This window comes from Streptococcus sanguinis SK1 = NCTC 7863, assembly GCF_000194945.1.
Classification (GTDB): domain Bacteria; phylum Bacillota; class Bacilli; order Lactobacillales; family Streptococcaceae; genus Streptococcus; species Streptococcus sanguinis.
The window spans coordinates 1,043,991-1,101,661 of sequence record NZ_GL878507.1; the positions used below are offsets into that span (position 1 = coordinate 1,043,991).

The 57,671-nt window shown below is 42.9% G+C and carries 56 protein-coding genes and 1 pseudogene (2 of these 57 cut by a window edge); 8 read left to right on the forward strand and 49 right to left on the reverse strand.

What is annotated here, in order from left to right; all coding sequences use genetic code 11:
* The 20 genes from HMPREF9378_RS05980 to HMPREF9378_RS05890 form a co-directional block, all read right to left on the reverse strand.
* A protein-coding gene (locus HMPREF9378_RS05980) for a DUF3267 domain-containing protein (protein WP_002902685.1) crosses the window boundary here: on the reverse strand, positions 1-325 show its 5' portion. Its footprint begins 218 nt before the window's first position; 325 of the gene's 543 nt are visible here — the first part of the coding sequence; it begins with the start codon at positions 323-325; its stop codon lies beyond the left edge, outside the window.
* A 28-nt stretch (positions 326-353) separates the two neighbouring features.
* Positions 354-1,118, reverse strand: a complete 765-nt coding sequence (locus tag HMPREF9378_RS05975; RefSeq protein WP_002913743.1) for a DUF3169 family protein — start codon at positions 1,116-1,118, stop codon at positions 354-356.
* A gap of 97 nt (positions 1,119-1,215) precedes the next feature.
* Positions 1,216-1,425 carry a helix-turn-helix transcriptional regulator gene (locus HMPREF9378_RS11885; protein ID WP_009659847.1) on the reverse strand — a complete coding sequence of 70 codons (210 nt, stop codon included), beginning with the start codon at positions 1,423-1,425 and terminating at the stop codon, positions 1,216-1,218.
* Between the two features lie 156 nt (positions 1,426-1,581).
* Positions 1,582-2,724 carry an acetylornithine transaminase gene (locus HMPREF9378_RS05970; protein ID WP_002900791.1) on the reverse strand — a complete coding sequence of 381 codons (1,143 nt, stop codon included), beginning with the start codon at positions 2,722-2,724 and terminating at the stop codon, positions 1,582-1,584.
* 2 nt (positions 2,725-2,726) lie between these two features.
* The gene (argB, locus tag HMPREF9378_RS05965; RefSeq protein WP_002900794.1) at positions 2,727-3,464 is read right to left on the reverse strand and encodes an acetylglutamate kinase; all 738 of its coding nucleotides are present in this window, start codon (positions 3,462-3,464) and stop codon (positions 2,727-2,729) included.
* A gap of 11 nt (positions 3,465-3,475) precedes the next feature.
* Entirely contained in the window at positions 3,476-4,669 is a 1,194-nt protein-coding gene (gene argJ / locus HMPREF9378_RS05960) for a bifunctional glutamate N-acetyltransferase/amino-acid acetyltransferase ArgJ (protein WP_002900796.1), read from the reverse strand.
* 17 nt (positions 4,670-4,686) lie between these two features.
* Positions 4,687-5,709 carry an N-acetyl-gamma-glutamyl-phosphate reductase gene (gene argC, locus HMPREF9378_RS05955; protein ID WP_002900800.1) on the reverse strand — a complete coding sequence of 341 codons (1,023 nt, stop codon included), beginning with the start codon at positions 5,707-5,709 and terminating at the stop codon, positions 4,687-4,689.
* Positions 5,710-5,950: 241 nt separating this feature from the next.
* Positions 5,951-8,569, reverse strand: a complete 2,619-nt coding sequence (alaS, locus tag HMPREF9378_RS05950) for an alanine--tRNA ligase (protein ID WP_002913745.1) — start codon at positions 8,567-8,569, stop codon at positions 5,951-5,953.
* 38 nt (positions 8,570-8,607) lie between these two features.
* Complete coding sequence (locus tag HMPREF9378_RS05945) at positions 8,608-9,189, reverse strand: LURP-one-related/scramblase family protein (protein WP_002913746.1); 582 nt, start codon at positions 9,187-9,189, stop codon at positions 8,608-8,610.
* Positions 9,190-9,329: 140 nt separating this feature from the next.
* Positions 9,330-10,337, reverse strand: coding sequence for a peptidylprolyl isomerase PrsA (gene prsA, locus HMPREF9378_RS05940; protein WP_002913747.1), 1,008 nt, complete (start codon positions 10,335-10,337; stop codon positions 9,330-9,332).
* Positions 10,338-10,450: 113 nt separating this feature from the next.
* Complete coding sequence (locus tag HMPREF9378_RS05935; RefSeq protein ID WP_002913748.1) at positions 10,451-11,134, reverse strand: O-methyltransferase; 684 nt, start codon at positions 11,132-11,134, stop codon at positions 10,451-10,453.
* Position 11,135: 1 nt separating this feature from the next.
* On the reverse strand, positions 11,136-12,938 hold the full coding sequence (gene pepF, locus HMPREF9378_RS05930; protein WP_002913749.1) for an oligoendopeptidase F: 1,803 nt from the start codon (positions 12,936-12,938) through the stop codon (positions 11,136-11,138).
* 195 nt (positions 12,939-13,133) lie between these two features.
* On the reverse strand, positions 13,134-13,520 hold the full coding sequence (locus HMPREF9378_RS05925; RefSeq protein WP_002913751.1) for a DUF1310 family protein: 387 nt from the start codon (positions 13,518-13,520) through the stop codon (positions 13,134-13,136).
* Positions 13,521-13,851: 331 nt separating this feature from the next.
* Positions 13,852-14,244: a DUF1310 family protein gene (locus HMPREF9378_RS05920; protein ID WP_002913753.1), complete on the reverse strand. Its 393-nt coding sequence runs from the start codon at positions 14,242-14,244 to the stop codon at positions 13,852-13,854.
* A gap of 152 nt (positions 14,245-14,396) precedes the next feature.
* Complete coding sequence (locus HMPREF9378_RS05915) at positions 14,397-14,804, reverse strand: DUF1310 family protein (RefSeq protein WP_002913757.1); 408 nt, start codon at positions 14,802-14,804, stop codon at positions 14,397-14,399.
* A 337-nt stretch (positions 14,805-15,141) separates the two neighbouring features.
* Positions 15,142-15,552 carry a DUF1310 family protein gene (locus HMPREF9378_RS05910; protein ID WP_002913758.1) on the reverse strand — a complete coding sequence of 137 codons (411 nt, stop codon included), beginning with the start codon at positions 15,550-15,552 and terminating at the stop codon, positions 15,142-15,144.
* Between the two features lie 155 nt (positions 15,553-15,707).
* On the reverse strand, positions 15,708-16,661 hold the full coding sequence (locus tag HMPREF9378_RS05905; RefSeq protein WP_032911178.1) for a competence protein CoiA: 954 nt from the start codon (positions 16,659-16,661) through the stop codon (positions 15,708-15,710).
* A 116-nt stretch (positions 16,662-16,777) separates the two neighbouring features.
* Positions 16,778-17,947, reverse strand: a complete 1,170-nt coding sequence (locus tag HMPREF9378_RS05900) for an MFS transporter (RefSeq protein ID WP_002913760.1) — start codon at positions 17,945-17,947, stop codon at positions 16,778-16,780.
* Positions 17,948-18,041: 94 nt separating this feature from the next.
* Positions 18,042-19,397, reverse strand: a complete 1,356-nt coding sequence (locus HMPREF9378_RS05895) for a DUF1958 domain-containing protein (protein WP_080557152.1) — start codon at positions 19,395-19,397, stop codon at positions 18,042-18,044.
* A gap of 150 nt (positions 19,398-19,547) precedes the next feature.
* Entirely contained in the window at positions 19,548-20,255 is a 708-nt protein-coding gene (locus HMPREF9378_RS05890) for a glucosamine-6-phosphate deaminase (RefSeq protein WP_002913765.1), read from the reverse strand.
* A gap of 134 nt (positions 20,256-20,389) precedes the next feature.
* Between HMPREF9378_RS05890 and HMPREF9378_RS11195 the strand changes: the two genes are divergently transcribed.
* From HMPREF9378_RS11195 to HMPREF9378_RS05880, 3 genes are read left to right on the forward strand one after another with little or no spacing between them, the layout of a single operon-like run.
* Positions 20,390-20,569 carry a hypothetical protein gene (locus tag HMPREF9378_RS11195; protein WP_002897949.1) on the forward strand — a complete coding sequence of 60 codons (180 nt, stop codon included), beginning with the start codon at positions 20,390-20,392 and terminating at the stop codon, positions 20,567-20,569.
* A gap of 9 nt (positions 20,570-20,578) precedes the next feature.
* A complete protein-coding gene (gene queA / locus HMPREF9378_RS05885; protein ID WP_002913767.1) occupies positions 20,579-21,607 on the forward strand; it encodes a tRNA preQ1(34) S-adenosylmethionine ribosyltransferase-isomerase QueA in 1,029 nt (342 codons plus the stop codon).
* A 16-nt stretch (positions 21,608-21,623) separates the two neighbouring features.
* Positions 21,624-22,094: an arginine repressor gene (locus HMPREF9378_RS05880; protein ID WP_002913769.1), complete on the forward strand. Its 471-nt coding sequence runs from the start codon at positions 21,624-21,626 to the stop codon at positions 22,092-22,094.
* Positions 22,095-22,224: 130 nt separating this feature from the next.
* Here HMPREF9378_RS05880 and HMPREF9378_RS05875 read toward each other — a convergent pair whose 3' ends face one another.
* From HMPREF9378_RS05875 to HMPREF9378_RS05795, 18 genes are all read right to left on the reverse strand, one after another.
* A complete protein-coding gene (locus HMPREF9378_RS05875; protein ID WP_002913771.1) occupies positions 22,225-23,562 on the reverse strand; it encodes a dipeptidase in 1,338 nt (445 codons plus the stop codon).
* A 21-nt stretch (positions 23,563-23,583) separates the two neighbouring features.
* Positions 23,584-25,095, reverse strand: coding sequence for a YfcC family protein (locus HMPREF9378_RS05870; protein ID WP_002896071.1), 1,512 nt, complete (start codon positions 25,093-25,095; stop codon positions 23,584-23,586).
* A 204-nt stretch (positions 25,096-25,299) separates the two neighbouring features.
* Positions 25,300-26,247, reverse strand: coding sequence for a carbamate kinase (gene arcC / locus HMPREF9378_RS05865; RefSeq protein WP_032908858.1), 948 nt, complete (start codon positions 26,245-26,247; stop codon positions 25,300-25,302).
* Between the two features lie 166 nt (positions 26,248-26,413).
* On the reverse strand, positions 26,414-27,430 hold the full coding sequence (gene argF / locus HMPREF9378_RS05860; protein WP_002900826.1) for an ornithine carbamoyltransferase: 1,017 nt from the start codon (positions 27,428-27,430) through the stop codon (positions 26,414-26,416).
* Between the two features lie 50 nt (positions 27,431-27,480).
* Positions 27,481-28,710, reverse strand: coding sequence for an arginine deiminase (gene arcA, locus HMPREF9378_RS05855; RefSeq protein WP_002897955.1), 1,230 nt, complete (start codon positions 28,708-28,710; stop codon positions 27,481-27,483).
* A gap of 26 nt (positions 28,711-28,736) precedes the next feature.
* Positions 28,737-28,895 (reverse strand): hypothetical protein, encoded by a 159-nt coding sequence (locus tag HMPREF9378_RS11665; protein ID WP_002900827.1) that lies wholly within the window; start codon positions 28,893-28,895, stop codon positions 28,737-28,739.
* Between the two features lie 104 nt (positions 28,896-28,999).
* Positions 29,000-29,686 (reverse strand): Crp/Fnr family transcriptional regulator, encoded by a 687-nt coding sequence (locus HMPREF9378_RS05850; protein ID WP_002897957.1) that lies wholly within the window; start codon positions 29,684-29,686, stop codon positions 29,000-29,002.
* Between the two features lie 47 nt (positions 29,687-29,733).
* Complete coding sequence (locus HMPREF9378_RS05845; protein ID WP_002900828.1) at positions 29,734-30,231, reverse strand: DUF1648 domain-containing protein; 498 nt, start codon at positions 30,229-30,231, stop codon at positions 29,734-29,736.
* Complete coding sequence (locus HMPREF9378_RS05840; protein WP_002900829.1) at positions 30,218-30,499, reverse strand: autorepressor SdpR family transcription factor; 282 nt, start codon at positions 30,497-30,499, stop codon at positions 30,218-30,220. Before HMPREF9378_RS05840 ends, HMPREF9378_RS05845 begins: the two co-directional genes overlap by 14 nt.
* On the reverse strand, positions 30,489-31,265 hold the full coding sequence (locus HMPREF9378_RS05835; protein ID WP_032908860.1) for a YhfC family intramembrane metalloprotease: 777 nt from the start codon (positions 31,263-31,265) through the stop codon (positions 30,489-30,491). Before HMPREF9378_RS05835 ends, HMPREF9378_RS05840 begins: the two co-directional genes overlap by 11 nt.
* 131 nt (positions 31,266-31,396) lie before the next feature.
* Positions 31,397-32,476, reverse strand: a complete 1,080-nt coding sequence (locus tag HMPREF9378_RS05830; RefSeq protein ID WP_282184977.1) for a serine hydrolase — start codon at positions 32,474-32,476, stop codon at positions 31,397-31,399.
* Positions 32,477-32,611: 135 nt separating this feature from the next.
* A complete protein-coding gene (gene sodA, locus HMPREF9378_RS05825; RefSeq protein WP_002900832.1) occupies positions 32,612-33,217 on the reverse strand; it encodes a superoxide dismutase SodA in 606 nt (201 codons plus the stop codon).
* Positions 33,218-33,279: 62 nt separating this feature from the next.
* Positions 33,280-34,326, reverse strand: a complete 1,047-nt coding sequence (gene holA / locus HMPREF9378_RS05820; RefSeq protein ID WP_002900833.1) for a DNA polymerase III subunit delta — start codon at positions 34,324-34,326, stop codon at positions 33,280-33,282.
* 251 nt (positions 34,327-34,577) lie between these two features.
* Complete coding sequence (locus HMPREF9378_RS11200) at positions 34,578-35,705, reverse strand: DUF805 domain-containing protein (protein WP_004191883.1); 1,128 nt, start codon at positions 35,703-35,705, stop codon at positions 34,578-34,580.
* A 128-nt stretch (positions 35,706-35,833) separates the two neighbouring features.
* Complete coding sequence (locus HMPREF9378_RS05810; RefSeq protein WP_002913774.1) at positions 35,834-38,074, reverse strand: DNA internalization-related competence protein ComEC/Rec2; 2,241 nt, start codon at positions 38,072-38,074, stop codon at positions 35,834-35,836.
* Positions 38,058-38,738: a helix-hairpin-helix domain-containing protein gene (locus HMPREF9378_RS05805; protein ID WP_032911181.1), complete on the reverse strand. Its 681-nt coding sequence runs from the start codon at positions 38,736-38,738 to the stop codon at positions 38,058-38,060. Before HMPREF9378_RS05805 ends, HMPREF9378_RS05810 begins: the two co-directional genes overlap by 17 nt.
* A 147-nt stretch (positions 38,739-38,885) precedes the next feature.
* Positions 38,886-39,434 (reverse strand): HXXEE domain-containing protein, encoded by a 549-nt coding sequence (locus tag HMPREF9378_RS05800; protein WP_169449407.1) that lies wholly within the window; start codon positions 39,432-39,434, stop codon positions 38,886-38,888.
* 72 nt (positions 39,435-39,506) lie between these two features.
* Positions 39,507-40,247, reverse strand: a complete 741-nt coding sequence (locus tag HMPREF9378_RS05795; RefSeq protein WP_002900842.1) for a lysophospholipid acyltransferase family protein — start codon at positions 40,245-40,247, stop codon at positions 39,507-39,509.
* A 157-nt stretch (positions 40,248-40,404) separates the two neighbouring features.
* Between HMPREF9378_RS05795 and HMPREF9378_RS05790 the strand changes: the two genes are divergently transcribed.
* The 4 genes from HMPREF9378_RS05790 (at position 40,405) to HMPREF9378_RS05775 (ending at position 44,730) form a co-directional block, all read left to right on the forward strand.
* The gene (locus HMPREF9378_RS05790) at positions 40,405-42,744 is read left to right on the forward strand and encodes a cation-translocating P-type ATPase (protein ID WP_002902647.1); all 2,340 of its coding nucleotides are present in this window, start codon (positions 40,405-40,407) and stop codon (positions 42,742-42,744) included.
* 127 nt (positions 42,745-42,871) lie between these two features.
* A complete protein-coding gene (locus HMPREF9378_RS05785) occupies positions 42,872-43,618 on the forward strand; it encodes a tRNA1(Val) (adenine(37)-N6)-methyltransferase (RefSeq protein WP_002897979.1) in 747 nt (248 codons plus the stop codon).
* On the forward strand, positions 43,608-43,871 hold the full coding sequence (locus HMPREF9378_RS05780; RefSeq protein WP_002902645.1) for a GIY-YIG nuclease family protein: 264 nt from the start codon (positions 43,608-43,610) through the stop codon (positions 43,869-43,871). The genes HMPREF9378_RS05785 and HMPREF9378_RS05780 overlap by 11 nt, the downstream gene beginning before the upstream one ends.
* On the forward strand, positions 43,864-44,730 hold the full coding sequence (locus tag HMPREF9378_RS05775) for a DapH/DapD/GlmU-related protein (RefSeq protein WP_002902644.1): 867 nt from the start codon (positions 43,864-43,866) through the stop codon (positions 44,728-44,730). The genes HMPREF9378_RS05780 and HMPREF9378_RS05775 overlap by 8 nt, the downstream gene beginning before the upstream one ends.
* Positions 44,731-44,774: 44 nt before the next feature.
* Here the strand turns inward: HMPREF9378_RS05775 and HMPREF9378_RS05770 are convergent, their stop codons facing one another.
* The 7 genes and pseudogenes from HMPREF9378_RS05770 to HMPREF9378_RS05745 all read right to left on the reverse strand — a co-directional run bounded on the left by HMPREF9378_RS05770 (position 44,775) and on the right by HMPREF9378_RS05745 (position 50,870).
* The gene (locus HMPREF9378_RS05770) at positions 44,775-45,308 is read right to left on the reverse strand and encodes an isoprenylcysteine carboxyl methyltransferase family protein (RefSeq protein WP_002902643.1); all 534 of its coding nucleotides are present in this window, start codon (positions 45,306-45,308) and stop codon (positions 44,775-44,777) included.
* A gap of 183 nt (positions 45,309-45,491) precedes the next feature.
* On the reverse strand, positions 45,492-46,238 hold the full coding sequence (locus tag HMPREF9378_RS05765) for a DeoR/GlpR family DNA-binding transcription regulator (RefSeq protein WP_002902642.1): 747 nt from the start codon (positions 46,236-46,238) through the stop codon (positions 45,492-45,494).
* Between the two features lie 256 nt (positions 46,239-46,494).
* On the reverse strand, positions 46,495-47,970 hold the full coding sequence (locus HMPREF9378_RS05760; protein WP_002913776.1) for a PTS galactitol transporter subunit IIC: 1,476 nt from the start codon (positions 47,968-47,970) through the stop codon (positions 46,495-46,497).
* A gap of 31 nt (positions 47,971-48,001) precedes the next feature.
* Positions 48,002-48,307: a PTS sugar transporter subunit IIB gene (locus tag HMPREF9378_RS05755; protein WP_009659841.1), complete on the reverse strand. Its 306-nt coding sequence runs from the start codon at positions 48,305-48,307 to the stop codon at positions 48,002-48,004.
* A 20-nt stretch (positions 48,308-48,327) separates the two neighbouring features.
* Positions 48,328-48,804: a PTS sugar transporter subunit IIA gene (locus tag HMPREF9378_RS05750; protein ID WP_002913777.1), complete on the reverse strand. Its 477-nt coding sequence runs from the start codon at positions 48,802-48,804 to the stop codon at positions 48,328-48,330.
* A 258-nt stretch (positions 48,805-49,062) separates the two neighbouring features.
* Positions 49,063-49,239, reverse strand: a pseudogene (locus tag HMPREF9378_RS11770) (DeoR/GlpR family DNA-binding transcription regulator); the annotation flags it as partial.
* Between the two features lie 59 nt (positions 49,240-49,298).
* Entirely contained in the window at positions 49,299-50,870 is a 1,572-nt protein-coding gene (locus HMPREF9378_RS05745; RefSeq protein WP_002913779.1) for a DEAD/DEAH box helicase, read from the reverse strand.
* A 357-nt stretch (positions 50,871-51,227) separates the two neighbouring features.
* Here HMPREF9378_RS05745 and HMPREF9378_RS05740 point away from each other — a divergent pair, with 357 nt between their 5' ends.
* A complete protein-coding gene (locus tag HMPREF9378_RS05740; protein WP_002913780.1) occupies positions 51,228-51,626 on the forward strand; it encodes a hypothetical protein in 399 nt (132 codons plus the stop codon).
* A gap of 31 nt (positions 51,627-51,657) precedes the next feature.
* Here the strand turns inward: HMPREF9378_RS05740 and icd are convergent, their stop codons facing one another.
* The 4 genes from icd to HMPREF9378_RS05720 all read right to left on the reverse strand — a co-directional run.
* On the reverse strand, positions 51,658-52,869 hold the full coding sequence (icd, locus tag HMPREF9378_RS05735) for an NADP-dependent isocitrate dehydrogenase (RefSeq protein ID WP_002913781.1): 1,212 nt from the start codon (positions 52,867-52,869) through the stop codon (positions 51,658-51,660).
* Positions 52,856-53,974: a citrate synthase gene (locus tag HMPREF9378_RS05730; RefSeq protein ID WP_002913782.1), complete on the reverse strand. Its 1,119-nt coding sequence runs from the start codon at positions 53,972-53,974 to the stop codon at positions 52,856-52,858. The genes icd and HMPREF9378_RS05730 overlap by 14 nt, the downstream gene beginning before the upstream one ends.
* 2 nt (positions 53,975-53,976) lie before the next feature.
* Entirely contained in the window at positions 53,977-56,640 is a 2,664-nt protein-coding gene (gene acnA, locus HMPREF9378_RS05725; RefSeq protein ID WP_002913783.1) for an aconitate hydratase AcnA, read from the reverse strand.
* Between the two features lie 211 nt (positions 56,641-56,851).
* Positions 56,852-57,671: the 3' portion of a magnesium transporter CorA family protein gene (locus HMPREF9378_RS05720; protein WP_002911996.1), read on the reverse strand. Its footprint extends 89 nt past the window's final position; the window shows 820 of its 909 coding nt (coding positions 90-909); its start codon lies off the right edge, out of view; the stop codon is at positions 56,852-56,854.

Here is a 57,671-nt window from a genome sequence, read left to right on the forward strand (position 1 = left end):
TGATGACGAGCATCCTTTTCCGACTGTAACGACTGCCTGGACTGGTCGCATAGGCCATGCCGCTTTTAAAACCAAACTTGACCTTGGTATTTTCATCCCCCAAGACCTTGAAGAAAAAGCCGTGAATCAGCTCATGGATGACCATTAGAACAAGGAGGTAGAGTAAGTCAAAAAAATGAAAAACTTCGCTACCCTTGCCATACATCAGAATAGCAATCCAGGTAAAGAGAGCTAGAAAAGGGAAGATCAGCAACACTGCCGTTATATTCAGAGCCAGATTGACCTTTTTATTATGGATAAAATCAAGTTCTTTCAGTAGTTTCATAATTTCCGCCTTTCATCGGGAAATAAGCTTATTTGAAATATTTTCTTACCATTGGATAATACATAAGATTGATATAGATATGGATCACCACTAGGACGACAAAACCGGAAACGACATTGAGGGGGGTGAAAGTTCCCACTATCCCTAAAACAATATAGAGGATTGGCAGAAGTCTCTGATTTACATTGAAGAGAATAAGATAGCACTGTTCATAATTGGCTTGCAGCTCTGACTCATCATAAGAGAGCACAAATTCTTTTATTTCCTCAGTAGTCGGAAAGGCTGATAGCTTATAGTGCCGCACCTTCTGAACTGTCTTTAAAAAGACAACTTGCAAAATAATATAAAGAAAGGCAATCGCATAATCTATAAGACTCCACTGAAGCGGGCTCTTATGATTAGTGATATTCTCGATATAAACAACTCCAACTAAAATCGTAAAAAGAACGATAGCACTGCTGATATTAAAGACAATGCCCGCATATTCCAGATTTTTAAAGGTTAGCCGGTACCATTCATAATTCTTATCCTCATCTGCTTCTTTTTCATAGGCTTCATTGTATTTACGAGTCCGATAAATCAAGAAAAAGACCAATGGATAGAGGATGATAAGACTAGCCCGACCTAACTGGCGCAGCAGTTGAACAGTAAAAATAGTCGACCAACTTATGTTTTTTAGCAGACCAGTTTCAGAAAACAAAATAGACAGACCACCTATAAAAGCTCCAGCTAGCAATATAAGGACATTATATAAAACTCTTTTCTGTTTAGATATACGTTTTTGCTCTTTCACGACTTCTTCTCCTTTATTTTTTTACAATAGATGATACAAGAATGCTGAGGCTGAAGGACTGTTTTAGCTCCTGTTGAAATGAATCTTAATTGGTTCTTCATTCTGCTTCCTCCACCAGCCGAAAGACATTCTCAACGTTTTCATTGAAAATATGGGCGATCTTAAGGGCAATCACAATCGATGGGGTATATTCGCCTCTCTCTATAAGGCTGATTGTCTGCCTGGAAACACCGGCCAGCTTAGCCAGTTCTGTCTGGTTGAGACCGTCACGCGCCCTCAACTCCTTGAGTCGATTTCTAAGCTGCATCATAAACTCCTTATTTATTATTCTCCCTTGGATAAAATCATTGTAACAGATTCTTTTCTTTTTGACAAGTATCTTTGTCAAAAAAATAATAATCATTGTCAAAAACACCATTATCATAGACAAAAAAGAATCCAGCTCAAACTGAATTCTTTTCCTTTATTCATCAACTTCATAAAACACTTCTTTTAAAACAGCAATCCCCTGCTGAATTTCCTCCCTGCTGATAGTCAAAGGCGGCAGGAGACGGATAACATTCTCTCCGGCTGTCAGGATAATCAAGCCCTTCTGACGAGCGGCTTCAACAACCTTTGACAGACTGACACTTGTTTCAATCCCAATCATCATGCCCAGACCGCGAACAGCAGAAATCTTTGGATGATTCTGAAAAGCAAGCTGCAGCTGCTCCAATAAGATATCACTCTTAGATCTGACTTCTTCCAGAAAGCCTGCCTCTTTCATGATATGCAAAGTCTCCAAGGCAGCTGCCATGGCTAATTTATTGCCACCAAAGGTAGAACCATGACTGCCAGGTCCAAAAGCCGGAGCCAAGCTAGATTTTCCTAATAGAGCGCCAGCGGGCAAGCCATTGGCCAGCCCCTTAGCCAGTGTAACAATATCCGGTATAATCCCATAATGCTCAAAGGAATAAAGCTGACCCGTGCGCCCCATACCTGTCTGGACCTCATCAACAATCAGCAAAATCTCCTCTCGTCGGCAAAAATCAGCCAAGTTTTTGACAAAGGTTACTTCTGCTGGACGAACCCCCGATTCTCCTTGGACCAATTCCAGCATGACAGCTGCCGTATCCTGATTGACCAACTTTTCTACGCTAGCTAGATCATTGTAAACCGCATAGCTGAAATGGGGCACACCATCACCAAATCCTTTCTTGATCTTATCCTGTCCTGTTGCGGCCATAGCACCAAAGGTCCGACCGTGAAAGGATTGCTGAAAAGTGATAATACCTTGCTTGCCAGTAGCTTTGCGGGCTAGCTTAATAGCAGCTTCATTGGCTTCTGCTCCGCTATTGCAGAAAAATGCCAAATAATTATAAGAAACTGCCAGTTCCTGAGCCACCTGCTCTTGCAGAGAGCTAAGATAGAGATTGGGACTATGCCAGATGCGCCCTGCTTGCTGGAGCAAAGCCTGCTGAACCTGCGGGTGAAAGCCAAGATTGGTTACGCCAATCCCCGATGAAAAGTCCAAATAAGCCTTTCCCTCACTGTCAATCAGATAGGAGCCCTCTGCTTTAACAAACTCAATAGGTGCCCTCTTGTAGTTTTCAAATAAATAAGTCATCGTTATCCCTCTGCTATCAAGGTGCCTGTCGAAAGATTGTCACCAATCAGAACCTGCCCGACACCGGAAAGCACAGTCTGGACAGCACTCTCAATCTTAGGAATCATGCCGCCCTTGATGACACCTGTCTGAATCTTCTTGGACACCTGACTGGTCAGAATCTGGGGCAGAACTTTTTTGTCCTCTAGAACCCCTTCTATATCTGTCATCAAGATCAGCTTCTCTGCCTGCAAACTACTAGCAACTGCCGCAGCAAGATAGTCTGCATTGATATTTAAGAGCTCGCCAGCTGCATTTTCTCCTAGCGAAGCTAGCACTGGGACTATGTCCTCAGCTAGCAGCTGCTCTAGATAGGCAGTTTGAATCGCCGTCACCTGACCGACATAGCCATAGAGGTCTTTATTGATAAAATCTGCCGAAACTGTCTTTCCCAAATGAGAAACCAGCTGAAGGCTTTCAATATCTGAGTCGTTCAGTTCTTGTGTCAACGTCCGGCCGACTTGACCTAGCAAAGCCTGCTCAATAATGGGTAAATCAGACTTAGCTGTCACTCGCAACCCCTTAACCTTACGAGTAGGCAGCTGGCGCTCTTTCATAAGTTGGTTTATGACCAGACCACCCCCGTGAACGACCACGATTTTCTTACCAGCTGCTATCCACGCTTGCATTTGCTTGATAAACTTAGTAGACAGCTTTTGCGCAGCAACACCGCCAATTTTTATAACAATCACATCTTTCATTGCATTTCTCCTTAAGTTCTATAGAGGGCGTTGATTTTCACATAATCATAGGATAGATCGCAGCCCCAGGCCTGAGCTTCAGCTTCCCCATCGTGTAGGTCAATGGTCAAGGTCAGCAGCTCCCCAGCCATGGCATCACTTGTTTCCTCGGGGTCAAAAGCCACAGGGCTAGAAGCCTGCATAACTGGAATCCCCTCAATCCAAATATCAATATTATCTACCGAGACATCTGCTCCCGCATAGCCGATAGCTGCTAAGATTCGTCCCCAATTGGGATCTTGACCAAAAATAGCCGTTTTGACCAAGCTAGAGCCAACGACACTCTTAGCAATCATACGGCCGCTCTGTTCATCCTTGGCATGCAGCACATTAACTTCAATCAGCTTGGTCGCTCCCTCGCCATCCTTGGCAATTTTCTTAGCCAAGTCAGCCATAAGATAGCGGAGCATCTTAGAAAACTTTTCAAATTCTTCCGTATCTGGTAGAATTTCTTCGTTTTGTCGGCAGCCATTTGCCATGACTAATACCATGTCATTAGTCGATGTATCGCCATCCACCGTGATTTGGTTGAAAGTCGTCTCCACATGCTGACTGAGAGCCTTTTGCAAGGTAGCACTGGAAATATTGGCATCACAGGTGATAAAGGCCAGCATAGTCGCCATATTCGGATGAATCATGCCCGAGCCCTTGGCTACTCCCGCCATAGTCACCAGGTCTGAGCCAAACTCTTCTGTGACTACACAGGTCTTGGTACAAGTATCCGTCGTCAAGATAGCCTCAGCAAAATCTTCTGCCTTGCCACTCACCAGAATCTGTGACAGACCATTTTTCAGAGCATTCATTGGAAGCTGCTCGCCGATGACTCCTGTAGAAGCCAGACCAACCAAGTCAGGCTCAATCTTCAGCTTTTGGGCAGTCAAACGCTGCATTTCATAGGCGGCGTCCAGCCCCTGCTGGCCTGTACAGGAATTGGCAACACCAGAATTAACCACTATTGCCTGCAATTTCTGGCTCTTTTGAATTGATGCTTTGGTCACTAGAAGCGGAGCAGCAATGACCTTATTGGTCGTATAGACTCCTGCCACACTGGCCGGTACTTCTGATACAATCCAGCAAAAATCCAACTTCTTTTTCTTAAAGCCAGCGTGTAAACCGTCAGCTGAAAAGCCTAGCGGACTGGCAATCGTTCCATCAATAATCTTCATATCTAACCCTTTCTCATCTAGACATAGGACGGTTGACTGAGCAGGCCATCTTTTTCGGGAAAGCCCAGCATCAGATTCATATTTTGAACCGCCTGACCAGCAGCCCCCTTAATCAGGTTATCCAGCACAGCCACTACAGTTAAAATATTTGTCACAGGATTATAGTCAAAACCAATATCTGTATAATTAGTACCTACAACCTGGTGCAGATTCGGCAGAGCTGCTTGGATACGGACAAAAGGCTTGTCCTGATAGCAATCTTGGTAAATAGCAGCCAGCTCTTCTCGAGTCAAAGGGGCTTTCAACTTACTATAAACTGTCGCCACGATGCCACGATTGAGCGGAATAAGGGAAGTTGAAAACTGAATCTGCTGCAATCTCTTATCAAAACGCTGCAACTGCTGCACAATCTCTGGAATATGCTGATGCTGATTCAGCTTGTAAGTCACATAATTGTCATGCACATGGACAAAATGGCTGGATGCAGCTGGATTTTTCCCTGCCCCTGTCAAACCGCTCTTGGCGTCGACAATAATGGAGTCAAGCTCAATCGCCTGAGCCTGCAGCAAAGGAATCAAGGCCAACTCTGTAGCTGTCGCATAGCAGCCGGGATTGGCAATAAATCGCTTCCCTCTGATATCTGTAAATTCAGACAGTCCATAAATAAACTCTTTTTGAACATGGACTTCAGCTGGCTCTTTCTGATACCATTTTTTATAAATATTCCCTGGCAAACGATGATCGCCAGATAGGTCAATGACTGGAAATCCTGCTTCTACAAAGTCTTTTGACAAATCTTTAGCCACTCCGCTTGACGTTGCAAAGAAAACAAGATCTGCTCGTCGCATAATTTCTTGACTGTCAAAAGCTTCTATTTTCAGGTCGCAAATCCCCTTCAAATGAGGATAAAACTCTGACACAGGAGCCTCCATATCTTGGCTGGCATGAAGGGAAACGACTTCTGCCTTCGGATGTTGCAGTAAAATACGGAGGAGTTCCATTCCTGAGTAACCAGTAATTCCTACAATCGAAATTCGCATATTTTTAAAACACCTCCGTATAAATATGCGTTTTATTTTACTCGTATATTTTCCCTTTGTCAAGTATTTTCTGTATTTTTATGCAATATTTTTGAAAATATCATTATTTATTCTAAAACAATTCATAATTTCTTGCCGAAAAGTAGCCTATTTGCTTCTCATATAGAGAAGTAAGAGAGCTAAGAGTACAAAAAAAGATCTGCCCAAAGAGCAGACCTTTTCATCTATCTGTTATCTAATATTACAACTTCTCAGCAACTGCTGCTAGCAGGTCTGGAATAGCTGATTGCTTGCTGCCGCCGGCCATAGCCATGTCTGGCTTACCGCCGCCTCGACCATCTACAATCGGTGCCAATTCCTTAATCAGATTACCAGCATGGATGTCCTTGGTCTTGCTGGCTGCAAGAACATTGACCTTGTCACCAATTGCTGCGACCAGTATAAGAACATCTGAATAGTCCTTCTGCTTCCAAGTGTCCGCAAAGGTACGCAGGGCACCTGCATCAGAAACAGAGACCTGACTAGCAATAAAGCTATGTCCATTTGCTTCTTGAACATTCTTGAAGACTTCACCAGAGGCCGCTGCTGCTGCCTTTTCCTTGAGCTCTGCATTCTCTTTTTGGAGTTGACGTAGCTGCTCTTGCAACGCTTCTACCTTGTGAGGCACTTCCTTGATTTGCGGTGCCTTAAGGGTTGCTGCGATAGCCTTGAGCGCCTCCTCTTCCTCACGATAGGCTGTGAAAGCTTCCTTGCTGGTGACCGCCAAGATACGACGAGTTCCGGATCCGATCCCCTCTTCTTTGACAATCTTGAAAATACCGATTTCAGAAGTGTTGCCTACGTGCGTTCCTCCGCAAAGCTCGACAGAGTAGTCACCGATGGTTACGACGCGAACTTCTTTACCATACTTTTCGCCAAAGAGCGCCATGGCACCCATTTTCTTAGCTGTGTCAATATCTGTCTCTACTGTCTCAATGGCAAGGGCTTCCCAGATTTTCTCATTGACTTCTTGCTCAATAGCACGCAGCTCTTCTGCTGTCACTGCTTGGAAATGCGTAAAGTCAAAGCGCAGGAATTCTACTTCGTTCAGAGAGCCTGCTTGGGTTGCATGGTTACCAAGAACATTATGCAGGGCTGCATGTAAGAGGTGAGTCGCCGTATGGTTCTTCATAACACGGTGGCGACGGCTGTGGTCAATTTCCAGTTTATAGCTTTGACCCAGAGCCAGAGGATCCAAGACTTCTACAGTATGCAGTGGCTGACCATTTGGTGCCTTTTGCACATCCGTAACTTGCGCTACCAAATTGCCTGCTCCATCAAAGATTTGACCGTGGTCGGCCACCTGACCACCCATTTCTGCATAGAATGGCGTTTCTGCAAAGATGAGGGCAGCTGTCCCTGACTCAACAGACTCCACTGCTGCATCATCTGCTACAATAGCAAGGAGTTCAGCAGTTAGCTCTTCTTTTTCGTAGTTAAAGACACTCTCTACAGTGATGGCCTGCAGGGTTTCATTTTGCATCCCCATTGAGCCGCCCTTGACGACAGAAGCACGCGCCCGATCCTGCTGCTCTTTCATAGCCGCTTCAAAGCCAGCACGATCCACAGTCATGCCTGCTTCTTCAGCGATTTCTTCGGTCAACTCCAGCGGAAAACCGTAAGTATCGTAGAGTTTAAAGGCATCTTGACCAGCAATAACAGTTTGTCCCTTAGCTTTCAAATCTGCCACAATTGTTTCTGCAAAGTGTTGACCAGAGTGCAGAGTACGAGCAAAAGATTCTTCCTCACTCTTGATAATCTTTTCGATAAAGTCTTGCTTTTCAAGAACTTCTGGGTAGTAGCTTTCCATAATCTTGCCCACAGTTGGAACCAGTTTGTAAAGGAAAGGCTCATTGATACCCAATTTTTGACCATGCATTGAAGCACGACGAAGCAGACGACGAAGGACATAGCCACGGCCTTCATTTCCAGGAAGTGCGCCATCACCAATGGCAAAGGAGAGCGAGCGGATATGGTCTGCGATAACCTTGAAACTCATATTGTCGCCATCTTGATCATAGACCTTGCCAGACAGTTTCTCTACTTCACGAATGATTGGCATAAAGAGGTCGGTCTCAAAGTTGGTCTTAGCCCCTTGGATAACAGCGACCAAACGCTCCAAACCTGCGCCCGTATCAATGTTCTTATGTGGTAATTCCTTGTATTCACTACGCGGTACAGCAGGGTCAGCGTTGAATTGTGACAAAACGATATTCCAGATTTCGATATAACGGTCGTTTTCAATATCTTCTTCTAAGAGACGGACCCCAATATTTTCTGGATCAAAAGCCTCACCTCGGTCAAAGAAAATCTCTGTATCCGGCCCAGAAGGTCCCGCACCGATTTCCCAGAAGTTGTCCTCAATCGGAATCAAATGACTGGGCTCAACTCCCATAGCAATCCAGCGGTTGTAAGAGTCCTTATCGTCTGGATAGTAGGTCATGTAGAGCTTGTCTTTGGGAAAATCAAACCACTCAGGGCTAGTCAAAAGCTCGTAAGCCCACTCAATCGCTTCATCGCGGAAGTAATCACCGATAGAGAAGTTGCCCAGCATTTCAAACATAGTATGGTGGCGGGCAGTCTTTCCGACATTTTCAATATCGTTGGTCCGAATGGCCTTTTGAGCATTGGTAATCCGAGGATTCTCTGGAATAATGGTTCCGTCAAAGTATTTCTTGAGGGTTGCTACACCAGAATTAATCCAGAGCAAGGTTGGATCGTTGACCGGCACCAAGCTGACAGACGGTTCTACTGCATGACCTTTACTTGCCCAAAAATCCAGCCACATTTGACGAACCTGAGCACTTGACATTTGTTTCATTTCTTTTTCTCCTTAATTTTTTTCTAAAAATAATTGCATTATGACGACGAACTTTCCAGCATTTCAACATAATCAATAGCGACACAGAGGGAAATCACCAAATCTGAATAAGTCACATCATAGACACTCACCTGATAAGTAGAGGTTAGATGGAAGAGTTCCTTGGTAATCTCTGCAACGACTTGATTGCTGTCATCCAGCAGACGAAAGTTTAAATCCCAGATATTCCCTTCAACTCGAAGACCCAAATTATCAAATTTATATTTATCACGCAAAAAAGAGAATTTCTTACGGATATAAAAGCTATGCCCGCTGCTGAGTTTAATTTCAAACTGGGGCAGGAGGGTTATAAGGGTCTTGGTAATCCGACTGACGATTTGACCCTGACTATCATAGATAGTAAAGGTCTTAGGAATCTGGAAGAAAGAGCCTTCCACTTGGTAATCCACATTCCCTCGATCGTCCTTGATATCAAAGCGTTCGCCGCCTAAGCGAAATTTCTGTTTGACAAGATAGGTTTTCATTATGTTACCTCCAGAGTCAACATAAAAGACAAGTTCCTTGTCCGAAGGGCGAAAAACCGCGGTACCACCTTCATTCAATGAACTTGTCATTCTCATTTCGTATTCTATTTTGCTAGATGAGTAGCATGATTCTCCGTCTCAGATGGCTCGCAGCACCGCCAATTCTCTGAACTAAGAACTTGAAAAATCAATTCTCACCAGTCTTATTATACTTGCTTATTGTCTTTTCGTCAACCTTATTCTGCGGCTGAGGATGAAGCTTCTTCTGAACTGCTTTCAGCTGCTGAGCTAGATTCAGAAGTCTTTGAGCTGCTGGCAGCACTTGATGAAGAAGTTGAAGAACCTGTCGTTTCAATATACTGAGCAAAGACAGATTGGAAAGCACTGTCCTTAACCTTGATGTTGGCATCTTTCAGCTCTTTAGCTACAACGCTTTGGATAAAGCTAGTATCTTTTTCTTTTTGTGCAATGATAATCTTTTTCAGTTTATCTTTGTAGTCTTTCCAGTTAGAAGATTTCTCTGACTTCTTGACCAGCTTAACAATATAGTAGCTTGCTGAATACTGTGAATCTGGCACAGTCACAAGGTCTGAAACGCCATTTTCTTCCAAAGCAAAGGCAGCTTTTTTGACAGCATCTGGAACATCAGTAGAGCCAGAGTCAAACTTGATTTCTCCGCCTTTTTCCTTAGTGGCAGCATCGGTAGAGTTTTCCTTAGCGATTTGACTGAAGTCTGCTCCTTCAGCTTTAGCTTTTTCAAGGACTTCCTTACCTTTGTCTTCGCTGTCAACCTTAATGATTTGAGCTGTTACTTCTGGCGTGTAGTTTTCAAAGGCAGCCTTGTAGTTTTCGTCAGTCAGCTCTTTTTCAGCAGCCTTCTTAACAGCATGCTCTACCAGCATATTGGTGCGGATTTGCTCCTTGTAGGCATCTTCGGTCAATCCGTTTTGAGCCAAGACTTGGGCAAAAGCTGTACCGTAAGCAGTTTTAGACTTTTCGAAAGCATCCTTAACATCCTTGTCTTTGACGTCTTTGCCGTATTTTTCTTCAAAGATGTCTTTGATAGCCATCTGCAGCAAGACCTGCTGAGCTGCACCATTGTTTTTCACTTGATCGTAAAATTCATTGACAGTAATCGTGTTTCCTTTCATGGTCACGATGTCCTTGCCTTCTGAGTTAGAACATGCTGCTAATACAGCGACTGACAAGAGTGTCACAGCTCCTGCAAATATTTTTTTCTTCATTTTATATTGACTCCTTATTCTTAAAAGTTCACGTTTTCTATTGTAGCACAAATTTGAATTGATATCTTAAATTTTACTAAAAATTTTTGGAAATTAGGAAAAAATCAGAGATGTCATTTTTTTCTAATCATAAGCAGACCATCTCCCAAGGGAAGCAGACTGGAAGTTAAATCTGGACTGTCCAAAGTTGCGTCAAAAAGACTGTGCAGTCCTCGGTAAATAGCTCGTTGACCACGCTTAATTTCTTCAAAAGGCTTGGCAACATCTCCTCCTTGAAAGACATCATCAATGAGGACCAGGCCACCAGGATTAAGGCGCTTGAGGACTTGGGGCAGAAAGACCACATACTTGGACTTGGCAGAGTCCATAAAGACAAGGTCGTAGGAATCCTCCAGTGTCTCAAGCAGATCCACCGCATCCCCTTCCAGCAGGGTGATCTGCTGACGGCTGTCATACTTAGCAAAATTAGCCTTGGCCAGCTCAATCATCTCTGGATTGCGGTCAATAGTCGTAATCTGAGCCTGAGGAGCATGTTCTGCCATCAAAAGGGTCGAAAAACCAATAGCAGTACCGATTTCTAAAATCTTCTTTGGTTGGAAACTTTCGACTAGCAGGCGGAAGTAAGCCACTGTCTCATGGGGAATCACTGGCACATTTTCAGCTCTGGCGAAATCCTCCAGCTCCTTGAGTCCACCAGTGACCGGCTGGAGACGCTGTCTCATAAAGTCTACGACTTCTTCTTTGACCACTGGCCGGCGCATATTGGGATTAGAGTTTTGATTATAAGTCTCGACCATCTTATGCCAGTCCCAACTTTTCTACCAAGGCTTCAAATTCATCCAGACGACGCTCAAAGACAGAAAAAGCAGCATTTAGGTAGTCTTCCTTTTCCATATCCACACCTGCTTTTTTGATGACATTGAGCGGATAGTCAGAGTTCCCAGCTTTCAGATAGTCCAGATACTTATCCTTGTCTTCCTGACTGCCATGGACAATCTTTTCAGCCAAGGCAGAAGCCGCTGAAAATCCTGTCGAATATTGGAAAACATAGTAATCATAGTAGAAATGAGGAATCCGAGCCCATTCGTACTGAATCTGTGGATTGTCTTCTTTTTTCAGTCCATAGTATTTTTCGTTCAAGTCAGCGTAGAGCTCATTGAGAAACTCGCCGGTCAAGACTTGACCTTCTTGGTCAGCCTTGTGGATAGCATGTTCAAACTCAGCAAACTGGGTTTGACGGAAGACCGTACCTCTAAAGCCATCCAAGAAGTGATTGAGGATAGCAAAGCGGGTAGCATCATCTTCTACTTCTTCCAAGAGCTTTTCTGTCAGGATGTTTTCATTGGTCGTCGAAGCAATCTCAGCTAGGAAGATAGAATAGTCTCCATAGACATAAGGCTGGGTCTCACGGGTGTAGCTGGAGTGCATACTGTGGCCTGTCTCGTGCACCAAGGTAAAGAGATTATCCAGCGTGTCCTGCCAGTTGAGCAACATAAAGGCGTTGGTGTCATAAGAACCGCCAGAGTATGCCCCTGAGCGCTTGCCTTGATTTTCATGAACATCAATCCAGCGCTCTGAAAAAGCTGTCTTCACTCGGCTCAGATAATCCTCACCCAGAATTGCCAGGACTTCCTCAGACTTAGCCAAGGCTTCCTCATAAGTGAACTTGTAGTCTGTCTCTGACAAAGGTGTGTACATATCATACATCTTCAAATCAGAAATGCCTAAAATCTTTGCTCGTAAAGCAATATAACGCTGCAAAAGAGGCAAATGCTTATTGACAGCTGAAACTAAGCTGTCATAAACACTTTCTGGAATGAAGTCCGCTGACAAGGCTGCTTCACGGGCAGATGAAAACTTGCGGACTTTCGCATTGTAATTGTGAACCTTGACATTGGTCTGCAGAGTCTTAGCATAGGTATGCTGATACTGCTCGTATACTCTGTAGAGAGCCTCGTAAGCTTCCTTACGGACTTCTCGGTTCTTAGACTCGACCAGGGTGATATAGTTACCGTGGCTGAGCTGAACTTCATTTCCATCTTCATCATGCACTATAGGAAAGACGATATCTGCATTATCCAAAATAGAAAAGGTTTCGCCCGCTGCCCCAAAAATTTCACCAGCACCGGCCAATAGCTCCTCTTCGCGCTGTGTCAGGATGTGGGCTTTCTTTTTCAAAAGCTTGTCAAAATAATGCTGGTACAGCTGCAGGGCTGGCTTCTCAGCTAGGAAAGCTTGGTACTGTTCTTCTGTAATCGCCATAAATTCGGGCTCGTAGAAGGCAAAGCTTTGACCAAAATCGCTGTAAAGAGTCATGCCTTTAGCCTGATACTCTTGGTACTTAGCCACACGTGTATCCTGGTCATTCTTCATATGAGCATAAGAATAAAGCTTTTCAATACGACGCATCAAGTTCAGTTGCACTTCAGTCGTTGTTAAGAGACTATCCGCTGAATCCAGCAAATGCCCAGCCAGACTAGCTGCTTTCTTCACTTCTTCTGAAACCTGCGCCAATTCCGCTTCAAAGGCTTCATCTGTTGGGAAAATAGTACTCAAATCCCAGGTATATTTTTCTTCAATTTCATTTCTTTGTTTTGCCATAAAAAAATCCTCCGACTCCCCTATTCTATCACAAAATTCTACTTTTTATAAAACTCAAGTACCAAAATCACATAGTAGCTAGGCAGACAGACTTAATTAATAAAAAAACTCTTTGAACCTAATTCCTGACCAAACAAAAATTAGATTCCAAAGAGTTCATTTTTCCTATCACTAAACGCTTTATCATTTGTCATGTCATTCTCCCCTCAACTTCTTTGCGAGTTCACCAGAGATTACATAACCTGTATGTTCTAGCTTCCCATCTGACTCTTCCACCAATGTTGTGGTAATTGTTAATTCCGAGTCATCGTTTATTATAAGCTCAACTATTAAGCCACCCATTGGATTATAGTCTAATTCATTTTTGTTAATTGAATATTCTTTTATAATCCCCTCCTCTGTCAATGCTTTAGGATCTTCCTGTCTTAGTAATTCTTCTATTGCTCTCTGCGCTTTCTTCCCCTCCGCAATCCGAATCATTTCTTCTTTTTCTGACCGACTGTTTAGCATACTGCAACCTCCTAAAAACATAGCTGAACTAATTGTGATGATACTCAGAAAGATGACAAAAATTTTCTTCATGATGACTCCTTTAGCTTGTTATCTTTACTCAAACTGATGTCCTAACGAAAATGGGAAAATGGATTTGGATTAATGTTTTATCTTATCATTTTTATACTATTTTTTAGAAGTTTCAAGTACTCCAGTACGGATAAAGAGTTGTAAAGACAAAAACTCGTTCTCCATCACGCTTGATATTTTTATAAATTTGGGAGACGGTGCCTAAATAATCCTCCCTTTTACATCATATTCTTTACCAACATGCACACCCTCATACTCATATAAATAAGCTTCAACAAGTTGTTTATCTGTATATTCGCTACCATCAATAGTTTTTTTATAATGAGGCGTATTACTTTTCTCCTCTAATTAGCTCGTTAAATTCCGGAGACATGCCATAACCACCCGTCTCGTATTCGCCAGTAGTTGAATTTTCTTGAAAAGTCATGTCTAATTCAAACTTCTTATTATCATTAATTATTAAATAGATGTCTAATCCTCCCATCGGATTGAAATCTAATTTATTATTTTCAATTTTATACGTTTTAATCTTCCCTTCTGCTGTCAGAGCTTTAGGATCCAGTTCTCTCAACTCTTTCTCAATCGCCTTCTTCATTTTTGTACTTTCCGCAATCTGGATCATTTCTTCTTTTTCCGACCGACTGCTTGGCATACTGCAGCCTCCTAAAATAATGCCTGAACTGACCGTGATAATACACAGAAAAATGACAAAAATTTTCTTCATAATGACTCCTTTCGCTTCTCATCTTTGATAAAATCGATTCCTTAACAAAAACGAGAAGGCGAATTTAGATTAATTTTTTATATTAATTATTATACTATTTTTCCAAAGAACATAATAGCGCAATCATTGTTAGGAAGTTATCTAGAAAAACCTTATTCTTCATTGCCATTTACATTTTCTTCATCCATTAGTTTTGTAAGCTTCGGTGACCACACAGTCCCATCTCTGTGAAATTTCCCATTTTCGTCCTCTCCAATGACATATCCTAGTGTTACTTCTTCGTCACCATTAATGATTAAATCAAACATTAATCCTCCCATTGGGTTCTGAGTTAGTGACTTCTTATTAATTTCATAACTTTTAATTTTCCCTTCAGGTGTTAATGCTTGAGGGTCAATCTTTTTCAGCCCTTCCTCAATAACACTCTTCATCTTTTTACTCTCTGCAATCTGAATCATTTCTTCTTTTTCAGAACGACTGTTTATCATACTGCACCCTCCTAAAAACATAGCCGAACTAATCGTTATGATACTCAGAAAAGTGACAAAAATTTTCTTCATAATGGCTCCTTTCGTTTCTCTTCTTTGCTCAAACTGACGTCCTAACGAAAATGGGAAAATGGATTTAGATTAATGTTTTATCTTATCATCGTTATACTATTTTTTAGAAGTTTCAAGTACTCCAGTACGGATAAAGAGTTATGAAGACAAAAACTCATTCTCTCTCACCCTTAATATTGTCGTAAATTTGGGAGACCGTGCCAATTTAGATTTCACTCCCCTCTTCCCTAATTACCACATCTTTAGTTTTCGAATCAATATGATATTTTTTTAATGTAAAATCCACATGTTGCTTATCATTTAATTTTTCGTCATCTATTAATACTATGCCAAACTCCTATCTTTCCAATGCTTGAGATAACTTATCAGAATAAGTGGCACTTGTGCTTTCTATCTCTCCATCACTATTTTTATTTATATTGCAGCTAATAATAAAATCAGAATCTCCATTTATTATAATATCGAAATCTATCCCGCTCATTGGATTTTTTGAAATTGAGTTTCTATCTATTTCATAACTTTGTATAAAGCCTTCTTTTTTAAATGCTTGAGGATCAACATAAGTGAACCAATGATAAAATGCTTTTTCAGCCTCTTTGCTTTCTACAAGTTTAATCATCTGACTATTTTCATTTTCTTTCTCTGACCGACTGTTTATCATACTGCACCCTCCTAAAAACATAGCCGAGCTAATCGTTATGATAGTCAGAAAAATGACAAAAATTTTCTTAATGATAGCACCTTTCACTTCTCATATTTTCTAAAGCTAGCTGAATTAGCACGATTTAGAATTTTTAACTGTCTAACTTATTACTTTATTATATTATACAGGATTCTCAAATATTCTAAAACTGAAAGGATAGCTAAAAGTTTATAGCTTCATCAATGGGAAACTAACGATACTTAGCAATTTTCTCTTGTCATCTCATAAAAGGCCGGTGAATAAACAATTTGCAGATTTTTTTGCTGGAGATTGGCATAATAGTTCTCAAACTGCTGATAATAGTCTGTCAGGTCAGTACTTATCTGACAGAAAGAGGCAGCCTGTATCGGCCTAACCTGCGGATAGAAATCCTCTGCCGACTTAGTCAGGAGATTATCGCCAGCCTGATAGAGCTGGGCCTGCAGCCGCATCCATCTAGGCTGCTGGTAATAAAGCTGACGGCGTATATAATTGCATATCTGTGGATCTTGCTGGGCCAGAAAGCTGTTCATCTTCTGCTTTTGAAAGGGCAAACGCAAAATATCCAAAAACCTACCTTGACCAAATGGAAAGGTCTTGGTCTTGTGCTGGACTTTTCCATGCAGATCTTCGTGAATCAGGTATTTGAGACGCAGAACTTGTTTTTGCTGATCCAGCTCCCAAAGATGAAAGCCCATATTTTTACTAAAATAGAGAAAATCCTTCTGCAGGCGGGTTAAGGCATCCTTGAGCCAAAGTTTTCGCCCCAAGAGCCAGAGGACCTGATAGCCATGCAGGCGGTAAGAAAGCGTCCGTTCCTGCAGCCGTTCTATACTTAGAGGACTGCACTGGACTTCAAGCGCCAGTTTTTTATCATCAACTAGCAAATCAGCAATTTGCTGCAGTGCAGGCAAAAAAGCCTCCACCTCAACTTCTTCCGTCTGGACAGCCCAGCGAAAAAGCTCCGCCTTAAGGTTCAGGTGCTCAGCGCTTTCATTTTCCCTATAAAAACGACATTGCTCTAGCGAAACATGCGCAAAGTGCGGCTGCATAACTTTTCCTTTTTTAAAACGGACTGCCCCTGAACAAGCGGGGCAGACGAAATCAGCCCCCTTCTCAATCTTCTCCTCCAGAGCATTACACAAAAGCCCCTTATGATTTCGCGCCACAAACATATCCCAGTCCCCTCTAAAAAATTCTCTCATTTACTAAAATATTCGCAAAAGAAAAGAGAAAAGATCTATACCATCAAAAAACGGGTCAAGAGAACATCTCTCCGACTCGTTTTTCATTATCCAAATAATTGATTTCCTTTTCGTTCTGGCAATTTTAGAAAGAGGGCCAGCAGACAGACTAGACAGATAACAGCTGCTAGAAAGAGGTTCATTCCTTCGTAACCCCAACTGTCCAGAAAATGGCCAGCCAGATTTTGAATGAGAATAGTGCCCAGACTACGGGCTGTTTGGATCAAAGCAATGGCAGTTACCAGATATTTTTCATCAACCAAGCCAGCTACAATTTTTAAAGTCACCATAATCAAAACCATGCCGGTTACGTGCTTGGAAAGGAGAGTCATCCCGATTTTCGAAATCAAACCTAGATCCAAGGCATAAACGCTGTACTGGAGAAAGATGATTCCCAAACAGATATAAAGAAGCTTCTTCATCGAAATCTTGTCCATAAAGAGATAGGAATAAAAGATAAAAGGCGCTTCAACCAGAACTGATAGGGCAACAACAGTCGAAGCCATATCCACCTCTAAGCCACTATGCTGTAGCATGGCAGGGATATAGGTATGACCAGTATTCCCCACTCCAGAGTAGAGGGCGACCAAAAGCAGGTAAAAGAGATAGGTTTTGTTGGTCAAGAGCTTCCCCAGACCTGTCTGCTTGCGGGTATTCCTGCTTTCTAGGGCTGCTCGGTCGTGCTTGGGCTGGATTCCCAAAAGTCCTATGCTGCTGATAAGCATCATGCCAATAAAAACTGGGAAAATAGCCTGCGGTGCGACTCTTTGATAGATCAATCCTGCCAGCTGAGAGCCTAAAGCATAGCCAATGGTTCCCCAAATCCGAATCTTACCATAAGTATAAGGACTTTGAGCTGCCAGAACATCCATGACTGGATTGACCCCGTTAACCAGCATGAGGACCAGACTATACCAGACCAGTAACTGCCAAAGCTGAGTCGCTTTCATGAAAAATACAGCCCCAACCATCATAACTAGAAAGCTAAAAAGGAAGATCTTTTTAATCCCCAAAGCATCGCTGAGAATCCCAAACAGCGGCTGAGCCAACATGGAAGCAAAGAAGGAAGCTGACACTACCATAGATACTTGGGCATTAGAATAGCCTAAGTCCTGCATATAGACTGATATCAGAGTCGAAAAAAGAGAATAGGCTAGAAAGAAAAAATTAAAGAGTAAAAAATGAGCTAGATAGCTGTTGTGAAACTTTTTTCGCATGAAAATCTCCTTAAAACAGAAAGAAAACTCAGCAAAAGAACTGAGTTTTAGCTTGGAAAGTCATTCCGTTCGTATATGACAGAGGACATTCCCTTTATTCAACATCCGTATTTCTACGACGTTCCTGCTTTACAGCCTTGCGTTTTTGACGACTGCGGTATTCAAAGTACAGAATGATTAGCAGGATTCCAACAGGCAGCAAAATTAACATCTTGTCGCTGAAGAACACGCCATACCAAGGCTTGCTTTCTGATTTGCTGCCAGTCACATTTTCAATGGCCTGAGCAACTGGATTCTCAACTTTCTCGACTTTCATTTCATCAGAGATCTTGCTAGACAAGGTCTTCAAGCCATTTTCAGCCTTGAGAACATTGTTTTCAACCTTGACCTTAGGCTCGGTTCCCTTTTTAACAGTAGCGTAGAAATCCTCAGGTAGCTTATACTTCTGTCCATCAATCTCCTGCTCACCCTTGGATAAGAGTTTTTTGTACTCGTAGTCCGCATAAGCCTTCTCAATCAAAGCATTACCAAAAGGATGACGGTAATACTCACCGTCTTGGTCAGACCAGTCACCGACTCCCATAATCACAGCAATCATGCGCTGATCTTCACGCTTAATGGTCGCGATATAGTTGAAAGCACCGTTAGGACTAGAGCCCGTCTTCATACCATCTACACCTTTGAGAGCGTATTTAGCACCTGGCAGGGAGTAATTATAGGTTTCAAAGGTTTCCTCGTAAGGAGTTCCAGCTTTAACCGTAACCTTGGCTTTATTAGTATAGTTTAGAATCTCAGGATGGTGATTGACAAAATTGTAAGCCAGAATCGCCAAATCACGGGCTGTTGTCTGATTGCTAGCATAATTATCATAGTTTTGAGGGTTATAATAGCCCTTAAAAGAAACCGCCGCTGCACCGCTAGCATTGAACCACTTGGTATTCGTCATGCCTAGCTCTTGAGCCTTGGCATTCATCCGATCCAAGAACGCATCTGGATCATTGTCCGATAAATAATTGGCCAGCATGACGGTTGTCGCATTGGATGACGGCACGATTGTCATGGTAATCAGCTCAGATACGGTATAGTCCACACCAGCGACAATTTTATTATTAGAAATTTCATAAATATTAGCGGTGGCCTGATCCTGAGGTGTAGCTGTAATGACCGTCTTTTCGCTGATTTTTCCTTCCTTAATCGCTTCAAAGACCAAGTAAAGCGTCATGAGCTTACTCATACTAGCAGGATCACGCACCTCATCGACATTATCTTCCCAGACAACATCACCTGTACTACCGTCAATAACGAGAGAAGACTTGGGACGATTAATCGCCTGAACATTATCATGCGGATACATCTTTTTAGCCATATCCACCAATTCATCAGCCCTAGCAGCTAGTGGCGCTAAAGAGGTCAGGAACACAATTCCCAATAACAAAAGCTTTTTCTTCACAGGATCCTCCAAAGAACAATTATACCTATCTAGTATATCATATTTTACGCAAAGTCAACCATAAATCTAAAAATCCTACCTAAAAAATAGATAGGAAATTAAGAGACTTTTATCTGGCAAAGCCCGCTTTATAGCAACAACGTCAAAATCTTAGTGTTTTAACAGGCTAAGCGCTTCCTTATCAGCGATAATCACAACATCTGGATGCTTCTGGAGAGCACTGCCTGGCAGCTCCTCCGTCACCTCACCCCCAACAGTCCCTGCTATGGCCTTGGCCTTAGCTGAACCGTAAGCAAAGAGGATGATGGACTTAGCATTTAGGATATTGCCAACCCCCATGGAAATGGCCTGGGTCGGAACATCCTCCATCTTGTCAAAGAATCGAGCATTGGACTGAATGGTGGACGGTGTCAGATCCACTAAGTGAGTCTGGCTTTCAAAACTAGTCCCCGGCTCATTAAAGCCGATATGACCATTCGTACCGATTCCCAAAATCTGCAAATCAGCCGGATGCTCTGCTAGAAGCTGATTGTAGCGCGCCACTTCTGCTTCTAAATCTTTCGCTGTGCCATTGGGCAGGAAGCTTTCTTTAAAAGGCTTTTGGTTAAAGAGGTGCTGGTTCATGAAATAGCGATAAGATTGAGGATTGTCCTCCTGCAAACCGACATATTCATCCAGATTGACACTGGTCATCTCTGAAAAATCAAGGTCACTCTCAACGATCTGCTTGTAAAATCCTTCTGGGCTGCTGCCTGTAGCTAAGCCTAAAGTTTTTGCCCCCTGAGCCAACTTTTCTTTGAGCAGCTCAAGAGCCACTTTACCACCTTCTACTTGGTTTTCCACTTGAATAATTTTCATTTTCTACCTCCACTTCTGTTCTTAATTTTATTATATGGTATAGACCAATTTTTGTCAAGAAAAAGTCTGCAAAATAGACATACTTTTTAGTCATGCTCGCTTCCTTTTGCAGCAAATCGTGTTATAATAGAGACATGTTTTTACTGATTGTTTTATTGATTTTATTTTTAGTCGGAGTCTTACTCTGCAGCTTGAGTTTCCTCATGAAAAAACAACCAGGCTGGCAGATTGTAAGTTTGATTTTAGGAGGCTTGCTTACAGCTAGTCCCTTCCTACTGGCCGCCTACCTGCTCTGGCTGATGAAAACAATATAAGGAGATACGATGAATACCGCTGATTTTGATTTTGACTTGCCCGAAGAGCTGATTGCTCAGACACCTTTGGAGAAAAGGGATGCTTCCCGCTTGCTAGTGGTTGATAAAGAAACGGGAGCCTTCTCCGACCAGCATTTTGACCAGATTATTGATCAGCTCCAGCCCGGCGATGCCCTAGTGATGAATAATACGCGTGTCCTGCCTGCCCGCCTTTATGGTATCAAACCTGAGACAGGGGGCCATGTCGAGCTGCTGCTACTCAAAAATACCCAGGGCGATGATTGGGAGGTGCTAGCCAAGCCAGCCAAGCGCCTCAGAGTAGGTGCTCAAATTTCCTTTGGCGATGGCCGCTTAACTGCTACTGTGATAGAGGAGCTTGAGCACGGTGGCCGAATTGTGCGCTTTGCCTATGAAGGGATTTTCCTAGAAGTCTTGGAAAGCTTAGGAGAAATGCCGCTTCCGCCTTATATCCACGAAAAACTGGCAGACCGCGAACGCTACCAGACTGTCTATGCTAAAGAAAACGGCTCTGCCGCTGCGCCAACTGCTGGACTTCATTTCACAGAAGAGTTGCTGGAGCAGATTGCAGCCAAGGGAGTCAAGCTAGTCTATCTCACCCTTCATGTCGGACTGGGAACTTTCCGACCGGTTTCTGTAGACAGCTTAGATGATCACGAGATGCACTCCGAATTTTACAGTCTGTCCGAGGAAGCTGCCCAGACACTCCGTCAGGTCAAGGGAAATGGCGGACGTGTCATTGCAGTCGGAACAACATCTATCCGCACCTTGGAGACAATTGGCAGTAAATTCCAGGGTCAGATTCAGGCTGACTCTGGCTGGACCAATATTTTTATCAAGCCGGGATACGATTGGAAGGTCGTTGATGCTTTTTCAACCAACTTCCACCTGCCCAAGTCAACTCTGGTCATGTTAGTCTCTGCCTTTGCCGGACGTTCCTTAACGCTTGAAGCTTATGAGCATGCTATTGCTGAGCACTATCGCTTCTTCAGCTTTGGTGATGCTATGTTTATCAAATAACTATAGGTGAAAATTTATGAATAAAATTGAAAGCAGACACCGTCTCATCCGCTCCTTAATCATGGAGAAAAAAATCCATACCCAGCAAGAACTCCAGGAGCATTTGGGAGCAAACGGCGTCATTGTAACCCAGTCCACTCTTTCACGAGATATGAAAGCACTCAATCTGGTCAAGGTCAGTGAGAACGATACTTCCTACTATATCATCAACAGCATCGCGCCATCCCGTTGGGAAAAACGCCTTCGTTTCTATATGGAGGATGCTTTGGTCATGTTGCGACCAGTTCAAAACCAAGTCGTCATGAAAACCCTGCCTGGTCTGGCCCAGTCTTTCGGTGCAATCTTAGACGCTCTAGAGCTGCCGCAGATTGTTGCTACTGTCTGCGGAGATGACGTCTGTCTGATTATCTGTGAGGATGATCAAGGTGCCCTTGACTGCTTTGAGAAGCTCAAAGAATTCACCCCACCATTTTTCTTTAGTAAATAAAAAGCTGAGACAACATTGCCTCAGCTTTTTCTATTTACGATTTTTGCCTCAATGAAACCCATTAGTGAATCAGCAAGCCATATTTGACTAGAGCAATGCATTACCGAAGATAGTTTCAAAAAGTCAGCATTTAAGGTGTCGTAGCCAAACGATAAATAGCCCCTGCGTAAATATCCATTGCCCGATATAGATCAGCTAAGAGCAATCGTTCATTGACCTGATGCTCTGTCTGATCAGCTCCCGGAAAGAGAGCGCCGAAGGCAACACAGTTAGGCATCGTACGAGCAAAGGTCGCTCCGCCAGAAGACATAGCTGGACTGTTGTCTCCTGTTTTCTCCTGATAAATTGCCATCAGAGTGCTGACCAACTCGCTGTCCAAAGGTATGTATAGCGGAGCCAAGTAATCAAACTCCTGATAGGTCAGCCCGTATTGACTGGCTATTTCTGCCAGCTTTTCAACCAACTTATCCTTGTCTGCCAAGACCGGAATCCGCATGTCAATCCGAATCTCAGAGCGGTCAGAGCTTAAAGTCAGACCAGCAACATTAAAGGAAAGAAAGCCCGTCGGTTCATCAGACACAGGACCAAAGAGATGGCTGCCTGTCGCATCTTCACCAACCGCCTGATCAAGAAAGGCAAGAGCCGGATGCGAATCCAGGGACTGCAAGACCTTGGCTAGGCGAATAATAGCATTGACTCCTTGAGCGGCATCCTTAGCGTGCTTGGGCAAGCCGATAACCGTTACTTCTTCTGCCGTTCGCTCATATTCATAGCCTAAACCTTCCAAGCCAGCAACGACTGACTCCAGTAAGTCACCTGAATAGGAAGCCTTGGCAGGAACAACATTAAAAGCTTGACCAGCTTCGAGCTCTAAAGTATCAGAGCCAGGTCCTTCTAGCTTAAGCTGCAGAAGCCCCTTCTCAGCATAGGTCAAAGGGAAGGAAGAGTCTGGTGCAAAGCCAAGTGTAGCCTGCTCTTCTAGCTGGTTGTATCTACCCATACAACGCCAAAGTGTCTCCTCATCTGTACCAAAGATAAAGCGAACCCGCTTTTTAAATTCCACTCCACTGTCCAGCAATGCTTTTACAGCATAAAGAGCGGCCATGGAAGGTCCCTTGTCGTCCTGCACCCCACGACCAAAAATCCAGCCATCTTTGACAGTGGCTTCAAAAGGCGGCGTCTGCCAGTCCGACTCATCACCTGATGGAACAACATCCAAATGACAGAGAACGGCCAGGAGCTGGGCTCCATGACCGATTTCTGCATATCCGTAATAACCTTTAGGGTCGAGGTAGGTTGTAAAACCTAGCCCCCGACAGATTTCCAAAGTTTTTTCTAGGACATCTTGGATAGCTTGTCCAAAAGGTGTTCCATTTTGACATTCCTTCAGTACTGAAGGATAGGAAACGATTGTTTTCAAAGATTCAAGAAAATCTTCTTTAACTTCTTCCGTTATAAAATTTTTCATGGAATCACCTCAGCTTCTAGCTTATAGGAACGGTAAGAAAGTTCCTAGGAGTAAGAGACCAATACTGATCGCAATGATAGCTACAATCAGCTTACCGATAAATTTCCACCAAGTGCCGATATTGATACGTCCGAGTGCCAAAGCTCCCATAACGATACCAGAAGTTGGAGCAACCAGGTTCAGCACACCTGAAGCAGACTGGTAAGCTGTGATGATTAAGCTTGCCTTGACATTGACAAATTCTCCCAACGGAGCCATGATTCCCATAGTTGCACTGGCCAGACCAGATGATGATGGGATAAGGAAGGACATTGGCAGGTAGAAAATGTAGGTCAAGACGATGAATACTTGTGATGACAGACCGCTGAGTCCTTGTTTACCCCAGTTGAGAATTGTGTCTGTAATCATACCGTCATTCATGATAACTTGGATACCACGAGCGATTGCTACAATCAGGGCTACGCTAAGCAGGTCAGCCGCACCGTTCATAAAGGCAGAGATAATCTTATCTTCCTTGAGACCGTAAACAGCGCCAATCAAAATTCCCATGAAGGCAAAGAGCATAGCTCCTTCTGGGAAGTACCAAGTACCCAGTGCGGAAGTAGATGAACCAATAATCTTACCGAGTACTGGAAGACCTGTCAGCCAGGTATTGACATCCTTAAAGATAGTAATACCGAGATCTGTCCAAGGAATGAAACTCAATACCATAAGGACAAATGTCAAAATGAACAATACTAAGACAAGTCTTTGTTTTTTGCTCAGAGTTGACTCAACAGATGAAGAAGTTTCAACGTTGAAGTGTTTCAAATCTTCTTCGCGAGTACTGTAAACCAGTGACTTGGTCGGATCCTTTTGAATCTTATCCGCATAGCGATAAACAAACCAAGTACTGAGAGCTGTCATGACAAACAAGAAGATAAGACGGAGAGCAATCCCTTCACCGGTACCAACACCAGCAGTCGCTGAAGCGATACCAGTTGCAAATGGATTTAGCGTAGAAGCCAAACATCCGATTTGCGAACCAAGCAAGATAATAGCCACCCCAGTCAGACTGTCAAAACCAACCGCCATCATCACCGGCACCAAAAGCGGATAGAAGGCCATGGTTTCCTCACCCATACCATAGGTAGTACCACCGAGGGCAAAGAGAGGCATCAAGACAACAATCAGCATCTTTTCGCGACCCTTGTACTTCTTAACAATAGAGGCAATTCCCACATCCAAAGCGCCAGTTTCATTGACAACACCAAGGAAACCACCAACCATGAGGATGAAGAAGGCAACATCTATCGCAGCAGTAGTCTCCTTAATCAAGGATCCTTCTTCTGGATGCGTACCCAGCATAGCACGAATCGGTGCCATCAGGACATCCCAAATCCCTTGTGGATTTTGTGGCTGAGGCTGATAAACACCTTTTACAAAAGCCCCTGCTGGGATAATCCAAGTCAGCACTGCCATAATGGCAATGATTATCAACAATACGGTGTAAGATGAAGGCATCTTAAACCCTTTTTTTGTTTTTTCACTCATTTGTATTCCCTCCTAAAAATTTTTTAACGAGGTTACGAACCTGCATTCCCGTGTATGAGCAAACAAGAAAACGCTTACTTTGTTTTTATTTTACCATATTAATATTGAAAAAGCCAGTGTTTTTGAAAATAATCATAGGTTTTCAGGAAAAGACTTGCAGCAATGACAGAGCTCAGCTGCTATCGACTTTCAATCAGTTCTATGCTATCCTTTTTCAATAATCGTACCGCTCTCAGACTCAATCAGAGCACCCAGATTTTCCAGAGATGTGATAACTGCTTTACCTTCTGGACGGCCATTGACAAAGGCGATAGCTGCTTCTACTTTTGGAAGCATGCTGCCTGGTGCAAATTGTTCTTGCTTGATGTATTCTTCCAACTGAGCAACATTCACATGTTCCAGTTTTGCTTGGTCTGGTTTGTTGTAGTTAACAAAGACATAGTCCACACCAGTCAAAACGATGAAGAGGTCTGCATCAACCAACTCTGCCAAGCGCTGAGAAGCAAAGTCCTTATCAATAACGGCTTCAATACCAGTAAGATGGCCATTGTCTTCTTTGACGACAGGAATTCCACCACCGCCAGCAGCTACCACTACTTGGCCTTGATTCAAAAGCGTACGGATCGTTTCAATTTCCTTGATATCCACTGGTTTTGGTGAAGCAACAACCTTACGCCAACCACGGCCAGCATCTTCTTTGAAAGTTGCTCCGCTCTTTTCAGCTTCTGCTTTGGCTTCTTCTTCTGAGTAGAAAGGTCCGATTGGCTTGCTGAGGTTGACAAAGGCTGGATCGTTCTTATCCACCACTACTTGCGTCACAACAGAAGCAACATTCTTTTCGATACCTTCATCCAAGAGAGCATTTTGCAAAGCATTCTGCAACCAGAAGCCGATACTGCCTTCTGTCATAGCCACAAGAGAGTCTAGTGGGAAAGCAGGATTCTTCTCAGAGTTTGCTGCCAACTGTTGCAGCAGCAAGTTCCCTACCTGCGGACCATTTCCATGGGTAATGATAAGATCATCCCCGTTTTTTATCAATTTTACCAAATGTTTAGCAGTTTCCACCAAGGCTTCCTGCTGTGCTTTCGCTGATGGGTCAGATGAAAGGATGGCGTTTCCTCCCAAGGCTACAACGATTTTACGATTTCCCATTAAATTCTCCTTAATTGCGCTTTGATGAATGCGCTTCCAATTTATTTTAGTAGATTTTTTAATTTTCAATAAGAAAATGAGCATTTCTTATCATATAAAAGAGGACCGGACTAAAGCTATTAGTCGCAGCCCTCATAGCTGTTGGTAGACGGTTTCTTATATAAGATTATACTTTTGGAATGTAGAGGTTTCCAAGAGTTGCAGCCATAACCGCTTTGATTGTGTGCATACGGTTTTCTGCTTGGTCAAAATGACGAGCATATTTACTGCGGAAGACTTCGTCTGTTACTTCCATTTCCTCTACGCCGAATTTTTCAGCAACATCTTTACCGTAAACAGTATTTGTATCGTGGAATGCTGGCAAGCAGTGCAAGAAAATCAAGTTTTCGTTATCAGCCTTCTTCACCAAATCCATGTTTACTTGGTAAGGTTTGAGGAGGGCAACGCGTTCTGCAAACTTGTCTTCTTCACCCATAGATACCCAAACGTCTGTGTAAAGAACATCAGCACCTTTAACTGCTTCGTCAGCATCTTCAGTGATGAGGATACGTGCGCCGCTTTCTTTCGCAAAGCCTTCTGCCAATTCAACGATTTCTTTTTCTGGGAAGAGTTCTTTTGGTGAGAAGATGTGAACGTTGACGCCAAGGATAGCTCCTGTTACCAGCAAACTGTTGGCAACGTTGTTACGTCCATCACCACAGTATACCAATGTCAAGCCTTCCAGACGGCCGAAGTTTTCTTGAACAGTCAAGTAGTCAGCCAACATTTGAGTTGGATGCCATTCGTCTGTCAGGCCATTCCATACTGGAACACCTGAGAATTCTGCTAATTCTTCTACCATGCGTTGGCTGAATCCGCGGAATTCAATCCCGTCAAACATACGGCCCAAAACTTTGGCTGTATCTTCTGTAGATTCTTTCTTACCAAGTTGGATATCGTTAGCACCAAGGTATTCTGGATGTGCTCCCAGGTCAATAGCCGCTGTTGTAAAAGCTGCACGAGTACGAGTAGATGTTTTTTCAAACAAGAGAGCGATATTCTTGCCAGCAAGATAGTGGTGTTGAATATTGCGTTTTTTCAAATCTTTCAAGTGAGCTGAAAGACCGATAAGGTATTCTAACTCAGCACGGCTAAAGTCTTTTTCTGCTAAGAAGCTACGTCCTTGGAATACTGAATGTGTCATTCTATTATTTCCTCTTTCTATTCTTTGAGTATCAGTAAAATACTGGATTCCTAAATTTCTTCACGTTCAAACGGCATAGACATACAGCGTGGTCCACCACGACCGCGAACCAATTCACTTCCGCGGATCTTAATCAAACGCAAGCCATATTCTTCCAAAATCTTGTTAGTAACTGTATTGCGGTCATACACCACTACCACACCAGGTGCAATGGTCAAGGTGTTAGAACCGTCATTCCATTGCTCACGCGCAGCAGCTACGATATTGCCACCGCCACAGCGAATCAGATGAACTTTTTCCACACCAAGGTTTTCTGCCAATATTTCTGCCAAATCACCTTTTTCTTCAACAATCTTAAGTTTGTCATCAACATAAGTCACAGAGTAAACGCGAAGATCACCTTCGATTTCTGGGTGAATCGTGAACTTGTCATAGTCAACCATAGTGAAGACAGTGTCCAAGTGCATGAACTTACGGTTGTTGGCAAATTCAAAAGCCAAAACTTTCTTGAAGCCAACATTTTTCTTGAAGATATTGACCAAGAGTTTTTCGATAGAAGCTGCGTCTGTACGTTGTGAAATACCAACTGCCAACACGTCTTTTGAAAGTACCAACTCGTCCCCACCTTCGATACGTGTATCCTCTTCACGGTTGTAAACAAGTTCAACATTTCCTCCGTATACTGGGTGATGTTTGAAGATGTATTTACCGTAGAGAGTTTCACGATTACGAGTGTCTGCATACATGTGATTGAGCGATACAGCATTACCAATTGTAGCAAATGGGTCACGTGTGAAGTAAAGGTTTGGCATTGGATCAATAGCGAATGGATAATCAGATTCTACCAAGTCCGTCAAGCCTTTTGCTTCTTCAGGAATTTCTGGTAATTCAACTTTTTGAACCCCTGCCATCGTTTTTTCAACCAACTCTCGGTTATCTTTGATACCACGGAGCAGTTCGCGAATTGCTTTCTTGGTTTCACGGCCTCGAATATTGGCTTCTTCCAGATATTCTTCGATGAATTGCTCGCGGATTTCTGGAGAAGTCAGTGACTCAGCAGCCAGCTGCTCAAGATAGAGCACCTCAACTCCTTCATTACGAAGCGCTTGAGCAAAGTTATCATGTTCTTTTTGTGCATCCTCCAAAAAAGGAATATCGTCAAAAAGAAGACGTTCCAAATAGTCCGGCTGCAAGTTTTCTAACTCCTTGCCAGGACGGTGCAACATAACTTTTTTCAGTTTTCCAATTTCTGAGAAAACACGAATTGGATGTGTAGACATCTACTATCCTCCTTTTTCTTTGCGGTTTAGGTTTTTCTAAGCCCGTTTACATGTACTATTCTAGCATTTAATGCTACCGCTTTCAAGAAAAAGCCTACATTACAAATGCCAAATCCTTTGCTTTTTTCTATTTTTATTTTTATAATATTCTTCTTTAAAGCGTTTTCTTTGAATATTTTACGCATTATATTATTTTTGTGAATATATATTTTTTAAAACAAAATCAGTACACGGTTAATATTAGAATATTTTGAATTTGTTAAGCAAAAAAGAAGCTAATCAGAACCGATTAGCTTCCAGCAAGGTATTTCATAAAATACTCTTTCTCTTTAAAAGTTAATTTTTTATGTTGGTATTCAATCCGACCTTCATCCAAGAGCTTTTTCAGAACTTGATTGACCGTTTCCCGAGTCGTGGCTCCTAGTTTTGCCAACTCTTTCATACTGATAGGAAAGGGCAGGCTATCTCCTACCTTGCACAAATCCATGCAGAGCAGAGACAAGGACTGAACCACACGCTCGCTGGCACTGGCTGCTACGACATTGCGCAAACGAAGTTCCTGAAATTCCAGAATTTGCGACAGCCGCTTGGTAATAAACAAAAGCTGATCCACACTCTTCTTAGAATATTCTTCAAATAAATCAATAGGAATGGAGAAATATTCGACATTGGTGACAGCGCTGGCTGTGTAATGGTAGCACTCATCAAAAAACATACCTCCATAGGGGAAAACACTGTTTTTCTTGACATAATCCATATAAGAAAATGTGTCTGTCGAATCATACTGCTCAATCCGTACATAACCTTGAGACAAGAGGAAAAGACGTTCTCGTCGGTCTCCTGCAAAAAAGATAATCTGCCCTTTAGGAATCTTGCGATACTGAATCTCTACTGCTAATTTATCGAAAAGCTCCACTGGCAGATTGACAAAGGCAGGGTGCTGCCGGATATATTGATAATGCTCCTTGGTAATCATGATAACCCTTTTATTTGATACTTGATACCATTATAGCATAAATCCGCTTACAAATAGAAAATGCTGACTATAAAAGTAATAAATCCTAACAAAACAAAGAGGTATGCCCATTTTCTATTCATGGGCTCTCTGTCAGCTTGTACTTTTTTGGGCAAGTAATTGCCTACAATTATGAAAACCAAAGCAACCACCATTGCTGCTGTTTTACGGATATCAAATTCCTCATTTAAACCCCGATAAATGGTAGCTAGATAGAGCGAAACAAAGGTAAAAGGAAATATCCAGCGAATAAGGTGCTTAAAGGTTCTATTTAAGATATCTTTGGCAATGGTTATCCAGTAAATCATAACTTCTAGTAGCATCATGACAATTGGAAAAGCCGAAACTACTAAAAACTTAGGTAAAAAAGCATTTCCTTTTCCAGATAAGTCAAAGTGAATAGCCAAGTTTTCTGGTAATGTTTGATAGACCCAGATGGCATATAAAACTGGCAAGAGCATGACGCCAAGCGCCCAACCTAATTCTTGTAAACTATTTTTTTTCATTTTCGTTTCCTCCTCCAAGAGATTGAAACCAAGCAAGAATTTCTTCAAAAACAGTTACATCTAAGCTGTAATAAATAAAGTTCTTCTGCTTTTCTTCTATGAGCAGACCGGCTTTCTTTAGCTGAGAGAGGTGGTAGGATACCGTCGCAGGAGTCAGCTCAAAAGCTTGAGCAATTTCCCCAGCAGACTTCGGACCATGCTTGAGCATTTCCAGAATCCCCCTTCGAACTGGGTCAGCTAGAGCTTTAAGCGTTTGACTAATCCCCATGATTAGACCTTTCTTTCAGGTAAACTTTCAAGATTTTCTTGGTCAGAAAGACTAGCGCCACTACTTCTACCAAGAGCAGGGCTTCAACTGCAAGCGGCGGAAGAACGCCTACCTGAGCCAGAGCAGGCGCTAAGTCAATCAGGGCGTGAAGTCCCAGAGCGGCTAAAAAATACACTGGAGCCTTCTCCTTGACCGCCTTCCAAACCCAGAAAGTCAGCAAAATTTGGATGAGAATAGCCAAGATCCGCTCAAGAGCCAAAAGATAGATGCTGCCAGCGCTCATGGAGCGGACATTGTCAATAACTGCTTGAGGAATTTGAGCCAGCGTCTGGGCATTCCCCTGAGTCACTACTTGAGCTATAACCCAAAAGTTTAAGAGACTGACAATACCAACAAACAAAGCCTCAATACCACCATGCCCCAAGCCATAGGCTATACCATCCCTAAAGGTCAGTGGGCGCTTCTTCTGCAGCCAGTAAAAGATGACCCAGCGGGCTGTTTCTTCAAAAATAGCTGCCGCAGCAATACCATAAAGGACATATAGCCAAGGATTTTCCGTCCGCAAAGCGATAGTCCCATCAGCCTGAGGTTGTAAGACGATACGGTGCAAGATATTTTCCAGAACCTGACTAGACAGATAAAAGCCAACTCCCCCTAAAAGGAAGACTAATAGAGAAATGTGCTTGGTCTTTTTAAAATAAACCAAAGGAACAAGGACTGCTCCTAAAATAAGCAGCATAGCAATCAAGATATGAATGGAAATCATCGTTTTTCTCCTGAACTGTTTAGATTTTTTTCTAAATAGATTATACATCTTTCCTTTCTTTCTGTCAAATCTATTTTGGTTTTTTTCTAAATAGCTATCAAAAAATCTAGCCTGTCTAGACTAGATTGCTCTTAGTTCATATTAACCCGATGCCATTCATTGATGACGTAGGCTAACTGACCAACTTGCTCAATTCCGACACCACTGATCTCATCACTGGCCTCGGTGCTACCACCTAAATAAGCCGTATAGAGAGCTATAATATAGGGCTTCTCTTCCATAACTAATGCATCCACATTGAGCGCCTCACGAACATATCCAGGCTTTTGATAGATGGTAATGTCACGCAGATAGCGCTTATAGTATTCACCTGGGAAAGATTCGCCAATATAATAAAGGATATCCTTGTACTTTTCCTGATTTTTAGACAAATACTCAAGGACCTGAATATAGTAGTCCGTCGTGGTCTTATTATTCTCACGGCTGATCGTCTTAATATCAGCCTTGGACTGACCGTAGCGACTAAACATATCATAGGCCTTTTCCATGCCGCCTAGACGCTCTGCTAAAGCGTAGGCTGGAGTATTTTCAGAATAAACCAAGGAATATTCCTGCATGTCTGATATGCTCATAGCACCGTTGAAAGCACCGACATAGTTATCATGCTCGCCCCTATATTCATAGTTTGTATTGGTAATATCAAACCGCTCGTCCATAGAAAGTTTGCCGGCAGCAACCTCGTCTACTACCAGCATATTGAGAGGAAGCTTGTAAGTCGATCCTGCAGTCATAGGCTGGGTGTCATTCATGGCAAAGGTCTTGCCAGTCGTCAAATCCTTATATGAAAATGCAACCTGGGAGGGTTCAATTCCCATTTCAGTCATATAAGCCTGAATGACCTGAGTCAAATCCAAATTTGCATAGTCAAATCGCAGCCCCAAAGCATCCATAGTCGGGCCGTCCGCCTCCATGACCTTCTGCTTCTCCTCTGGACTTTTCTCAACAGGCTTCGGCTTTTCTTCAACTAGTTTGGAATCAGGCTTGACTTTCTCTTCTTCCTGTTCTTGCTCGCCAGACTTTGCAAGTTGGGCAGCCTCTTGTGCTTTCTTTTCAATAGCCTTATTTCGTTGGGTTATAAAAAGGAAGATGAAGCCCAGCAGACAAAGACAAGAAAGGACAGCTACGATAATCGTTACAATTTTTTTACTCAAAACATTTCTCCTAGCATTTGTATTATAAAAAATTATGAGGAAAATAACAAGTGAAACCCAGAAAAAAGGCATTTTAAGCATCAAAAAAGGCAAATCATTAATCGATTCGCCTTTTTATCTATTGAAACTGCCTGTTTATTTAGCAGCAGCGTAAAGTTCGTCAACCTTTTTCCAGTTAATAACTGAGAAGAAAGCTTGGATGTAGTTCGGACGAAGATTGCGGTATTTCACATAGTAAGCATGTTCCCAAACATCCAGTCCCAAGATTGGAGTTTTACCTTCTGAAATAGGAGTATCCTGATTTGCTGTTGAAGTTACTTCCAACTTGCCTTCTTTGTTGACAACCAACCAAGCCCAGCCAGAACCAAAACGAGTTGTAGCCGCTGCAGTGAAAGCTGCTTTAAAGTCTTCAAATGATCCAAAAGTAGCTTCGATATCCGCTGCCAACTCTGCAGATGGTGATGTTTCTGCTGGTGTCATCAATTCCCAGAAAAGAGCGTGGTTAAGATGACCACCACCGTTGTTAATGACTGCTTGACGGATATCAGCTGGGATAGACCCCACATCAGCCAATAATTTTTCCAAGTCTTCACCAATTTCAGGATGTTTTTCAAGCGCAGCATTAACATTCGTTACATAGGTATTGTGGTGCTTGTCATGATGCAAGTGCATTGTTTCTTCATCAATGTAAGGCTCCAAAGCATCGTAAGCGTAAGGAAGATCAGGTAAGATAATTGCCATTTGATAGACCTCTTTTTCTATATGATTATAAAAATGATAACGCAATCATTAGAATTTTTCAACTATTTTGCTTGTAACTCACCCGTCGCAATCTTGAGCAGAGCCAAATCAAACAGGTAATCTTTATCATACAGCCCCGATTTAATTTGGTAATCTGTTTCAATCAGACAGGCCATGGTCTTTTTAAGAAAGGCTAAACTCAGCGAGTGAGCATCTTTTAAAGCAAACTTGACTTGATAAGGATTGACCTTGCGGCCTAGATAGTCGGACAAATCAGATACAATCTGACTCTCAGCTCTGCCATTTTCCGCTAAAATCTTGACTTGCGTAAAGATACGAAACTGCCCCAGCATAATGGCAATAAGCTTGATTTCATCCTCGCCTTGAAGAGTCAAATCTCGCACCAAGCTTCTGGCCTCATCAATCTTCTGCTGCAAAATCAGCTGGGTCAGGTTAAAAATATTATCCTGAAGAGTCTTGGGAATGGCCTCAACAATGTCTTCTAAACCAATCTGACCAGACTCTTTATAACCTTTCAGAAAGGCTAAATTTTTACTGACTTCACTGAACTGAAAACCTGATTTCAGCAACAACTGATCGAAAGCTGTCGGAGCAAATTGTAATCCTTCTGCCTGTGCCTCTTTGCTGAAATAAGCCCGTAGATCTGCTTCCTTGAGTTCTGTAGCCTCAAATATTTTTCCGTCCCGTTTCAGCAGTTTGACCAGACGGCGCTTGCTATCCAATTTGCCTTCTGCAAAGATAACCAGACGAGTTGTATCCGCTGGATTTTCCAGATAATTTTCAAAAGATTTTAGTTCTTCATCAGTCAGATACCGCTTCTTGGCTGTTGTCAAATCAGCAAAATGATCCAAAATTACGATTTTTTCATCCGCAAAAAAAGGCAGACTGACCAAGTCCAACTCCACATCCTGATAGTTTGCTTCTTTCATATCAAAAATAGCCGTGTTCAAATCACCCGGTTGAAACTGAATCTGGCGGAGAAACTGCTCCTTCAACAACTCAAACTGTCCCAAGTCATCCCCAGCCAAAATGGTCAAAGCAGGAAGATTGCTTGGCGTGATTTTTTTAATTTCCTCAATAGCTAACACCGAAAGTCTCCCCTGCTTTATATTTCTTGTCAATTTTATTCATGTATTGATTGTAACAAAAAAGAGTCGGAAAGTCTGCTTTTTTCTTTGCAAACGAAATCTAATTTTTGAATAGATCTGCTATATAAATAGAAACTGTTATTTGCTTCATTTTTCTTTGTTATGAAAAGCAATCAATGCCTCGTTCTGTTAAAACTTTTCTGCGAACGGCAGAGCAAAAAGAGCTGGAAATATTCCAACTCTTTCTTTGTTTATTCATGATTTTCAGTTGTATCCTCTACACTGTTTTCAGCTGGAGTAGAAGTCTGCTCCTCTTGAACTGATGAAACAAAAGGATTATCTTGAACAGGTGCTTGAGTTCCAAAATCCTGAGGTGTTGATTGCTCAGGTGTTTCAGCAGTAAATGGATTTTGAACTGATTCCGCTTGCTCCACTGCCTGGCTTTGTTCAGAAACAGGTTGTTGTGGTTGTTGACCAAACTGCTGATCTTGGAAGCCACCTTGCTGTGGCTGTTGGCCAAATGGTTGGTTTTGGACTGGTTGCTGTGGTTGTTGACCAAACTGTTGGCCTTGGAAACCACCTTGTTGCGGCTGTTGACCAAACTGTTGATTTTGAACTGGTTGTTGTGGTTGTTGACCAAATGATTGGTTTTGGACTGGTTGCTGTGGTTGTTGACCAAATTGTTGTCCTTGGAAACCACCTTGCTGTGGCTGTTGGCCAAACTGTTGATTTTGAACAGGTTGTTGTGACTGACCAAACTGTTGTCCTTGGAAACCGCCTTGCTGTGGCTGTTGGCCAAACTGCTGACCTTGGAAACCGCCTTGTTGTGGTTGTTTTTCATAGTTCAAACCTTGATTGTATGGCTGTTGGCCAAACTGTTGTCCTTGGAAGTTTTGCTGACCATATGAATTTCCAACCATTTCAGGCTTAGATCCTTGACAAAGCAAAACAATCAAAGCAATACTACATGGAAGAGATACTATTCCTGCAATAATATTTAGAACTGGAATAAATGATAGTAAAAAAGGACCAACATACAAGAAAAGAAATGCCCAATGATAACCAGCATCACGTAAACGACGGACAATGATAGCTAAATTAGGTACAAAAGTTGCCAGAGCATAGAGAATTAAGATGAAAATAAAGATTACAGCGAATCCTGCTCCAGCCAAGATTGCTGATGGATCTGATTCATATCCATAAGTTGAGTCTTGAACTGCTGCTGAAAGAATACTTCCAAAAGCAGATGCCCAAAAAATGATAAATAGCGGTGCAGTAACAATAACATGGCATAAAACTACCCACCAATAGTCTGACCGGCTAGACCGGCTTGAAAAATCAGCATAGTGTGTCCAGAATTTTTTATATGCAGCAAACATAAAATTCTCCTCTATAATTTTTTATACCCATTATCTTATCACAAATGCATAAATAAATCAATATGACTTCCTGACTGAAGCTACATGGACATGAGAAAAAGTATCAGTTGGCATCTTCAGTCTAGATATCAGCGTACCGTTTCAATCCTCCAGGAATTCCAACCAATCAAACGAATGGCCCCCTGCTGGTCAGTTCGATAGATAGCAGTATTAAATTTCTCAAATCTTTGCAAAGTTTCCTGATGCGGATGTCGATAACGATTATTCTGACCGGCTGATATCAAGGCCAGTTTCGGCTGAATTTGCTCTAAAAACTCTGGACTGGAAGAGCCTTTAGAGCCATGATGCCCTGCTTTTAAGACATCTGCTTTCAGCTGAGGAAATCGCTGCAGCAGTTCAGTTTCTCCCTGCCTTTCCAAATCACCTGTAAACAAAAATTTTGTCTGAAAGAACTCCCCGTAGAGTACAATCGAATCATCATTTCCACCGTCGCCTGTCCCACTAGGATAGAGAACCTGCAAAGCTGAGTCAAATACCGGAATCTCATCTCCCACTTCTACGACATGGACAGAACTTTCTATCTGCTCCAGCTTTTGAACAAAATCAGGCTGAGTCAGACTTCCTTTAGAAACATAGATTTCCTTGATGGAAAAATGTTGGGCTACCTCCAGCATATCGCCCATGTGGTCGGTATCGGTATGAGTCAGGACCAATACATCCAGACTACCAACACCACGACTTTTGAGATAGGGAATCAAGGTCTTTTCTGCATTGGATGAAGTCTGTCGCTCCTGCCAAGCCTCCTTCTTTCCTATCTCGACTCGTCCTCCTACATCAATCAAAATCGTCCTGCCCTGCCAGTCCCTGAGAAAAATGCTATCTCCCTGACCAATATCCACTACTGTAATCTCATTTTGTAGCGGATGCTTTGTTAGAAAAAATAAGAGAAGAGTAAGTAAACTAAAAGATAGAAGCCAGCTTTTCTTTCTCCGAAAGTCATAGATTAAAGCCAAAACCAAAAGCAGAGTGGCCAGTAACCAGAGGTTGGGCTTCCCAAAAATCAAAGGGCGCGGAGCAAAGTCAGCTACCCAACGAATCACATCTTCTAGTAACTCAAAGAAAAAATTGACTTGAGTGATTTTTAAAAGTGGCGACAAAATAAAAATGAGGGTTAAGCCTGGCAGCATCAGTAGGTCAAAGAGTAGTGAAAATAAAAAAGTTAAAATTACGGACCAAGGCTGAAATTCAGAAAAATAGTAAATCAGTATAGGCAAAATCCCCAACGAAATAGTCAGACTTTCCGCTAAAAGCTTACGAATCGGCGGTAACTTTTCAAAATCCATCATAGAAATCAAAAAGGCATAGGCGCAGGACAAGACACCGCCTGCTGTCAGAAGAAAATTGGGCATGATGATAAAGAGAACCGTCAGTGTCAGAGCAAAATTATCTAATCTGGTCAGTCCTTGCTGGGCCAACAACTTCTGAACTAAGCTTCTAACGACAGAAACAGAAAAGCCTGTCAGTCCAGCATAGATAAATGAAAAAGGCAGCTGCAAGGCATTTACTGTCTCCCTCTTCATCCCCAAACGTAGAAGAATTCTGCGAAAACCATCCAAAAAGAAACCGACCTGCATACCAGACAAGGCAAACAAATGGATGATACCCAAGCTAGAATATAGGTCACTCATTTCCGCAAACTCCGTATCCAAGTCACCAAACAGGAGTCCAGTCATATAATGACTCATTGGACTAGGAAAATTATTTCGAATATAGACCAGCGCTTTTCTGCGCCAGACAGATAGCCAATCGAGTGGATTAAGGCTGGAAATTGGTCTTAGTGACTGAATCTTATTGATTTTTAAGGCACGGTAAATCCCCTGACTCTTTAAATAAGCCTGATAGTCAAAGCCCGAAAAATTTCGTTGCTGCTGGGCCTGTTCAAACTCTGCTTCAATATCAAGGACGACCAAATCTGTCAATTGCTGAAAAGCTTCCTTTTCACTGGCTGATTTGATCTTGTAGAAGACCTGATAAAGCTGATCGTTTGCTCGCCCTCGAAAGGATAGGGAATCTCCATTGACTTTGATCGTATCTGGCAAGACCTGAACCGAGCTAGCTGAAGGAGGTTCCTGCCTAAAGGCCTGCTCTGCTATTTCCCGACAAAGCAAGAAAAAGAGGACAAAAAGGGACAGGAATGCCAAGGCAGCTAGACTCTTTTTGAGAGGATAACTGAAAAAGAGACGAAGTAGAAGGACACCTAGCCCAAAATAAGCCAAGGAACTGCCAGAATAGACTGCAAAATAGGCCCATACAAGTATGAAAGCCAGATAGATAGGGGCGAGGGGTAACTTTTTAATCCACTGTGACATATTCTTTCAGCTTTTCTAAGGTCTTATCTCCAATACCTGACACCTTTTTCAGATCATCTACTGACTTGAAACGGCCACTGCTTTCGCGGTAGGCGATAATGTCAGAAGCCCGCTTCTGTCCGATGCCTGAAATAGTCTGCAGTTCAGCCTCTGTCGCCGTATTTAGATTGACCTTGTCCGACTTTCCACCACTGGCACCAGCAGAATCAGAAGCTCCTGCTTGACGCTGGCCAGTCTGGGTGACATCAGCTCCTTCTTCACCAATCTTTGCCACATAGATTACTGCTTCATCCGTTAATTTTTGTGCCTGATTAATGGACTTAGCCTCGGCGTCTGCTGTCAATCCGCCAGCTTTTTGGATGGCTTCATGGACTCTCGCTCCTGCTCTCAGCTCATAGACACCAGGATTCTTAACTGCGCCTTTAATATCCACAGTGACCTGCTCACTCTCCTCTTCGTCCGCCTTGCCCTTAGAGACAATCTTTTCGCTTTCTTCATCAGCTGAGCTGGATGAGGAAGTTACATCTTGGCTCAAGGCGGCTACCTGATTTTGCGGCTGGTGATTTCCCTTGATGAGGAAAAAAGCACCTAGCACAGCGCCAACTACTGCTAGACCAACAAAGAGCTTGTATTCTTTCAGCTTTTCAATGATTTCTTCAAGCATATTTTTCTCCTTTGTCTTTTTATTCGTAAAAAATTCAAAAAAATAAAACAAGCCGAGAATATTTTCAGCTTGTCATATTTTAAAATCTTTATTTTACAAGTAGTCGTATAGATAGAAGGTGCATTGTTGAAAATAGGAGCTGTAATATCAGTCTGCTTTGCTTATCCTGTATATCCAAGCTTCTAACTTATGAGCTCTGCTATGTAAAAAAGCCAGATTTGCCAAAAGAAAAGCCATCACTAGCACACTTAGAATCAGAAGCAGCGGCCAAGAAATCGACTGCTTGCATAGATAAAGGACCAAGACTAAGATGAGTATAGGAAAAGTCGTCAAAGCTGTGAAGCCGCCCGGTACCCAGCGACGAAAGCGAAACACTTGCATGATATGGCCCAGCAGATGGAGAGTATGACAGAAGCCAATAGCCAGAGCCAGCTCGGGAATGCGAAATAGAATGGCAAGTAACAAAAGGATAAAAGCCAGTAGAAATTCCTCTGCAATCATCAGAGCAATACTTTCAGCAGAAAGATAACTTCCTCTCCTAGAAATGAACATCTCCTTTTGATAGTCTTGATGGTCTTGATTCTGAGAAATCCAAGGCCGAATCAGGATAATCTCATCAAACTCGTGCAGCATAAACAGTGATAAGGTTACAAAAGATAAAAATGCAAGAGACATGGCATCCTCCTTATAAAACATACCAACATTATAACTCACTTGCATACAAAAATCAGCTCCCAAGCAAAATTGCTCAGCAAGCTGATTAGTATCTTATTTTCTATGCTTATCTGGATCCCAGACAAAGCTAGCAAAAAAGCTGAAAATGATGGTCAAAATTCCAATCAAAATAGCAGGAATAAAGACAAAGGCACGTAAAATCCGTAAGAAGATATTGCCTTTCTTTTGTGTCTGGTAAGGGGCTACTTCAGCATCCAGACGGTCAAACTCAGCATGAACACGGCGGGCCACTTCCTCAACTCCCTCATCATTCATCTTCTTAATGTCTGAAATATCAATGGGATTACCAAAATTCATATCCACACGCTCCCCAGCTGCCAAGCCTTTGAGGCTCATAGGACCAGCATAGACCACTGGCATGATACGGACTTTAGCCATCTTAGCAATCACTGCCACTCCTCCCTTGACATCCGTAGAATGGCGGCTGCCGCTTGGGAACATAATCAGAGAACGATTGCTCTTTTTCAGCATATTGACAGGATATTTGATAGCTGACGGACCAGGATTTTCCCGGTCGATAGGAAAAGCACCGCACATGCGAATCCACCAGCCGAACACCCGATTTTCAAAGAGCTGTTTCTTGGCCATGAAAATGAACTGCTTGGGCTTGGTCGCAAAAGCCATGTAAACTGGATCCCACCATGTTCGGTGAGGGGCCACCAAGATATAATTTTCATCTTTTGAAGGAATCTTTTCTTTATTGTGGTAATGTGCATTGCCGTTTAAGGTCCACAGGATAAAAATCACTAAACCTCGCAAATAAGTATAAAACATAAACTCTCCTTATTTCAAACCAAAATTATACTTGAAATTTATTACATCCTTTCCCATTATACCCTATCCCATTATAGTCTGCAATATTTTTCCAAACTTTGGCTGTAACAGCTGATTCTGATAGCCATTTCCATAAAAAAATGGTATCATTAATCTCATGAACAAGAAAGAATTAATTGGTTTAAACCAAACCCAAGTAGATGAAAAGATTTCGCAGGGCCTGACCAACGATTTTATAAGTGACACCAGTACTAGTAACTGGCAAATCGTTAAGCGGAATGTTTTCACCCTTTTTAATGCCCTTAACTTTGTTATTGCTCTAGCCTTGGTCTCTGTCCAAGCCTGGAGCAATCTGGTCTTCTTCGCAGTAATCAGCTTTAACGCCGTCACTGGTATTATTACGGAACTGCGAGCCAAACACATGATTGATAAGCTCAATCTGGTCAGCCGAGAGCTGGTCACAGTCATCCGCGACGGCCAGGAAGTCAAGATTCAGCCAGAAGAAATTGTACTGGGTGACCTAATCAAGCTGTCAGCCGGCGAGCAAATTCCCAGTGATGCTCGTGTAGTAGAGGGTGTTGCCGAGGCCAATGAAGCCATGCTGACAGGAGAGAGCGACTTGGTTCTCAAGGAAGAAGGCGCTGAGCTGCTGTCTGGTAGCTTTCTGGCCAGTGGGCAGATCTATGCTGAGGTACACCATGTCGGCGCAGATAACTACGCCAACAAGCTTATGACTGAGGCTAAAACCCTCAAGCCTATCAACTCGCGCATTCTATACAATCTTGCGAAAATTTCCCGCTTTACTGGAAAAATCATCATTCCTTTCGGAATGGCTCTCTTCTTTGAAGCCCTTATGATAAAGGGATTGCCTGTCAAAAACTCTGTCATTACTAGCTCGACAGCTCTTTTGGGTATGCTGCCTAAGGGAATTGCCCTGCTGACAGTCACGTCACTCCTGACAGCTGTCATCAAGCTAGGTATGCGCAAAGTTCTTGTTCAGGAAATGTATTCTGTTGAAACTCTGGCCCGGGTGGATACTCTCTGTCTAGATAAGACCGGGACAATTACCCAAGGTAAAATGACTGTTGAAGCCTTGCATAGTCTGTCAGATAAGTTTTCTGATGAGACAGTCGGTCAAATCTTAGCAGCCTACATCCAAACCAGCGAGGATAATAACCCAACTGCTCAGGCTATCCGCAAGGGATACGGCCATTTAGAACACACCTATACTAGCGACAATGTCATCCCATTTTCTAGTGACCGAAAATGGGGCGCTATGCATTTATCCAGTGTCGGAACTATCTTTCTGGGGGCTCCCGAAATGCTGCTGAACAGCAATCCTGCAGCGGTTGGAGAGGCTCAAAAACGCGGATCACGGGTTTTGGTGCTGGCTCACAGCGAGCAAGTGCTAGACAAACACAGCATCCAACTGCCTGAAGATATGACTGCTCTGGCTGTTCTGGAAATCACTGATCCTATTCGGGAGGGAGCGGCCGAGACACTAGACTACCTGCGTTCTCAGGATGTTGATCTGAAAATCATCTCTGGTGACAATCCTGTGACTGTTTCCCATATCGCGAGCCAAGCTGGATTTGCCAACTACGACAGCTACATCGACTGCTCTAAAATCAGCGATCAAGAACTGGTTGAGCAGGCCGAAGAAACAGCCATCTTTGGCCGTGTTTCTCCCCATCAGAAGAAGCTGCTCATCCAGACTCTTAAGGCCGCTGGTCGGACAACAGCCATGACCGGAGATGGGGTTAATGATATCTTAGCCTTGCGTGAAGCAGACTGCTCCATCGTCATGGCGGAGGGCGACCCCGCAACTCGGCAAATTGCCAACTTGGTCCTTCTTAATTCCGACTTTAACGATGTCCCTGAGATTCTTTTTGAAGGCCGCCGAGTTGTTAACAACATCGGCCGGATTGCTCCGATTTTCTTCATCAAGACGATCTATTCCTTTATCCTGGCTATCATCTGTATCGCCAGTATCCTGCTCGGAAAACCTGAATACCTCTTGATTTTCCCATTCATCCCGATTCAGATCACCTTGATTGACCAGTTTGTCGAAGGTTTCCCACCCTTTGTCCTCACCTTTGAGCGCAATATTAAGCCGGTTGAAAAGCACTTCCTCAAACGCTCCCTGCAGCTAGCTCTGCCAAGCTCCCTCATGATTGTCTTCAGCGTGCTATTTGTTCGCATCTGGGGCAGCAGCCATGGCTGGAGTGACATAGAAATGTCCACCCTGACCTACTACTTGCTAGGCAGCATCAGCTTCCTGTCCGTCATCCGGGCCTGCCTGCCACTCAACCTCTGGCGCAGCCTGCTCATTATCTTCTCTGTCTTTGGCTTCTATCTATCAGCCTTTGTCCTGCAGCACCTTTTGGAAATTGCAACGCTGACAGCCGCAACTTTGCCAGTCTATCTGATTCTCATGGTTGTTTTCGGACTTGTCTTTGTTACCTGCACCATCAAGCAGAAATACAGATTTGATTAAGAGCTAGCTAAAAAAGATTGTCATTTAAGCTCATGAAAACATGCGAGAGCCTTCGCATGTTTTTTAATTGTGCAAAAACTTCCCATATCCCTTTGGAATCCTTGCTAAATCATGCTATAATTGACTTATGAACGAAGCAAAACTAAAAGACGGAGAACGAGTCAACCAGCTCTTTTCGACGGATGTCAAGATTATTCAAAATAGTGAGGTCTTCAGCTATTCGGTAGACAGCGTGTTGCTTTCCCGCTTTCCCAAACTGCCCCAGCGGGGGTTGATTGTCGATCTCTGTGCTGGAAATGGGGCTGTCGGACTTTTTGCCAGCACTCGCACCAAGGCTCAGATTCTCGCAGTCGAGATCCAGGAACGTTTGGCAGACATGGCCGAGCGCTCCATCGAGCTCAATGATTTGACTCAGCAAATGCAGGTCATTCAGGACGATCTGAAAAATCTAGGACGCTATATCACTGGCAGCAAGGTTGATATGATTCTCTGCAATCCGCCATATTTCAAGGTTGACAAGAAATCCAATCTCAATGAAAGCCAGCACTACCTTTTAGCCCGCCATGAAATCTCAACCAATCTGGAAGAGATTTGCAAGATTGCCCAACGAGTCCTCAAATCTAATGGTCGGTTGGCCATGGTTCATCGACCAGAACGCTTTTTAGATATTTTAGATACCATGCAAGCCCACAACCTGGCTCCCAAGCGCATCCAGTTTGTCTATCCAAAGTTGGGTAAAGAGGCCAATATGCTGCTTATCGAAGCTATTAAAGATGGTTCCCGCGACGGTCTAAAAATCCTGCCCCCTCTCTTTATTCACAATCAGGACGGCAGCTACACTCCGGAGATTCACGAGATTTACTATGGAAAATAAAGCCTATATGTACGTGCTTGAATGCGGGGACGGCTCCCTCTATACTGGCTACACAACGGATGTCCAAGCCCGACTCAAAAAACATCAAGCTGGCAAAGGAGCCAAGTACACCCGTGCTCGCCTGCCAGTTACCTTACTTTACCAAGAGGAACACCCTAATAAGCCGGCTGCCATGTCGGCTGAAGCACTTTTTAAAAAGAAAACTAGACAAGCCAAACTGGCTTACATCAAAGAAAGGACTCAAAATGCCTGAAATCCAGTTTAAAGGCGACTTTCATCATATCGAAATTTCCCCAGACAGCCAGCTTGATATCGGTCAAGATGTCATTTTCCAATCTTTTACCAGCCTCAATGTAGCCAGCGGCGCACAACTCAAGCTAGGAACCAGGGCTTTCTTTAACGACCATTGTACTGTCCGCTGTCAGCACTCTATCGAAATCGGCAAGGACACCATGTTTGGTGATGGGGTCCGCATTTTTGACCATAATCATCAGTATTCTAATTATCACATTGAGAAGATTGATTTTACTGTTGCGCCAGTCAAGATTGGAGCTAACTGCTGGATTGGGGCCAATACTGTGATTCTCAAAGGTGTGACCATTGGCGATAATGTCATCATTGGAGCCAACAGCTTGATTTTCCAGGATATTCCCAGCAACTCTATCGCTATGAGCAAGGAAGAACTTATCATTAAGGAGCGTCCACAGGGCAATTTCCATGCCTTTACGCTGACAGCTTCTGATACCTTGGAACAATTGGCTTATTTAGCAGAAAATCTGCCAGAATTAGAATTTCACATAGCTGCTAAGACCAATATTTCTCCTTACTTAGCCAGCTTTAATGACTATCCCAATATCAACCTCTACACCAATATCCACCAGGATGACTTTATTGAAGACTTGCTCGATAGGGCGGATATTTACTTGGATATCAATCACTGGGGAGAAGTCGACCAGATTGTTCAAAGAGCTATCAGCAAGGGGAAGCCAGTTTTGGCTTTCAGCCAAACTGCCCACCAGCCTGAAGAAAATACTTTACTTTTCGAATCGGACCAACCCCAGCAAATGGCTGATGAAATAAGAAAAATAATGAAAGAAAAGGCTAGGACATAAAGATCCTAGCCTTTCTTTTGCAGTCGATACGCATTTTATTAACTTTATTCGCCAGCAATGCCATTTGGAATGATAACTTCCTTGAGTAACTGCTCTTCTTCCTTGATACGGACATAGAGGGTGATACAGTAGAGCGGAAAGAGGATGAAAAGAGCAAAGTAAGCATGACTGAGCAGGGCCAAGCCCACCAATTCTGGTACAACATTCAGGAAATAATTAGGATGTTTGACATTGCGAAAGAGCCAGTGGTCAACAAACTTATGATCCTTAACCAGCATTAGCTTGATGGTCCAAACTGGTCCCAAGAGCTTAGCAACAAGGTAGAGCATAAACATAGAAAAGAGCAACAAGACAGCGCCCAATAGACTCACAAAGTCAAAAGCTGGCTTTTTCAGCAGCAATTCCAGAAAGCAGACCGCATAAAAAAGCATGTGCAGGTACTTCATGATATTTGAATTTTTCACCCCATACTCCATGCCACCCTTGGCCAGAATATCCTGCTCATTCTGAGAGGATTTCCTCAAAAACACCAAACGAAAAAGCGACACAGCTGCAAAAATCACTATAATGATTGTCATAAGACCTCCTAAAATTTAGTAATACATTTTATTATATAAGGAATTCTGCAGCAAAGTCAAGACTGTTGTTTACAAAATGAGATAAAGATATAAAAAAGCTGCGACTAGAATTTCTAGACAAAATCCCAGTCACAACCTCTATAAAATATTTATTTGAAGCAAGTTTCTCTCACCGGTCAGACATCACAAAATTTCAATATAGGTGCTGTATTTTTCCTTGACTTTCGGAGCGATATTGTCGTCGGTCACAACTGCACTGAGGCTGTCCAGCCGGTAAAAAGAATAGAAAGAATAGCTGTCAAACTTGCTGTTATCGGCTACAATATATTTGCTGATGGCATTGTTAAGGATAATCGCGTCGCCGTTGCCTTCCTCTTCATTGCTGGTCGTAACATTATGACCGTCAATGCCATTCGCTCCAATAAAGGCCTTAGAAACCTTGATTTCTTTCAAAAGATTATTGGCAAACTGACCGACAAAGGTTTGAGTCTTAGCACGATAACGTCCTCCAATCAGAATTAAATCTAAATTGGACCTTTCTTTTAACTTTTCAAAAATCGGCAGCGAATTGGTGACAATGCTGATATTTTTGCCATCCAAATAGTCTCCTATAAAATCGGTTGTGGTGCCTGACCCAATAAAGACCGTATCCCCGTCAGCAATCAAATCCACACATTTACGGGCAATCTGCTTCTTCTCCTCAACATTCAGCATTTGCTTTTCTGAGTGGGAAATCTCATTGAGAGCATTTTTTACCTTCTTATGGGCTCCGCCATGAACACGGGTCAGCATGCCCTGCTTCTCCAAATCAATCAAATCTCGACGGATAGTCATATCCGTAACGCCCAGCATTTCTTTGAGATTTTTAACAGCAACCACACCTGTTTGATCCAGTTCTTGCAGAATGATTCTATGTCTACTTTCTTTCATTTTACATTCTCCTTTTGCTCCTGAATTTCTTACAGACTCACCTTCACCTTATTATACAACAGTTCCAGCATATAAACAAAGATTTGTGAATTTTTTTATTTTAAATAGCTGATATGTTGAATTTAATTATGTAAATTAGTGCTATTTAATCTGTTCTATAACAAGAAAACTAGACTTTATCTATATCAGCCTAGTTTTCTTCGCTTTACTATTTGTTTTTATGGCTTACTTTATACCTCATTCTAGCAACAAGCTTTTATTTTTCCTTTGCAGCGTAGGCTTCGTTACGTTTGATCATTTGTTTTCTGTACCAAGCAAAGATTCCTACATAAGCTCCCAAGAAGATAACTGCGCCGATGATTGCTTTGATATCACCAGTTGTAGTATTACCGATAGTCCAGCCCAGTAGCTTCTCAATCGGTCCTTCTAGCGTAGAGTGAGTGATTAATTGCGATTTGCTGACTCCTTCAGGGAAGGCACCAACACCTTTAGCAAGTTCTGTTGCGAATGGTGCAATCAGAGTCCCTGACAACAGGAAGAGCGGAAGCAAAAGACTTCCAAACACAATCATACGTAAAAGTTTGCCACGTGTAACTACCAAGAGCGCTGGAGTTACACCCATTGCAATGATCCCAGCCAGCGGTAGGATACCATTCCCTACTTTAGAAAGAAGAACTGCTTCAATCAGCATAATTGGTGCAAGTACGTTGGCACAAGCCCAGATTTCAGCACGACCTGCAATAAAAGGCCAGTCCAAACCGATATTGAATTTACGTCCTTGCAAACGTTTTGTAGCAACGTTTGTAATACCTTGTGAAAGTGGTCCTACAGCTGCAATGAACCATGAACCAATCAATGAGAATAATTCCAAGCAGACACCAGCAGTCAAACCTAGAGTCAGCCAACCTTTAATGACTAATTGCCAAGTATTTGCATCTTCTGCACCTGCTACAGGGTGTGGAGTTCCCATAAAACCAATGACCACCCCGAGAAGGAAACCGATAAAGAACTTAGAGCCCCAGAAACCAATCTTTTTATTTAGTGCCGCAGCATCAAAGTCATACTTATCTAGCCAAGGGAAAAACTTATCAAAAATCTTATCCAAAACCATGATGACAGGATTCATCATATAGTTCATGTGAGTAGATGTCATCGGAGATGAACTTGGCGCATTCAAAAGATCATCAAATGTTGGCTTCATCAAGTCTGAGTTGATGATTTTCAAAACACCAACTAGGACAACTGCTGCAGTCGCAATCAGTAGTGATACAGCCGGACTCACATGATTGTTATCCGCATACCACTTAATTAGTAGTCCAGTGATGGATAAGTGCCAAATATCAAAGATGTCAACATCCAGTGTATCGGTCTTTTTCATAACCAGCATAACGACATTGACAATCAGCATGATAAGCAAGAAGTACAAGGTCCATGGAGAACCCCAAGTAATCGTTGCTAAAGGAGCCCAGCCGACATCTGTGATGTTAAGCTGAATGCCTGTATTTTCAACGAATTTTGCAAGTGAAGCTGAGAACGCTCCATTCAGCATACCGATGATGGCCCCGATACCCGTCAAAGCGATGGCTAGCTTAATACCACCCTCCAAAGCTTTGGAAAATTTTACACCAAACAACAGAGCCAAGACAGTCAAGATAATCAGCATGACTATCGGGCCGCCCATTTTTATAATGGGATCAAAGAACTTATTCGCTATATCAATAATAGCATTCATAACAAAACCTCCTGGTTTAACCTTTTATAACCTAACTTAGACCATGCTCTTTAATGGCCGCTTCAATATTGTCATACACCGGAGCACTCATAGCTGGGATACGGAAGAGAATCGGTCCTGCTTCAATAACAGGAATTTCTGGTGTGAAGCCCAAATCTGTTGCTGCAATCGGTGTAAAGATATCGTATCCTTGAATTAAATCTTCATTGACATCCTTGACCATTACTGCATCACAATGAACATCATAACCACGGTTTGACAATTCTTCCTCAAGGGCACTTTTGATTTGGTGACTGGAATTCACACCAGCTCCACAGGCTGCTAAAATTTTAATCATGGTAAAATCCTCCATTTAATTTATTTGATGACTGTTGAAATATAGTGAAACAAATCTTCATCAGTGTTGCACTTAGCTAACTCAGCTAAATTGCCTTGGCTAGTGAAGAAGTCCATAAGCTGCGCCAAAATGTTAGTTTGACTTGAGCTAGAATGGTTAATAATAAAGAATAAAAGAGAGACTGAAACTGTCTGTGCAGGTGCAATCATATTGTGGAAAGTCACAGGCTGTTCCAACTTAACCACAACCACATTCTCTGTTAAGTTGTGCTCAATGTCTGTATGGGGAATGGCTACATTTGGCAAGTCTTTGCCTAAAAACTCCATATCCAATCCAGTTGGAAAAGATTGCTCTCTTTTTATCAGAGCCTCTTTATAAGAAGGATTGACAATTTTTCTCTCTTCCAGTAAGTCAGCTACCTGATAAAATAACTCTTCTTGACTTTTTGCAGTTAGACAAAAAACTAACTCTTTATCAAACAATTTAGAAAGCTCCATTATTACCTCACCTTGTTTCTTTTTGTTTGTAAATTCATTATATCATTATGATATAATATAGTCAATAGCTTATTATATCTTTTTTATAAATTGTTTGTTTACAATAATTAATAAATCGTGTACTATTTTGTTTGATTTGATAACCAAGTAGCTAAATTACACTTTATATACTTTTTGCTTATAAGATTTCTCACAAAAAAACGCCACAAGATTGTAGCGCCCTTTATCATAAAATACTTTAATATTCCGTTCAATTTTTTACAAAAGATTAGTATAGAGACTATATTTCTCTCGAACTTTATTAGAAAGATTTTCATCGGTTATCACCGCAATAATATTGTCCAAGCTATAGAAAGTATAAAAAGAATAGCTATCAAACTTACTGTTATCAGCAACGGTATATTTCTCAATTGCGTTATCGAGTATAGTAGCATTAATATCTCATCAAAAGAAAAAACTCCGATACATATTTGATGTATCAGAGTTCTTGTTTTTTATTTATCACCCTTGTTACGGATAACAAAGCCGGTTTTCTTCTCGCTAGAAGTATTGCGAGGTTTCTTGTGGTCCTTGCGGTAGCGATTTTCTTTGTCAAAACGCTCGTCTTTGCGACCTTTCTTAAATTGATCGCGACGGCCACCTCGGTCACGGCGGTTATCATTATTGCGACGGTTGCTATTTCCGCCACGACTGCCCTTGCCTTTTCCGCCAAAGCCACCGCCAGACGGTTTAAATGGCAGTGGTTTTTCACGGGCAATTTCTACTTCAGGAAGGGCATCTGGATCCTGCACCGTCAAACTGAGGATATACATAGCCAGCTCTTCTGGGCTGAATTCTGCTGCCAGCTTGCGGGCATCCTTGCCAAATTTCTCAAAGTTAGAGCGGATGCTTTCGTCAGCAAAATCGCGTTCAATCTTCTTAAGGGCAACTTTTTTCTTAGCTTGGAAAGCTTCTTCTGCAGTAGCAGGCTTGAGGCCTTTCATGCGCTTCTTGGTCAGATTTTCGATAATCTGCAAATAGCCCATTTCATTTGGCGCTACGAAAGTAATAGACTGACCTGACTTACCAGCACGACCAGTCCGACCAATCCGGTGAACATAGCTTTCTGGATCCTGCGGAATGTCATAGTTGTAGACGTGGGTCACACCAGAAATGTCCAATCCACGCGCAGCCACATCTGTCGCCACCAAAACATCCAAATTGCCGTTTTTAAAGTCGCGCAGAACGCGAAGACGCTTGCCTTGATCCAAATCACCATGGATACCCTCTGCTCGGAAACCGCGGATTTTCAGGCCACGAGTCAGCTCATCCACCCGGCGCTTGGTCCGGCCAAAGACGATAGACAGCTCAGGCTGCTCCACGTCCATCAGGCGGGTCATGGTATCAAATTTTTCATTTTCCTTGACACGGATATAATACTGATCCACCAACTCCGTCGTCAGCTCTTTAGCAGCAATCTTGACATGCTCAGGCTCCTTCATGAACTTAACACCGATACGCTTGATAGCATCCGGCATGGTCGCTGAAAAGAGCAAGGTCTGACGCTCTTCTGGCACACGGGAAATGATAGACTCAATATCTTCCAAAAAGCCCATGTTAAGCATTTCATCCGCTTCGTCCAAGATTAAGGTTTCAATCTGATTCAGCTTAAGCGCCTTGCGTTTGATCAAGTCCAAGAGACGGCCAGGTGTTCCTACGACGATATGAGCACCTGATTTGAGGGCCTTGATTTGCTTTTCGATGCTGGAGCCACCGTAGACAGAACGCACCTTGACCCCCTTGCTGCGGCCAAAACGGAAAAGCTCTTCCTGACTCTGCACGGCCAATTCACGGGTTGGAGCGATAATCAAAGCCTGCACAGCAGGATTATCTGTATCAATCTTCTCCAAAGTTGGGAAGCCAAAGGCTGCTGTCTTTCCTGTCCCAGTCTGGGCCTGACCAATGACATCCTTACCTGCCATAGCAAGTGGAATTGTCTGCTCTTGAATAGGGCTTGCTTCTACAAAGCCAGCTTTTTCAATTTCTGCTAGTAATTCAGCAGATAAATGTAATTCATTAAATTTCAATGTTCTTCTTCTTTCTAAAGGCGGTGCGAAGCCACCTTATAAGGCTTTTGATACTCAACTATCGAAACATACCAAGTGCTTTTCGCCTGCTAAATCTCGATTTTCTGAGAGTATTCGCTCTTCTCTTCATAAATATGGTCTCTCAAGTCTAGGCACTAAAAAAGCGCCGACTCGGTCGCTAGTTCCCATTGAATAGAAAAACTGTATTTCTGCAACTAATCTAGTATACCACAAAAGCACCTAAAAAGATAGGACTTGCCTGTAAAATATTTTATTAGAGATTTCTTTTGTAAAAAATGAAAACTTGAAAATCATTTTCAAAAACATTATAATCTACAAAGAAGAAAGGAGACAGGTATGAATAAATTTTTACGAGTGATTTTCATTTTACTAATCTTAGCTATGCTGGGCGCAGCTACAATCCAGATTTTCCAGCCCCAGCTCTTGGGCAATGAGTCCATCTATGGTCTAGCTCCCTACTGGCAGCAGGAAATTGGTTTCTGGAATCTGGCTATTCTGCCTTTAGTCATTGCTGCCAACATAAAGTATGATTGGTTCTATCTGCGTATGACCTTGCTAGCACTGATTCTGGGCGGACTGGGCTTTGGAACCAACCATCTGCTAGGCTATCTGGAAAAGGCGAATCAAGCCAATCTACTGGGCTGGATTGAAAATTATCTGCTAGTCTTTTGCTGGATCATCGGCTGGGGACTAGAATATCGAAAAAGACAAAAAAGTGATGAAGAGACTGTCTAGATAGGCAGATTCTTCATCGCTTTTTTCTTCATTATGGGAACTTTTCTATATTAACCAGTAGCTCCTCAGCAAATTGACTAGTGGTCAAAGCTGCTACTCCTTCCAGCTGACTAGCAAAATCCCCTGTCACTTTTTGCTCAAAGAGAGCCTTCTCAATAGCCTTAGTCAGGAGATGAGAGACCTCCGGCCAACCAATGTAATCAAAGAGCATAGCCCCCGATAAGAGAAGAGAAGAGGGATTAGCCTTATTTTGCCCCGCTATATCTGGCGCCGTTCCGTGAGTAGCTTCAAAAATAGCATGACCAGTCTCGTAATTAATATTGGCTCCTGGCGCAATACCAATCCCGCCCACCTGAGCAGCCAGGGCATCGCTGGCATAGTCACCATTTAGATTGGTCAAGGCAACAACATCAAATTTCTCTGGATAGAGCAAAATCTGTTGCAGAAAATTATCCGCAATGACGTCTTGGATGATTAGTTTTCTAGAAGCTAACTCATCCGCATACTCTCTTTGAGCTAGCTCATAGCCCCATTTCCGAAAACCACCCTCTGTAAATTTCTGGATATTGCCCTTGTGAACCAGAGTTACCCGACTCAATCCTTTGGCAAGTGCATAGTCAATAGCCGCCCGTATCAGCCGCTCACTGCCCTGCTTAGAGATAGGCTTGATCCCAATAGCAGAGCTTTCTGGAAAGCGAATCTTGTCAACCTGCATATCCTTCTGCAGGAAATCGATAACTTTTTTGACGGCAGCCGTTCCACTCTCCCACTCGATCCCCGCATAGATGTCTTCTGTATTCTCCCGAAAAATCGTGATATCAGTCTTCTCTGGGTGCTTGAGCGGACTGGGAACTCCCTTGAAATAACGAACCGGTCGCAGGCAGGCGTAAAGGTCTAATTCTTGTCTCAGTGCCACATTCAAGGAACGAATCCCTTCTCCGACTGGAGTTTCTAAGGGCCCCTTTATAGCTACCAGACAATCCTTAATCGTTGCCAGCGTTTCATCCGGCAGCCAGTCACCCGTCAGGTCTGCTGCTTTTTTCCCAGCCAGAACTTCCTTCCAAACAACCTTTCTCTGTCCGCCATAAGCCTTTTCCACTGCCTTATCAAAGACCAGCTGGGCATTTTCCCAGATATCCACTCCAATCCCGTCACCTTGGATGTAAGGAATAATAGGAGCATCCGGCACCTGCAACCGCCCTTTCTCAAACAAAATCTTATCTGCCATTTTATCTCCTTCCAATGGGAAGATACTCCAAATCTTGAGCACCAATATAGTTAGAACGCGGCCGAATCAACTTATTGTTCTTGCGCTGTTCCTGAATATGGGCAATCCAACCAGCCACCCGACTCATGGCAAAAATCAGGGTGTAGATACTGCTGTCAATGCCCAGTACATGGTAAACCGTAGCCGAATAAAAATCGACATTCGGTATCAGGTGCTTGGTATGCTTCATATAAGCTTCAATCTCCTCTGAAAGCTGGTACCAGACCTCGTCCTTGGTTCCCTGTGTCAAGTCCTTGGCCATTTGACGCAGGTATTTTTCACGTGGATCCTGTGTCTTGTAAACTCGATGACCAAAGCCCATAATCTTCTCGTGAGAGGCCAGCTTGCGGTCTAGGTAGGCCTGACAATCTCCTTCCTCTCTGATCTCTTTCAGCATATCAAAGACACATTCATTAGCGCCGCCATGAAGAGAACCCTTGAGCGCTCCGACAGCTGCTGTCACACAGGAATAAATATCGGTCAAGGTTGAGGCGCAGACTCGAGCTGCAAAAGTTGAAGCATTGAGCTCATGGTCGGCATGGAGCACTAAGGCACAGTTAAAGGCTTTGACTTCAAGCTCACTCGCCTCTTGTCCTTTGAGCATATAAAGGAAATTAGCCGCAAATCCCAAATCCTCCCGCGGCTCTATCGGGGTCTGGCCCAACCTCAGTCTGGCAAAAGCCGCAATAATGGTCGGCATCTTTGCCATAAGTTGGATGCTCTGCTCATAGGTTGCTTCAAGAGACGCTTCCTCAGCATGGACATTATAAACGCCCAAAAGACTGACTGTTGAGCGCAAGACACTCATGGGATGAAGGTGCTTGCGGGACTGGATAAGGATGCACTGCTCCACCGCATCACTAATAGCATAATTAGCTCGCAGATCTTCCTCAAAATGCTTGAGCTCAATCTGAGTCGGTAAATGCAAATGCCACAGCAGATAAATCACCTCTTCAAAACTCGCATGGTGCTCTACCAATTCAGAAATATTGTAGCCTGCATAAGACAAGGAATCATCCACAATCTGGCTAATCCTGGTATCACAGGCAATGGTATCTTTCAAACCGTCCGTCTGACTCATGCTCACACCTCCTCTAATTTCTTTCTAACGACCATGGGCAAAATTCCTCCGTTTTCATAGTAACGGATATCCGCTTCTGCATCAAAGCGCAGCCGAGCTTGAAAAGCTATTTCTTCAGTACCCTTACGAGCTACCACGTCAACTAGCTGGCCAACTTGCGGGTTCTGTGGCAGATTGATGTCGAAAGTCTCCTTACCTGTTAAGCCCAGACTAGCCGCACTCTCTCCCTCTAGATACTGCAAAGGAAGAATCCCCATCATGACCAGATTAGACCGGTGGATACGCTCAAAACTCTCTGCCAGCACCACCTTGACACCCAAAAGATTAGCCCCCTTAGCTGCCCAATCACGGCTGGACCCCATACCATAGTCTTTACCAGCTAGAACTATGGTGTCAATTTGCTCTTCCTTGTAGCGCATGGCTGCTTCATAAATGGATAGCAACTCTCCTTTATAATCTGTGTAACCACCAATTTTCCCATCCGCCAGTTCATTTTTTATCCGAATATTAGCAAAAGTCCCCCGCATCATGACCTCATGATTGCCCCGACGGCTGCCATAGGAATTAAACTCTTGGTAATCCACTCCGTGCTCCATCAAATAGGAAGCTGCAGGGCTGTTTCTGGCAATATTTCCTGCTGGGGAGATATGGTCTGTCGTCACCGTATCCCCAAATTTTGCCAGCACCGCAAGATTTTTCAGTGGCTGAATGGCTAAATCATCAGCTAAGCCATCAAAGTAAGGTGGATTTTGAATATAGGTCGAAGCCTGATTCCACTGATAATTCTGAGAAGAGGCTGTCGGAATCTGATTCCATTTTTCATTGTCATCAAACACATGAGCATATTCTTTTCCAAAAAGCTGGCGTGTCACATATTTTTGAACATAGTCTGCAACCAAGTCGTGCTCCGGCATCAAATCCATCAAATAAACTGGCTGCCCCTTTTGATCATAACCTAGTGGCTCACTAGTCAGATCGATATTGGTATTTCCAGCCAGAGCATAGGCAACTACCAAGGGCGGACTAGCTAGGAAATTGGCCTTGACCAGTGGATTGATCCGTCCTTCAAAATTCCGATTTCCTGAAAGAACAGCACTAGCCAGCAAGTCAGTATCCATAATCACTTGAGCCACTTCCGGTCGGAGATTGCCTGAATTTCCAATACAAGTGGTGCAGCCATAGCCGACAAGATTGAAACCAAGCTGATCCAGATAAGTTTGCAGACCACTCTTCTTGAGATAGCCTGTGACCACCTTGCTGCCCGGAGCTAATGAAGTCTTGACAGTCTTTGAAACGCGTAAGCCTTTTTCGACTGCTTTCTTGGCTAAAAGCCCCGCCGCCATCAGGACATAGGGATTGGATGTATTGGTACAGCTAGTAATGGCAGCGATAGCCACATGACCGGTCTTAATCGTCTCCTCATGGTCAGAAAATTGGACCACTGCAGACTTTTCCAGCTCGCTCTCATCTAGCCCAAAGCCTCGGACCCCCGCTTCTCTGACTAGACTAGCTTGAAACTCCTCTTTAGCAGCTGTTAATTCAATCAAATCCTGGGGTCGCTTGGGTCCTGAGATGCTCGGCACAATGCTGGACAAATCAATTTCGACTATCTTAGTATAGTTCGGCTCAACCTTTTCATTATAGAAGAGGTGATTTTTTTGAGCATAGAGACGGGTCAGCTCAATATGATCTTCCGTTCGATTGGTCAGGCGCATGTAATTGAGCGTTTCTTCATCTATCGGAAAATAACCACAGGTAGCACCGTATTCTGGCGCCATATTGGCCACCGTTGCCCGGTCAGCCAGACTTAGGTTAGACAAACCAGGCCCAAAGAACTCGACAAATTTGCCAACAACATTTTCCTGCCGCAAGATTTGCGTGACCTTTAAAGCCAAATCCGTCGCAGTCGCAATCTTAGGCAGCTTACCCAAGAGACGAACACCAATTACCTCAGGAACAGGGAAATAAGAAGCCTCACCCAGCATGGCAGCCTCAGCCTCAATCCCACCGACTCCCCAGCCCAGAACACCAATCCCATTAATCATTGTCGTATGACTATCCGTTCCAAACATGCTGTCTGGATAGAGTTGGCCATCCTTTTCAATGATGACATCACTGAGAAATTCGATATTGACCTGATGGATAATCCCAGTAGCAGGGGGAACTGCTCGATAATTATCAAACGATTTTTCTGCCCATTTGAGAAATTCGTAGCGCTCATTGTTGCGGACAAACTCTTGGTTCATATTGGCTTCTAGAGCTGTATCACAGCCATAAAAGTCCACCTGAACACTGTGGTCAATAACTAAATCAACCGGAATCTCTGGATTAATCTGATCGGCTTGACCTCCCTGCCCGACAATAGCATCGCGCATACTAGCCAAATCCACTACGACAGGAACACCTGTAAAATCCTGGAGAATGACTCGACTAGGCTTAAAAGGAACTTCTCCGCTTGGTGATTTAGCTTGATAATACATTAAAGAGCTAATGTTATCTTTTGTTACGTCAACATCATCTTCCTTACGAAGAACACTTTCTAATAATATTCGTATAGAATAAGGAAGTTTTTCTATATCCCCTCCTAGTAGTGCCGAGGCTTTCCCAAGGTCTATGTATTGGTATATTTTGCCTTTGTAATTTAAATTGCTTAGGTATTCTGCCATATTTCTACCCCTCACTTATTTTAAATTGTTTTATATTATACTTTATTATGAAATTTTATGCAATAAAAATTATATTTTTTATGTTATGTTTTATTACATAAAATAACAGTTTTTTAAATATAGACCAACTGTACCAATCATTTTCTTTCCCAAGCACGAAAAAACAAGCACCATTCTCGGTGCTTGTTATAGGGAAAATAATTTCAAATGTTTACTTCTTATTGGCCAACCATTTAAGAAGCTTGGTCAGAAGTCCCCAGATAATCAGACTAATGATAACAATATAGATCCAGGCGTTTTTATCATTTGACAAGGGCAGAGGAACATTCATACCAAAGAAACCAGTAATAACTGCGAGTACTGCCAGAAGGACCGAAATGATGGTCAAGACCGTCAAATTGTCATTCAGATTGTTGTTCAGGATGTTATTGTAGGAGCCAGAAAGCTGGCTGAGAACTTGAGAAATCAGATCGGTCATGGAGACGAGCTGACGAGCCTCAATCATAGCATCCTCAAACTGCTCGGTTTCTAATTCATCAAAACGTCGGTAAATGCCATGACTTTTGATATGCTCTAGGAGCATGCGATTCTGCTTAGCTGCAGCAACTAGATAGACCATAGAAGTTTCCAAGTCTGACAGGGCAAATAGGTGTTTTTTGGTAGTGGTCTGACGCAGGAGAGCATTAATCTCATCCTTGCGCTTGTCCATCCGCTCAACGACCGGATAGTAAGAATTGGAGACCAACTCCAGACTAGCAAAGAGAAACTTATAGACCGATACTGGCTCATGACGCTCAGTATAGGCTTTCATCATATCCACAACATAGGCATTGTCTTGGTTGCTGATCGTAATGAGCCGTCTCTGTTGCACCACAAAGGTCATGGGAATCGTCTCATAATGTTCCTTATCTGTCGCTAGATTAAGGACATTGTAGATAAAGACAACCGTTCCATTCTCACGATTGTAGTCCATGTGAGCCCGCTCGTTCTTATCGAGTGCATACTCGATGGTCTCCTGATCAATTTCATAA

Excerpts from the sequence above, each read along its gene's own strand:
- HMPREF9378_RS05890 (WP_002913765.1), bottom strand. The coding sequence starts at position 20,255 with ATGAAAATTATTCAAGTGGAAAACCAAGTAGAAGGTGGTAAAGTGGCT.
- HMPREF9378_RS05795 (WP_002900842.1), bottom strand. The coding sequence starts at position 40,247 with ATGTTTTATACTTATTTGCGAGGTTTAGTGATTTTTATCCTGTGGACC.
- HMPREF9378_RS05730 (WP_002913782.1), bottom strand. The coding sequence starts at position 53,974 with ATGAGTCAGACGGACGGTTTGAAAGATACCATTGCCTGTGATACCAGG.
- HMPREF9378_RS05790 (WP_002902647.1), top strand. The coding sequence starts at position 40,405 with ATGAACAAGAAAGAATTAATTGGTTTAAACCAAACCCAAGTAGATGAA.
- HMPREF9378_RS05920 (WP_002913753.1), bottom strand. The coding sequence starts at position 14,244 with ATGAAGAAAATTTTTGTCATTTTTCTGTGTATTATCACGGTCAGTTCA.
- HMPREF9378_RS05810 (WP_002913774.1), bottom strand. The coding sequence starts at position 38,074 with ATGTCACAGTGGATTAAAAAGTTACCCCTCGCCCCTATCTATCTGGCT.
- arcA (WP_002897955.1), bottom strand. The coding sequence starts at position 28,710 with ATGTCTACACATCCAATTCGTGTTTTCTCAGAAATTGGAAAACTGAAA.
- acnA (WP_002913783.1), bottom strand. The coding sequence starts at position 56,640 with ATGGCAGAATACCTAAGCAATTTAAATTACAAAGGCAAAATATACCAA.
- queA (WP_002913767.1), top strand. The coding sequence starts at position 20,579 with ATGAATACCGCTGATTTTGATTTTGACTTGCCCGAAGAGCTGATTGCT.
- HMPREF9378_RS05845 (WP_002900828.1), bottom strand. The coding sequence starts at position 30,231 with ATGAAAAAAAATAGTTTACAAGAATTAGGTTGGGCGCTTGGCGTCATG.
- HMPREF9378_RS05875 (WP_002913771.1), bottom strand. The coding sequence starts at position 23,562 with ATGAAAAATTTTATAACGGAAGAAGTTAAAGAAGATTTTCTTGAATCT.
- HMPREF9378_RS05760 (WP_002913776.1), bottom strand. The coding sequence starts at position 47,970 with ATGAATGCTATTATTGATATAGCGAATAAGTTCTTTGATCCCATTATA.
- HMPREF9378_RS05805 (WP_032911181.1), bottom strand. The coding sequence starts at position 38,738 with ATGCTTGAAGAAATCATTGAAAAGCTGAAAGAATACAAGCTCTTTGTT.
- HMPREF9378_RS05880 (WP_002913769.1), top strand. The coding sequence starts at position 21,624 with ATGAATAAAATTGAAAGCAGACACCGTCTCATCCGCTCCTTAATCATG.
- HMPREF9378_RS05935 (WP_002913748.1), bottom strand. The coding sequence starts at position 11,134 with ATGGTCGAGACTTATAATCAAAACTCTAATCCCAATATGCGCCGGCCA.
- HMPREF9378_RS05970 (WP_002900791.1), bottom strand. The coding sequence starts at position 2,724 with ATGACTTATTTATTTGAAAACTACAAGAGGGCACCTATTGAGTTTGTT.
- alaS (WP_002913745.1), bottom strand. The coding sequence starts at position 8,569 with ATGAAACAAATGTCAAGTGCTCAGGTTCGTCAAATGTGGCTGGATTTT.
- HMPREF9378_RS11665 (WP_002900827.1), bottom strand. The coding sequence starts at position 28,895 with ATGCGTAAAATATTCAAAGAAAACGCTTTAAAGAAGAATATTATAAAA.
- HMPREF9378_RS05905 (WP_032911178.1), bottom strand. The coding sequence starts at position 16,661 with ATGTTTGTGGCGCGAAATCATAAGGGGCTTTTGTGTAATGCTCTGGAG.
- HMPREF9378_RS05755 (WP_009659841.1), bottom strand. The coding sequence starts at position 48,307 with ATGATTAAAATTTTAGCAGCCTGTGGAGCTGGTGTGAATTCCAGTCAC.
- HMPREF9378_RS05750 (WP_002913777.1), bottom strand. The coding sequence starts at position 48,804 with ATGGAGCTTTCTAAATTGTTTGATAAAGAGTTAGTTTTTTGTCTAACT.
- prsA (WP_002913747.1), bottom strand. The coding sequence starts at position 10,337 with ATGAAGAAAAAAATATTTGCAGGAGCTGTGACACTCTTGTCAGTCGCT.
- HMPREF9378_RS05740 (WP_002913780.1), top strand. The coding sequence starts at position 51,228 with ATGAATAAATTTTTACGAGTGATTTTCATTTTACTAATCTTAGCTATG.
- argB (WP_002900794.1), bottom strand. The coding sequence starts at position 3,464 with ATGAAAGATGTGATTGTTATAAAAATTGGCGGTGTTGCTGCGCAAAAG.
- argJ (WP_002900796.1), bottom strand. The coding sequence starts at position 4,669 with ATGAAGATTATTGATGGAACGATTGCCAGTCCGCTAGGCTTTTCAGCT.
- HMPREF9378_RS11200 (WP_004191883.1), bottom strand. The coding sequence starts at position 35,705 with ATGTTTGCTGCATATAAAAAATTCTGGACACACTATGCTGATTTTTCA.
- argF (WP_002900826.1), bottom strand. The coding sequence starts at position 27,430 with ATGACACATTCAGTATTCCAAGGACGTAGCTTCTTAGCAGAAAAAGAC.
- HMPREF9378_RS05770 (WP_002902643.1), bottom strand. The coding sequence starts at position 45,308 with ATGACAATCATTATAGTGATTTTTGCAGCTGTGTCGCTTTTTCGTTTG.
- HMPREF9378_RS05800 (WP_169449407.1), bottom strand. The coding sequence starts at position 39,434 with ATGTTTTATAAGGAGGATGCCATGTCTCTTGCATTTTTATCTTTTGTA.
- HMPREF9378_RS05925 (WP_002913751.1), bottom strand. The coding sequence starts at position 13,520 with ATGAAGAAAATTTTTGTCATCTTTCTGAGTATCATCACAATTAGTTCA.
- HMPREF9378_RS05900 (WP_002913760.1), bottom strand. The coding sequence starts at position 17,947 with ATGCGAAAAAAGTTTCACAACAGCTATCTAGCTCATTTTTTACTCTTT.
- HMPREF9378_RS11885 (WP_009659847.1), bottom strand. The coding sequence starts at position 1,425 with ATGCAGCTTAGAAATCGACTCAAGGAGTTGAGGGCGCGTGACGGTCTC.
- HMPREF9378_RS05850 (WP_002897957.1), bottom strand. The coding sequence starts at position 29,686 with ATGATTACCAAGGAGCATTATCAATATATCCGGCAGCACCCTGCCTTT.
- pepF (WP_002913749.1), bottom strand. The coding sequence starts at position 12,938 with ATGGCAAAACAAAGAAATGAAATTGAAGAAAAATATACCTGGGATTTG.
- HMPREF9378_RS05870 (WP_002896071.1), bottom strand. The coding sequence starts at position 25,095 with ATGAGTGAAAAAACAAAAAAAGGGTTTAAGATGCCTTCATCTTACACC.
- HMPREF9378_RS05765 (WP_002902642.1), bottom strand. The coding sequence starts at position 46,238 with ATGAAAGAAAGTAGACATAGAATCATTCTGCAAGAACTGGATCAAACA.
- HMPREF9378_RS05775 (WP_002902644.1), top strand. The coding sequence starts at position 43,864 with ATGCCTGAAATCCAGTTTAAAGGCGACTTTCATCATATCGAAATTTCC.
- argC (WP_002900800.1), bottom strand. The coding sequence starts at position 5,709 with ATGCGAATTTCGATTGTAGGAATTACTGGTTACTCAGGAATGGAACTC.
- sodA (WP_002900832.1), bottom strand. The coding sequence starts at position 33,217 with ATGGCAATTATCTTACCTGATCTTCCTTACGCTTACGATGCTTTGGAG.
- HMPREF9378_RS05785 (WP_002897979.1), top strand. The coding sequence starts at position 42,872 with ATGAACGAAGCAAAACTAAAAGACGGAGAACGAGTCAACCAGCTCTTT.
- HMPREF9378_RS05835 (WP_032908860.1), bottom strand. The coding sequence starts at position 31,265 with ATGATTTCCATTCATATCTTGATTGCTATGCTGCTTATTTTAGGAGCA.
- HMPREF9378_RS05780 (WP_002902645.1), top strand. The coding sequence starts at position 43,608 with ATGGAAAATAAAGCCTATATGTACGTGCTTGAATGCGGGGACGGCTCC.
- arcC (WP_032908858.1), bottom strand. The coding sequence starts at position 26,247 with ATGGGAAATCGTAAAATCGTTGTAGCCTTGGGAGGAAACGCCATCCTT.
- HMPREF9378_RS05945 (WP_002913746.1), bottom strand. The coding sequence starts at position 9,189 with ATGAGAATGACAAGTTCATTGAATGAAGGTGGTACCGCGGTTTTTCGC.
- HMPREF9378_RS05915 (WP_002913757.1), bottom strand. The coding sequence starts at position 14,804 with ATGAAGAAAATTTTTGTCACTTTTCTGAGTATCATAACGATTAGTTCG.
- HMPREF9378_RS05840 (WP_002900829.1), bottom strand. The coding sequence starts at position 30,499 with ATGGGGATTAGTCAAACGCTTAAAGCTCTAGCTGACCCAGTTCGAAGG.
- HMPREF9378_RS11195 (WP_002897949.1), top strand. The coding sequence starts at position 20,390 with ATGTTTTTACTGATTGTTTTATTGATTTTATTTTTAGTCGGAGTCTTA.